52 protein-coding genes (2 of these 52 cut by a window edge) are annotated in these 56,915 nt (G+C 64.7%); 24 read left to right on the forward strand and 28 right to left on the reverse strand.

Annotated elements, in window-relative coordinates:
* On the forward strand, positions 1–405 hold the 3' portion of the coding sequence (locus tag Verru16B_RS05495; protein WP_237023474.1) for an ACT domain-containing protein. It extends 84 nt beyond the left edge of the window; 405 of the gene's 489 nt are visible here — the last part of the coding sequence; the start codon falls outside the window, past its left edge; it ends in the stop codon at positions 403–405.
* 329 nt (positions 406–734) lie between these two features.
* Here Verru16B_RS05495 and Verru16B_RS05500 read toward each other — a convergent pair whose 3' ends face one another.
* The 8 genes from Verru16B_RS05500 to Verru16B_RS05540 form a co-directional block, all read right to left on the reverse strand.
* On the reverse strand, positions 735–1,328 hold the full coding sequence (locus tag Verru16B_RS05500) for an SLATT domain-containing protein (RefSeq protein ID WP_069961345.1): 594 nt from the start codon (positions 1,326–1,328) through the stop codon (positions 735–737).
* Complete coding sequence (locus Verru16B_RS05505; protein ID WP_069961346.1) at positions 1,306–2,181, reverse strand: SMODS domain-containing nucleotidyltransferase; 876 nt, start codon at positions 2,179–2,181, stop codon at positions 1,306–1,308. The genes Verru16B_RS05500 and Verru16B_RS05505 overlap by 23 nt, the downstream gene beginning before the upstream one ends.
* Positions 2,182–2,308: 127 nt before the next feature.
* Positions 2,309–4,036 carry a TniQ family protein gene (locus Verru16B_RS05510; protein ID WP_069961347.1) on the reverse strand — a complete coding sequence of 576 codons (1,728 nt, stop codon included), beginning with the start codon at positions 4,034–4,036 and terminating at the stop codon, positions 2,309–2,311.
* Positions 4,033–5,442 (reverse strand): ATP-binding protein, encoded by a 1,410-nt coding sequence (locus Verru16B_RS05515; RefSeq protein ID WP_157772245.1) that lies wholly within the window; start codon positions 5,440–5,442, stop codon positions 4,033–4,035. The genes Verru16B_RS05510 and Verru16B_RS05515 overlap by 4 nt, the downstream gene beginning before the upstream one ends.
* 17 nt (positions 5,443–5,459) lie before the next feature.
* Entirely contained in the window at positions 5,460–7,715 is a 2,256-nt protein-coding gene (locus Verru16B_RS05520; protein WP_069961349.1) for a hypothetical protein, read from the reverse strand.
* A 2-nt stretch (positions 7,716–7,717) separates the two neighbouring features.
* Complete coding sequence (locus Verru16B_RS05525) at positions 7,718–8,542, reverse strand: TnsA endonuclease N-terminal domain-containing protein (protein WP_069961350.1); 825 nt, start codon at positions 8,540–8,542, stop codon at positions 7,718–7,720.
* Positions 8,543–8,875: 333 nt separating this feature from the next.
* Positions 8,876–9,373, reverse strand: a complete 498-nt coding sequence (locus tag Verru16B_RS18275) for a hypothetical protein (RefSeq protein ID WP_157772247.1) — start codon at positions 9,371–9,373, stop codon at positions 8,876–8,878.
* 173 nt (positions 9,374–9,546) lie between these two features.
* Entirely contained in the window at positions 9,547–9,783 is a 237-nt protein-coding gene (locus tag Verru16B_RS05540) for a helix-turn-helix transcriptional regulator (RefSeq protein ID WP_069961353.1), read from the reverse strand.
* A gap of 73 nt (positions 9,784–9,856) precedes the next feature.
* On the opposite strand from Verru16B_RS05540, the gene Verru16B_RS05545 reads away from it, so the two are divergent.
* The 3 genes from Verru16B_RS05545 (at position 9,857) to Verru16B_RS17760 (ending at position 12,199) form a co-directional block, all read left to right on the forward strand.
* Positions 9,857–10,222, forward strand: a complete 366-nt coding sequence (locus Verru16B_RS05545) for a hypothetical protein (protein ID WP_157772249.1) — start codon at positions 9,857–9,859, stop codon at positions 10,220–10,222.
* 469 nt (positions 10,223–10,691) lie between these two features.
* On the forward strand, positions 10,692–11,117 hold the full coding sequence (locus tag Verru16B_RS05550; RefSeq protein WP_069961355.1) for a hypothetical protein: 426 nt from the start codon (positions 10,692–10,694) through the stop codon (positions 11,115–11,117).
* A 434-nt stretch (positions 11,118–11,551) separates the two neighbouring features.
* Positions 11,552–12,199, forward strand: a complete 648-nt coding sequence (locus Verru16B_RS17760) for a metallophosphatase domain-containing protein (protein WP_083270126.1) — start codon at positions 11,552–11,554, stop codon at positions 12,197–12,199.
* A gap of 383 nt (positions 12,200–12,582) precedes the next feature.
* On the opposite strand, the gene Verru16B_RS05565 is transcribed toward Verru16B_RS17760, so the two are convergent.
* The 3 genes from Verru16B_RS05565 to Verru16B_RS05575 are packed head-to-tail and all read right to left on the reverse strand — an operon-like array spanning position 12,583 to position 13,952.
* Entirely contained in the window at positions 12,583–13,164 is a 582-nt protein-coding gene (locus Verru16B_RS05565) for an RNA polymerase sigma factor (protein ID WP_069961358.1), read from the reverse strand.
* Between the two features lie 3 nt (positions 13,165–13,167).
* Positions 13,168–13,653 (reverse strand): hypothetical protein, encoded by a 486-nt coding sequence (locus Verru16B_RS05570; RefSeq protein WP_069961359.1) that lies wholly within the window; start codon positions 13,651–13,653, stop codon positions 13,168–13,170.
* Positions 13,650–13,952, reverse strand: coding sequence for a hypothetical protein (locus tag Verru16B_RS05575; RefSeq protein ID WP_069961360.1), 303 nt, complete (start codon positions 13,950–13,952; stop codon positions 13,650–13,652). Before Verru16B_RS05575 ends, Verru16B_RS05570 begins: the two co-directional genes overlap by 4 nt.
* Positions 13,953–14,103: 151 nt before the next feature.
* Between Verru16B_RS05575 and Verru16B_RS05580 the strand changes: the two genes are divergently transcribed.
* The 17 genes from Verru16B_RS05580 (at position 14,104) to Verru16B_RS05655 (ending at position 32,851) form a co-directional block, all read left to right on the forward strand.
* On the forward strand, positions 14,104–14,349 hold the full coding sequence (locus Verru16B_RS05580; RefSeq protein WP_069961361.1) for a hypothetical protein: 246 nt from the start codon (positions 14,104–14,106) through the stop codon (positions 14,347–14,349).
* Positions 14,350–14,452: 103 nt separating this feature from the next.
* Entirely contained in the window at positions 14,453–14,878 is a 426-nt protein-coding gene (locus Verru16B_RS05585; protein ID WP_069961362.1) for a hypothetical protein, read from the forward strand.
* Between the two features lie 43 nt (positions 14,879–14,921).
* Positions 14,922–16,181 (forward strand): TolC family protein, encoded by a 1,260-nt coding sequence (locus Verru16B_RS05590; RefSeq protein ID WP_157772251.1) that lies wholly within the window; start codon positions 14,922–14,924, stop codon positions 16,179–16,181.
* The gene (locus Verru16B_RS05595) at positions 16,178–16,591 is read left to right on the forward strand and encodes a YHS domain-containing protein (RefSeq protein ID WP_069961364.1); all 414 of its coding nucleotides are present in this window, start codon (positions 16,178–16,180) and stop codon (positions 16,589–16,591) included. Before Verru16B_RS05590 ends, Verru16B_RS05595 begins: the two co-directional genes overlap by 4 nt.
* Before the next feature lie 5 nt (positions 16,592–16,596).
* Positions 16,597–17,910, forward strand: coding sequence for a heavy metal-binding domain-containing protein (locus Verru16B_RS05600; protein ID WP_083270128.1), 1,314 nt, complete (start codon positions 16,597–16,599; stop codon positions 17,908–17,910).
* A 44-nt stretch (positions 17,911–17,954) separates the two neighbouring features.
* Entirely contained in the window at positions 17,955–21,689 is a 3,735-nt protein-coding gene (locus Verru16B_RS05605; protein ID WP_069961366.1) for an efflux RND transporter permease subunit, read from the forward strand.
* Positions 21,686–21,913 (forward strand): hypothetical protein, encoded by a 228-nt coding sequence (locus Verru16B_RS05610; protein ID WP_069961367.1) that lies wholly within the window; start codon positions 21,686–21,688, stop codon positions 21,911–21,913. Before Verru16B_RS05605 ends, Verru16B_RS05610 begins: the two co-directional genes overlap by 4 nt.
* Before the next feature lie 328 nt (positions 21,914–22,241).
* A complete protein-coding gene (locus Verru16B_RS05615; RefSeq protein ID WP_069961368.1) occupies positions 22,242–22,481 on the forward strand; it encodes a hypothetical protein in 240 nt (79 codons plus the stop codon).
* A 168-nt stretch (positions 22,482–22,649) separates the two neighbouring features.
* Positions 22,650–23,024, forward strand: a complete 375-nt coding sequence (locus Verru16B_RS05620; RefSeq protein ID WP_157772253.1) for a hypothetical protein — start codon at positions 22,650–22,652, stop codon at positions 23,022–23,024.
* A 129-nt stretch (positions 23,025–23,153) separates the two neighbouring features.
* Complete coding sequence (locus Verru16B_RS05625) at positions 23,154–23,951, forward strand: hypothetical protein (RefSeq protein WP_069961370.1); 798 nt, start codon at positions 23,154–23,156, stop codon at positions 23,949–23,951.
* Positions 23,952–24,199: 248 nt separating this feature from the next.
* Complete coding sequence (locus Verru16B_RS18280; RefSeq protein WP_157772255.1) at positions 24,200–24,598, forward strand: hypothetical protein; 399 nt, start codon at positions 24,200–24,202, stop codon at positions 24,596–24,598.
* Between the two features lie 117 nt (positions 24,599–24,715).
* On the forward strand, positions 24,716–26,026 hold the full coding sequence (locus Verru16B_RS05630; protein ID WP_069961371.1) for a TolC family protein: 1,311 nt from the start codon (positions 24,716–24,718) through the stop codon (positions 26,024–26,026).
* On the forward strand, positions 26,023–26,730 hold the full coding sequence (locus Verru16B_RS05635; protein WP_157772257.1) for a permuted SH3 domain-containing protein: 708 nt from the start codon (positions 26,023–26,025) through the stop codon (positions 26,728–26,730). Before Verru16B_RS05630 ends, Verru16B_RS05635 begins: the two co-directional genes overlap by 4 nt.
* Before the next feature lie 18 nt (positions 26,731–26,748).
* Positions 26,749–29,913: an efflux RND transporter permease subunit gene (locus tag Verru16B_RS05640; RefSeq protein ID WP_069961373.1), complete on the forward strand. Its 3,165-nt coding sequence runs from the start codon at positions 26,749–26,751 to the stop codon at positions 29,911–29,913.
* A 14-nt stretch (positions 29,914–29,927) separates the two neighbouring features.
* Positions 29,928–30,335 carry a hypothetical protein gene (locus Verru16B_RS18285; protein ID WP_157772259.1) on the forward strand — a complete coding sequence of 136 codons (408 nt, stop codon included), beginning with the start codon at positions 29,928–29,930 and terminating at the stop codon, positions 30,333–30,335.
* A gap of 21 nt (positions 30,336–30,356) precedes the next feature.
* Positions 30,357–30,848 carry a hypothetical protein gene (locus Verru16B_RS05650; RefSeq protein WP_069961375.1) on the forward strand — a complete coding sequence of 164 codons (492 nt, stop codon included), beginning with the start codon at positions 30,357–30,359 and terminating at the stop codon, positions 30,846–30,848.
* A 56-nt stretch (positions 30,849–30,904) separates the two neighbouring features.
* Complete coding sequence (locus Verru16B_RS05655; RefSeq protein WP_237023475.1) at positions 30,905–32,851, forward strand: heavy metal translocating P-type ATPase; 1,947 nt, start codon at positions 30,905–30,907, stop codon at positions 32,849–32,851.
* Positions 32,852–33,351: 500 nt separating this feature from the next.
* Here Verru16B_RS05655 and gndA read toward each other — a convergent pair whose 3' ends face one another.
* The 6 genes from gndA to Verru16B_RS05690 all read right to left on the reverse strand — a co-directional run bounded on the left by gndA (position 33,352) and on the right by Verru16B_RS05690 (position 38,801).
* The gene (gndA, locus tag Verru16B_RS05665) at positions 33,352–34,854 is read right to left on the reverse strand and encodes an NADP-dependent phosphogluconate dehydrogenase (RefSeq protein WP_069961377.1); all 1,503 of its coding nucleotides are present in this window, start codon (positions 34,852–34,854) and stop codon (positions 33,352–33,354) included.
* 85 nt (positions 34,855–34,939) lie between these two features.
* A complete protein-coding gene (locus tag Verru16B_RS05670) occupies positions 34,940–35,230 on the reverse strand; it encodes a hypothetical protein (RefSeq protein ID WP_069961378.1) in 291 nt (96 codons plus the stop codon).
* Between the two features lie 79 nt (positions 35,231–35,309).
* Positions 35,310–36,194, reverse strand: coding sequence for a hypothetical protein (locus Verru16B_RS05675; protein ID WP_069961379.1), 885 nt, complete (start codon positions 36,192–36,194; stop codon positions 35,310–35,312).
* Positions 36,195–36,245: 51 nt separating this feature from the next.
* Positions 36,246–37,370 carry a DNA polymerase III subunit beta gene (gene dnaN, locus Verru16B_RS05680; protein WP_069961380.1) on the reverse strand — a complete coding sequence of 375 codons (1,125 nt, stop codon included), beginning with the start codon at positions 37,368–37,370 and terminating at the stop codon, positions 36,246–36,248.
* Between the two features lie 196 nt (positions 37,371–37,566).
* Positions 37,567–38,472, reverse strand: coding sequence for a CDP-diacylglycerol--serine O-phosphatidyltransferase (pssA, locus tag Verru16B_RS05685; protein ID WP_069961381.1), 906 nt, complete (start codon positions 38,470–38,472; stop codon positions 37,567–37,569).
* Positions 38,473–38,480: 8 nt separating this feature from the next.
* Positions 38,481–38,801 carry a type II toxin-antitoxin system RelE family toxin gene (locus Verru16B_RS05690; RefSeq protein WP_237023476.1) on the reverse strand — a complete coding sequence of 107 codons (321 nt, stop codon included), beginning with the start codon at positions 38,799–38,801 and terminating at the stop codon, positions 38,481–38,483.
* A gap of 315 nt (positions 38,802–39,116) precedes the next feature.
* On the opposite strand from Verru16B_RS05690, the gene ilvA reads away from it, so the two are divergent.
* Positions 39,117–40,271 (forward strand): threonine ammonia-lyase, encoded by a 1,155-nt coding sequence (ilvA, locus tag Verru16B_RS05695; protein WP_237023477.1) that lies wholly within the window; start codon positions 39,117–39,119, stop codon positions 40,269–40,271.
* Between the two features lie 20 nt (positions 40,272–40,291).
* On the opposite strand, the gene Verru16B_RS05700 is transcribed toward ilvA, so the two are convergent.
* Entirely contained in the window at positions 40,292–41,560 is a 1,269-nt protein-coding gene (locus Verru16B_RS05700; RefSeq protein WP_069961384.1) for an AmpG family muropeptide MFS transporter, read from the reverse strand.
* A gap of 141 nt (positions 41,561–41,701) precedes the next feature.
* On the opposite strand from Verru16B_RS05700, the gene Verru16B_RS05705 reads away from it, so the two are divergent.
* The gene (locus Verru16B_RS05705; RefSeq protein WP_069961385.1) at positions 41,702–45,196 is read left to right on the forward strand and encodes an ATP-binding response regulator; all 3,495 of its coding nucleotides are present in this window, start codon (positions 41,702–41,704) and stop codon (positions 45,194–45,196) included.
* A gap of 27 nt (positions 45,197–45,223) precedes the next feature.
* Here Verru16B_RS05705 and Verru16B_RS05710 read toward each other — a convergent pair whose 3' ends face one another.
* The 7 genes from Verru16B_RS05710 to Verru16B_RS05740 all read right to left on the reverse strand — a co-directional run bounded on the left by Verru16B_RS05710 (position 45,224) and on the right by Verru16B_RS05740 (position 51,447).
* A complete protein-coding gene (locus Verru16B_RS05710) occupies positions 45,224–45,901 on the reverse strand; it encodes a hypothetical protein (RefSeq protein ID WP_069961386.1) in 678 nt (225 codons plus the stop codon).
* Between the two features lie 324 nt (positions 45,902–46,225).
* Entirely contained in the window at positions 46,226–47,134 is a 909-nt protein-coding gene (locus Verru16B_RS05715) for a M48 family metalloprotease (RefSeq protein WP_069961387.1), read from the reverse strand.
* The gene (locus Verru16B_RS05720) at positions 47,131–47,625 is read right to left on the reverse strand and encodes an SH3 domain-containing protein (protein ID WP_069961388.1); all 495 of its coding nucleotides are present in this window, start codon (positions 47,623–47,625) and stop codon (positions 47,131–47,133) included. Before Verru16B_RS05720 ends, Verru16B_RS05715 begins: the two co-directional genes overlap by 4 nt.
* Positions 47,622–49,664, reverse strand: a complete 2,043-nt coding sequence (locus Verru16B_RS05725; RefSeq protein WP_069961389.1) for an adenylate/guanylate cyclase domain-containing protein — start codon at positions 49,662–49,664, stop codon at positions 47,622–47,624. Before Verru16B_RS05725 ends, Verru16B_RS05720 begins: the two co-directional genes overlap by 4 nt.
* Before the next feature lie 52 nt (positions 49,665–49,716).
* Positions 49,717–50,076, reverse strand: a complete 360-nt coding sequence (locus Verru16B_RS05730) for a cupin domain-containing protein (protein WP_069961390.1) — start codon at positions 50,074–50,076, stop codon at positions 49,717–49,719.
* A gap of 104 nt (positions 50,077–50,180) precedes the next feature.
* Entirely contained in the window at positions 50,181–50,777 is a 597-nt protein-coding gene (locus Verru16B_RS05735) for a DUF4202 domain-containing protein (protein WP_179947404.1), read from the reverse strand.
* Between the two features lie 130 nt (positions 50,778–50,907).
* A complete protein-coding gene (locus tag Verru16B_RS05740) occupies positions 50,908–51,447 on the reverse strand; it encodes a hypothetical protein (RefSeq protein ID WP_069961391.1) in 540 nt (179 codons plus the stop codon).
* 143 nt (positions 51,448–51,590) lie between these two features.
* On the opposite strand from Verru16B_RS05740, the gene Verru16B_RS05745 reads away from it, so the two are divergent.
* Complete coding sequence (locus Verru16B_RS05745; RefSeq protein ID WP_069961392.1) at positions 51,591–53,270, forward strand: putative transporter; 1,680 nt, start codon at positions 51,591–51,593, stop codon at positions 53,268–53,270.
* Positions 53,271–53,338: 68 nt separating this feature from the next.
* Here the strand turns inward: Verru16B_RS05745 and Verru16B_RS17765 are convergent, their stop codons facing one another.
* The 3 genes from Verru16B_RS17765 to Verru16B_RS05760 all read right to left on the reverse strand — a co-directional run.
* Positions 53,339–53,689, reverse strand: a complete 351-nt coding sequence (locus Verru16B_RS17765; RefSeq protein ID WP_083270130.1) for a BamA/TamA family outer membrane protein — start codon at positions 53,687–53,689, stop codon at positions 53,339–53,341.
* 72 nt (positions 53,690–53,761) lie between these two features.
* Positions 53,762–54,643: a hypothetical protein gene (locus Verru16B_RS05755; RefSeq protein WP_069961394.1), complete on the reverse strand. Its 882-nt coding sequence runs from the start codon at positions 54,641–54,643 to the stop codon at positions 53,762–53,764.
* A protein-coding gene (locus tag Verru16B_RS05760) for a glycoside hydrolase family 9 protein (protein ID WP_069961395.1) crosses the window boundary here: on the reverse strand, positions 54,640–56,915 show its 3' portion. The gene runs 304 nt beyond the window's last position; only the last 2,276 of its 2,580 coding nucleotides appear in the window; its start codon lies off the right edge, out of view; it ends in the stop codon at positions 54,640–54,642. The genes Verru16B_RS05755 and Verru16B_RS05760 overlap by 4 nt, the downstream gene beginning before the upstream one ends.

A 56,915-nucleotide genomic window follows, 5' to 3' on the forward strand; every position in this document is an offset into this window, starting at 1 on the left:
CAACTGAATTTATTCCTCAGTCAGGATAAGCTGGCCGTTGTCCAGCTCGATGCAAAAGCCGACATCCCTGCTTGGGCCCAAGGCAAGAATGGCTTCAGTTCAATTTCGCGCACCCCGCAGGAATTGTCCATCGTTTGTGCGGAGGACGTCGTTCCACAGGGGGTCAAAGTTGAAGCCGGCTGGCGGGTTTTTAAAGTGGAAGGGCCTCTCGATTTTTCCCTGACGGGCATCCTCGCATCGATTGCAACGCCGTTGGCGAAAGCCGGCGTCAGTATCTTTGCGATATCAACCTATGATACCGATTACGTGCTGGTCAAAAATGAAAAGGTCCAGGACGCGATGACCGCACTGCGGGCGGCAGGGCACACGGTTAAAGAAGAAATGAGATCAGGGTCAGAGGATTAATCGCCGTAGCTTGGAAATTTCATTTTTCCCGCGGAAGAAACGACGCATAGAGGCGGCTGCATTCCGAGCTGTTGTTTTCGGAATGCAGGCGACTTATCTGATCTCCAGGGGGGACCTAGCAAATCTGCAGGTCTAGTTCTCCGCTTCCCCGGCTATGTTTTCGGATAATTGAGAACGTCACCGCTTCCCCGGGGACGGGTTGTAACATAGAGAATTCAATAGGCCGGGAATCTGGATAATCAAACCGTCACCTATGGATAATTCAATGAGCGCCGTCAGCCCCTCCGTGGCAGCCTCTCAGGATTCAAGGCACATGCCCTGGAAGGCGCCTATCCCTTTACACTATCGCGCCTAAGCGGTTTAGGAAGAAACGCGTCAATCTCGCCGTCCGTGAACGTGAGGTCTTCCCGGTATTTCAGGGCCTTCTGCGCCTCGGCGTAGGCGTCAGAATTGGTCGGGGGCGATGAGGCATACGCGGTGTGTAAATCCTGGAGCAATTGATCCCGCTCGGTTTGGAGTGCTTCGATTGGTTTCTCGCCCATAGCCAGATCGGTCAGCAACGAGAAATACTTCTCCCGGATGAGCCAGAGCTCGCTCGCGGCCTGCTTGTGCTTCTGGGCCAGCTCACCGTGGTCGAAGTTTTTGGTGTAGGCGTTGAGGGCCAGGAGCGCCGTTGATAGGCACGCACCAATAACGGTGGGCGCCTTGCCGGCGCCGAAAACTGTGGCTAGGAACCCGCCGGTGGTGAGGGCGGCCAGGACGATCTGCGTGACCTTAATACGGTTCAGTCTGGCAAGGAGGATGTCCGCACATTTCTCGTGCGTTTTGTGGCTATAGACGACGCGTCCGAAACACTCCCGCAACTGCGCCTCCAACACCGCCCGCGAATGGGGGCTGTCTTCAGTCTGGGAATGAGGTTCCATAGATTTCGCGCCACTTCTGCTTGGCTGACCACTCTTGCTTGGCACTGTCGTAGGCTATGGCTTCCTTGGCAAGGTTGCAGGCACGGCGTGCCTTGTATTGGAACAGACCCTTCCCGTAAACGTAGGCCCCGCTGCCCGGGGCGCGCCACCACTCCTGCTCGCTGTCCTGATTGGCCATCCAGTCGAACACGTCCCGGCTGAAGAAGTCGTAGTAGAGGTAGGACTTGTCGCGATACTGGTAGTTCTCGATGAACTGATAGGCGAGGGTGTCGATCAACAGGCCGCCGATCGGGACATCCCACGTCTTCTTCCAGGCGCGCAACATTCGGGCGAGGCGGACGAGATTCCCGTTGGTCGCGTCATTGCGTTCCTTGATGGCCGCAATCTCCCTCCGTGGATCCGTTGTGCGCCAGCTTCCACCATTGTTCGAGTCGGGGAAGGTGTAAGTGTCGTTGTCGTTCACAAACACCGGCACCACCTCGAAGTTTACCCCGTCGTCAAAAGGGACAACGATTACCTGCCCGTCGGCGCGGATGGAGGTGACAGAATAGGTCTCCTTGATGGATGATCGAACGGCCTGCAACAGGGCGGCCTGCCCATTGCCCGTGTGTGCGTTGTATTGGTGATAGAGCGCGTTCGGCAGCTCGAAGACCATGTCCACATCGCTGAACCCGTCGATGGCCGTGTTACGCCCGTAGGAGCCAACGTAACGGCTGTGTGCCGCATCAGAATCTGTAGTCCAAAAGTCAGTGTTCAGCCGGCGCGTAATCCGGTGGTATCGGTATGAAATGTCATCTCCCTTGGTGACCGTCTGATTAGCGCAAAAAGAGGTGAACCATTCGGCGAGGGGCATGGTGGTAGAGCATGTGCGCTGCTGGAGCAGCTTGGGTTTGTGCTTTACCGCGTGGCCCCGCGGATGTCTCTCGTGTATCCTGCGGTCGCCAGAAAGTGTCAAAATGAAAGCTCTCGGTCCCGACCTCCTAACCCGCGGCCCGCCCCATCACCGCGGAATCGGTTTCTGGGCCGGTCGCCACAGCCAAACCATACAACGGGTGGTCCGTGCCACCCGGGCACTTCCAGCGGGCGCCTACCAGCACATAGCCCATGGCCCGCAGGAGCACTGGATCTCGGCAATTTCTGTCAACGGTTGCCCGGTCGCGCACCCGATAGGGCGGGAAGTCGGGGTGGAGTTGGCGGATCACCCTGATACGCCGGAGGGTGAACTCTTCCGTCGTTTCCGTCTGCCGCCGCATCTCCTGTGCAAGGCGGGGCATTTTCTTATACATGCTGACCCCCATCGACGCCCCGAAGGGCAGGAACGAGATGAACGACGCGGAGCAAACCCTCCTGAACGGGCGGGCCGCCCTGATGCGCGAGGCAAAGTGGGGCAGCTTGCCGATGTATTCCTCTTCGCGAGCCCGCCAGTCAACCACGTCGCCCCGGCGGCGTTTCTGGGAACTGAGCCGTTTGCGAACCCAGGTGCGATCGTTGCGACCAAGCCATCTGAGTGCGGTTCGCCATTGGGTCGGGGTCACCCTCGACCTGCCGCTGCACACCGTCTTGCGGTGGCGCGTTCGTTTCATGCGGTATGCTTTCGCCCGCTCCGCATTCGGAAGCCGAGGGATCGGCAAGCCCTCCATATTCGCTAGGCCGAGCAGTCGCACGATGCCAATTCCAAGATCGGCTTTCAGTGCGTTCATCGTCCAGGCCGGATCGAACCACCGCTTGCGCAACTGTTCGCGAAGCCTGTCTTCGCTTTGCTGTGCGTTGGCGGGGGCCCGAAGCCTGACGGTCTCGAGGCGGGCGTGGATACTCTCCATCGACAGGTCCAAGAATCGCATCACGAGCAGGTGCATGCGAAACGAACGATGATTGGCCTTGTTCTTCACCGTTTGGGCGGGCCAGGCCGAGGCGTCATTGGGGTCGAACAGCAGGTGCCGCTGGGCCCACTCGTGCTCGCTGCGCTGGGCAAAGAACTGGTGAAGGAATTCGGTCCGACGCAGCTGGCCGCCCTGTAGCAACCCTCGTCGGTCGAGTTGCTCGTGGTAGAGCAGCCGAAGTCGATCTGGGTCGATCGGTCGTGGATGATTGCGCAACATCCACTGCACGTCCCGCGCATAGATCACATCTATACCATCCGGAGTCCGCGGCCTGCGAACGCTGACCGCGTCATCGGCGACAGGGTAGTCAAACTTCCAGAACTGGCCGGGCACGAATTGCGATACCTCGAGCGGCTCCCCGTGATATGGGCAGCACACGACGCCAGGCACCTGATGGATACGTCGCCACCAAGTGTGCCCGACACGGCGCAGGTCCCCGGCGCGACACTTCGCGCAGAAGTTCAGATGCCGAAGTCCATCCTGCGCCGGATCGCGATGCCACTTGAGGAGGTTCATTGCCACCGCCCGATCGCCCCGCATAGCCACCTTGACCCGCTCCGCCAGCTCGGCGGGCATGAGAAAGGCCGCGATCGGAAACATGGTGTGGCGATGGATCAGGTCTTCGGCGGTCAACCCCACCCGTGAGCCGATGGTCCGCGTGAGGGCTTCGATGCCGCACGGGAACTCGAACGGGATGACCAGCCGAGGATTCCCAAATAGGTGCTGGGCGAATTGGGCTCGGCTGGGCCCAATTAGGCCCCCGTAAATACGCGCCAGGAGGCTGAACAGCGGCTCGTCCTCGTGGGGACCTTCAATATACGAGATCATGAGGGATGGGCGACTACTCCGAGGGCTTCAAGGACCGACAGTGGATCACTTGCTTTGGCGGCCTTCTTCATTTTTCCCGCCACTGTTTCTTCGCTCCCTGAGGTGATGGTGACCAGGGACGGGGCCGATGACTCCATGCCCGCCACCGGTTCGGCCCCGACTCGCTCGGTCTCAACACGCGCGATCTCGTTGAACGCTTCGTTCATCGTCTTCGCGACCTTCGCAATGTCCTTCGCCTCGGGGGTCTTGCCCTTCAATTCAACGAGGCGGTCCTGCACGGTGTAGAAAAGGAGCTTGGAAGTTTCCCTCAGAACGTCGGCGGTCAGGCGCTCCTTCTTGCGCCCGAAGAGCCGCATCTGGGACAGCAAGAACAGCTTCACGGCTAGGTCTGGAATGCCCCCGGAGAGTTCCAGCACCACTGCGGAGAGCCCCGCCAAGGGATCCATCTCCGAAACGTATAGGTAACGCGCCATCTGGCCGAAGAAGGCGTCCCACACCTTGCCGGCCACAAACGGCGTGTATGGAGGGATCTCACTCAGGAACCGACGCGACGCAGCCAGGTTCTCCTTCAGTAAACCCGCCGTGGCAGGGGTTCCTATCACCACCACGGCAACACCGATGCAGTTCATCATCCGGACGAAGTAGTTCAGCGCCCTGCGCGTGCCGTCGTGTGCAGCCTGAATCAACTGAAACTCATCCACCACGAACAGGCCCACGTTGTATTCCTGGCAGAGCTGGAAGTAGAGGCTTTGGATGCGGTTACCGGTGGCCCGGTCTACGCCCCAGTCGCGCGCCAAGGGAATGCTCAGCGTCTGTTCCGCCTGGTCGAATATCTCCAGTCCGAATGACTTCAGGGAACCGTCCTGGAAGAGGTTGAGCCAGAGGCAAGGCAACTGCGTGAACGCTACACGCTCTTCATTGACGATATAGGCCTGCTCGATCACCGGACTAAAGTCCCTGACCGCGAAACCCAACGAGAGCGTCTTCCCGGTGCCCGGGGGGCCAATGGCGGCCGCGCCCAGTGGTGGCATAAACGCATAACGTTGGGGAAGCTGCCGCCCCTCCTTGAGGTCCTTCCGATCGCGGGCCACTTGGCGGCGATACTTCGGGTCCAGCGGATTCCGATACTTGTAGCTCTGTCGGATGAGCAGATCGACCTCCTTGACCGCTGCCATGTGCGCAATCCCCGGCAGGAAGAACTCGCGGAGAACGAATGCGGCGTGCGGGCGGAGGTGGGCGGGAAGGCTGCGATCCGCCGGATCATAGGCGGGCTTCACCGTAAGCAGGTCTCGAATCTGCTCCTTGGAACGAACCGGTCCCAAGGCACCGATGAGCGGATTGCCGCGATAGGCGGCAACTGGATCGTCCAGATTCAGGTATTCGTCGGGCGTGTCGATGGGCCGCACTTTACCCCGGTTAGCGCTCAAGAGGCGTCCTCCATCATCTCGGCGATTTCGGACTCATCCTCGGCCTGAAGTTCGGCGAGGGAGGCCGGAGGCTGTCCGGCGCCCGACGGCGGCGGCGTCACACCCTGCGCTGCGATCTGGTGCTTCTGGTCGGCCAGGTTCTCCGCGCGATCAGATTTATCGCGGCGACGTTCTGCCACGGAGCCGCGCACAGCCTTGGTTTTCGCCATGGCGCCCTCGATGATTTGTTGCTGCTCGCACTCGTGGGCAATGTCGCGCACCTCGTTTTCGCCCTCATATAGTGCCTTTGCCACCGCGCTCGTCGCCTTCTCCCCTTCGTAGTCCGCAACACTCCACGAGGCAAATCGCTGGGAACGCGGCGCCAGTTGCATCTTCACCAAATCCTCCCCGTCGTGGAGGTAGAACCACGAGTAGCTCGCCGGGTGATAGGTCACATCGACACGCCAGCTGCCATTCTCTGCCGCATTCGCGCACCAGTCATTGAATTTCGGCAGCGTCCCGGGGACGGGCTCATAGAACATTTCCCCGTATTTCACTCCGTCGCGTGTTAGATCCGCCTTCGCGGTCGGCAGGCACCACCGCATGAGCGATTCCATGGGCCAGGTCTTGCGACGCCCGGCGCGGTCCGTGAGCCCAAAGTCCCACAAATTGCGGGCCGAGGGGACCAGACCCGCCGCGATCATCTCCGGGGTGCGCGGGTAGTCCTTAATGACGTGGTAGTGCGTCTGCAGAATCCACGAGATAATGAGCCGATTGCTCTCGAAGTAGTCCATACACGCGAGTGCCACCGGGCTCTCGTCGCCGCGTTCTTTGGGCCCGTTGGTGTGGCCGGGAACGCTCTCGGCCTTTTTGGCGAGCGCAGAGTTATAGGCCTCGACGAGGCCTTTCAGGTCGGGCCGGAAGGCTGGCACGATCGTGAGGCCGCGAATTACCCGCTTCTTAACCAGCATACCGTTCTTGTAGTTCGCGCCCGCACCGTCTTCGGCCAACCGGGTGGGCAAGCACGCCGATACCCACTCATTGGGGCCGATCTTCCGGCCGTAGCGGGCACACAACTGGACCTTGTCCTCAGCTGCGGATAGCAAGGCCAAGCTCACGGCATCATAGCTCTCGTTGCCGAGATGGAGGTAGAATCCTACTATCATGTGGCTGAACGCATCCGTCACCAGATAGAGGACCGCCTTCTTCTCCAAGGGTAGCCGTGTGTCCTGGTGGACCAGATGCCAGTCCAACGGGGTGGCATCGACGAAGAAGACCGCACCCGGTCCCCCTACCTTCGACGCGGTCTTTTGCCGCCGGCGGCGCAACCAAAGCTCGAACCTCCGTTCGCCATAGAGCTTCCGCAGGAGCATCTCAAAATCATCGTCGAGTTCCGACCAATAGCAGAATTGCTTGTAGGATGGGTAGCTGCCCGTAGGGAACCTGGCTAATTCCCCGTCTGAGGGCACACCATCACTGCAATCGAGGTCGAGGAACAGATTGCCCACAGTGAGCTTCCACGCCCGCCGCCGCTTCCCCGCCGTTGAACCTGCGAAGAAATACTTCCGAGACCCGGCGATGATCTTCTTCACGTCCATGTCCAGCACGACGTAGGCCTTCCTCCCGTCCAGCCTCGGCCGCCCCGCGGGGTTCCTCAGCACACCGGCTTCGGTCGCCATGTTCACCCGGGCCCCCAGGCCAATACCCTTGAGGCGACGAAACCACCGACCGGCCAGCGCCTGGGGCGACATACCGCCCTGCAGATACCGGATGAAAATCCGGAATAGGTGTGCAGGTTCCACATCCCGCTCTTGCGAGATACGGCGGATGACAGGCCAGCGCGTTTTGGCGAGCAGGGCCTCGGTGTCCATGTCGATCAACGGCTGGATTAGCTGCGTGTTCTTATCCATCCGGGCGAGCTGTGCCGGCGACAGCTTGCCGTCGGGGACGCGCATAACTGCGAGCGGCTCCACGTCAGTGGGCAACCACTCGCCCGTTTCCACGAAATGCGCTGCCTGCTCCACCGGATAGAAGCACTCGCGTGCGCGCGGGTCCTCGGTCGAAATCACGACCACATGTTCCTTCATCACAGCGAGGACGCGCATGTAGAATCGCTTGGGCATCCTGACTCGCTGCTTATTCGCCCCGCGATAGGCCTGCCGGATTCTGTTCTCGAGCATCAGGACGGTCTCAGTCCGTCTCTCTCGATAGACCTGTCCTTCAATAAAGGGGTGGGTGATACCGGCGGGGATGGCGGGAAGGGTGTCAGTCATGGTCAAGCGACCGCACGAAGCGGCTCTATGGTTGCATCGGGAAGGTAGGCCCCACGGAGATCCAGTGGGAGGGTTCCTTTGAGAGTCAGGTGGTAAGCGACAGAGAGGGCGGTGCCCCGGGGCAGGCCCAGGGCGGCATCACATCGCGAGCATACCGTGCGCAGGGGGGCGCCGGTGCGTAGGTGAGGGACGATCCAAGCCGTGGCGTCACGGACAACGATGGCATCGCAGGGCAGGCGACCCACCTCCGCGAATTCCATGACCAGCTCCATGTTCGCGATGAGCTGTCGTGGCAGGCGGGTATCGAGGATCAGCGACCATGGGATGCGTCGCTTCGTCCAATACGCCTGCTCGATGGCGAGTTTCTCGATCACCCGCTCCGTGAGGTCCTTGGCCTGTTTCACGGCATAAGCATGTCGCTGGAGCATGCCACCGGGTCGCTCGAAGGTGACGACCAAGTCGGTGGACATGATGATGTCCTGCTTCTTGCCGCCATGTGCGACGGCCGGGTGATCCACCTGCAGCTCGAACGCGATTTCGCGCGTCAAGGCCGGTTCCAGGGCAAACTGCTCCGCGAGGTTCACTACCCCCATTCCCGGGGCGTGAAACATCAGGTTCGTGTCGAATTCCGGGGTGGATACCGGGTGCATAACCCGGTTCACGATCCACGACCCAAACATCGTCCGGAAGCCGAACGACGGGAAGTCCACGACAGTAAACAGCGGCTTGTATTGCTCAGGCGGGGCCTCAAGGAGGCACTTGCCCCTGGCGATGACGCACTTCGTGTAGTCGCGCGCCAGAAAGTAGGGATGGAAACGCCCGCTCATGATGACGGGCGGAGCAAAACGGCAATGCCGTCGCACCGATATTGGTTTTTCATTGGCCTATAGCCACTTATCGTGGCTGGACAGGGTTCTGTTCAAGATGCGCGCTCACCCGGCACGACATCTCTGCCGGCCGTAAGCACGCCCGTCCGCGCAGTTTTCTTGACTGCGCAATAGTGCCGGGCCAACTTCCACCCGTCGAAGCTCGTAACTCCGACAGATAGGTTTCAGCCCGTCACGCCGCCACGTCGCAAGACGTGATGGTAATCAGGTTGAACAGGCCGACGGATCGCTCTTCTCGATTGAGCCGTCGGCCTGTTGCTTTTGTGAGGTCGGTTAGGCTGCCTTCAGCTTATAGACGTGGGCGCCTCCCTTCTCGCCCTTAGAGGAAATCTCGAACAGCCGTTCGGTTACTCTGAGATGGTAAAGCTCCTTGCTGTAGCGGCCACTGACAATCTTGCCTGCCGCCGCGGGATAACGTTCTTTGATGTAGTCCCTGACGTTCTGAAGCGTGAACGGCTGCGTCTGCGAGCGAACGGCCTCCCGGATGATGTCCTTTACCGACTTCGCGGCTCCAAGCCCCACGGATCCGTTTGCCACCTTTGGTTTCCCCCGACTCACACCTTTTGTAGAACGTGAGCGAGCGCCCCCGCCAACTTGAGCCGCTCTGCGCGCCGGCCGGGGAGTCACCGTCGCCTCGAACCGATGCTTCCCGGGGCCTGCCGTGGCCTCCCCGCCACCTCGGAGCACCTCGATCGCGGCATTGCAGCGACGGACAAAGCTGTCTCGTTTCGCTTCAATATCCCGGATGATAGCCTCCATTTGATCGGACATGGACGCAAGCCTATGCCCCTCCCAAGGAGGGCTGACAAGCACGAAACGGATACCCCTCCCAAGGAGACCCATCAGCAGCTGAATGGGTCTCACGACCAGACCACTCCCAACGAGGTTTCCCCTAGAGGGGAAACCGAGGCCATTGAATTCTCCAAAACCCAGACTGGCGGGGCCTAGCGCCGGAAGAGTCGCTCGATCGGCACGCGGAGGGCCGCCGCCAAGGCAATGATCTCCACGTCCCGCACCAGCCGCTCCCGGTTCTCGATCCTCGCCAGGGCCGAGCGGTCCAGCGAAACGCCGCGAATCTGTAGCTTCGCCGCCAAGGCCTCCTGACTTAGCGGCACACGCGCCGCGGCACGGAGCTTCCGGATCGTCGGACCGATGACGTTCTTGGCGGTGCGCTTAGGCACGGGGGGTGTTTGTGAATTTCACACATTGACATTAGCAGACCTCGCGGTAACAAGTGTGTGAGATTCACACGAAATGAATCCCGATAACAGTGCTCGCCCGGGGCAAAAGTTGCCCGGCGCCCTCCCGCCGGCGGCGGAACGGCTCGAGGCCTACATCGCCGCAGGGCAGGTAATTGAGTTCGAGCGGGGTTTCCCGGACAAGGAGTTCCCTTACGTCATTTGCTCCATGTGGGGCGCGGTTCCCACGAACGAGCTCTTCGTTCGCCTCACCAATGGCGACGTGTCGTTCATCGACTGTGTTCGCTCACCGCTTGAGGTGCCCGCGATGGGCGATCGCGTGTTCGGTATGGATGTGGAAGACGCAAACGCGGCCGGCGCTCTCGCTGATCGGATTTGGGAACGCCACAAGCATCAACTCATCCGCAAAGAGGGGCCATGAGCACAATGCTCCAGCGCCGCTCCACACCAAGCGGAAATCAAACCCCATTCTCGTGATGTGCGCGAAAGGCTTGAAGCGGGTGAGAAACAAGAGGCGTGCAGCCAGGCCGAGGAACGGCACCTCGCAAGTGTTCTTCCGCGACTTTGCCCCCCTGGAGGCATCGCTGGGCCGTGGCGCCAAGGCCGGGAGCACGGTGATGACACCGGAACAGATGATCGTGGAGTTACACCTGACTCCACGTCTGGTGCGCCGGCTCGAACGACGGTATCGGATATTGTTTCCCTGGTTCGCACCCACATACACCATCCTGGTGCGGCACGGTCTGTTGCCATCAGCAAGAACCGACTGGGAAGGGTGGCTGAAGAGCTATCGCAAGCGACGGACCGAGGCCAGCCAAAGCCAACAGCGTTCTGCTAAGAGACACTCTCCTAGAGTATAGCCGAGCACGGACACCTTTCCTCAATCGTGCATGAACGCACCCCCGTCGCCCAACACCCTTCCCGGTTACCACCGCACCGTCTTTCTGGAGTGCGGTTTGCCCTACGGACGCTGCTTTGGGAGCAAGAGCGAGTATGCGCGCAATCACCCGGTTCGGTTTTTCGTGGCCAATGCGTGCGTGTTCACCCGCACCAGAGAGTGCGTGTGGCGGGGGGACCTCGACCTCGCGATGAGGGCTGATCGTCGCGACCTTGTCGTCGCCTCCCGTCGGCTGAATCGGCAACTATTCGTCCTGCGAGAACAGGTCCGGGACGACCTCGGGGCGCTACCGCGCGGCTGGCTGAAAGAAAACGCCTTGGTCGTCGTGTGGCGAGGGCAGGTCACCACGGTCGGCCACACCCGCCGCCTCCATGGCACCCTCAGACAGATCATTGCGCGATCAACCGGGTTACGTTGACGCACACACCGACTCCATGGCCTCTCGTGTTCTCTTGCGGGATTTTTACGGCGCACTGGACCATGCTTCCAGAAACAGGGTCGCGCCGCTGAGGGAATACCTCCAGCGCCTTGGGTCCAGCCTCCGCGTTGCGGCCCAGCGCGGCGAATGCGCGAGATACAGTCGGCACGTCGAGCTTCTGCTGATCGCGGCAACCCTTGTCTCAATCTGTGGCTGGATGCCCAGATACCGGAAGTGGAGCCGGCGTATCGAACAAATACTGGCGGGCCAAATGCCGTCCGACCTCCGGCGGGCGCTGCGCCGGATTGATCTCAAATGCCGCGACTGTCCACCAAAGCTGCCCATCCTCATCCGCGCACCCGCCCGCTGGCGGGCAGGATCGTGGATGCTGGAGCCGGTCTTGGAGGATCGGAAGAAGCGACGAGTCTGACCCGATGCGTATTGTCTGTCTCTCCGACACCCATAATCGGCACAGAGCTATCTCTGTGCCGGACGGCGACGTGCTCATTCACGCGGGTGATTTTACGAATACCGGCAGCGTCGAAGAAATCAGTGCAGCGATGAGCTGGATGGCTGAACTCCCTCATCGCCATCGAATCGTTATTGGGGGCAACCATGACTGGATTTTCGAGCGCGAGCCCGAGGTAGCGGCCAAGCTGATCCCACCGCATGTGCATTATCTCTGCGACAGCGGTTGCGTGGTTGAGGGGCTCAGAATCTGGGGCTCCCCGGTCCAACCGCGATTTCTCGACTGGGCCTTCAACAGGGATCGCGGAGCAGCGATCGAGCGACACTGGGCAATAATTCCTGAAAATACAGATGTGCTGATCACGCACGGCCCCCCGTATGGGCGTTTGGACCTCACTTGGTCTGGGCATTGCGGGTGTGAATCACTCTTGCGGCGGTTAACGGAAGTGCGTCCCAAACTGCACGTGTTTGGACACATTCACGGTGCTTACGGCGTCGATGTGCTCGGACCGACACTGCTGGTGAACGCAGCGACCTGCAATGAGGCTTATCGGCCAGTGCATCCTCCGATCGTGATAAACATGGAGGGAGGGTCATGCTCACAAGTGCGGTGACTATGTCGCCTGAGCTTGCATTCATCCGACTTACGAAGCTCCGCGATTTGCGCGAATCTTCAGGGGACGATCAAGGAGAAGCCTTCATCGGCCCTACGACTGAAGGCTCACCATATCATCTACTCAACGTGGGCTACGTCATCGACGGGTGGTTCCTAGAGGGGCCCCGTGTTGGCAGGCGCATGGTCGTGTTGAGATTCCGGCGAAACGAGGTCCATCGACTCGGCGTGTTTACCTCGTCAGCAGTGACCCGGATCAGGGAAGGCGAGATACAGACCGCGAACTCGATCTATCGGGTTGAGCAACGCTTTTTCGACCAGAGTCATCCACCCACAGATTGAGGCTATAGGGGATGCCCAGACGACCGTGTGGCCTGGCGGAGCTCAGGTCTGGACCGAGGAAAGCTGTTGCTGTAGCTTCTGCCTAGCCCGATACAGTCGATTCTCGACCGCCTTGGCCGTGCAGCCGAGGGCGGCGGCTATCTCACCCATTGACTGCTGCTCATACTCGAAGAGCACCAGCGCGGTGCGCAGATCGAGGGGGAGGGCGGCAACGGCGGCCTGCACCGTCGCGATTCGTTCGCGTTTCATGACCTTGTCCGATGCTTGTGCTCCCGTCGCCGATTGATCAGCGGCGTCGCCACCTGAGTCCATCCAGGCGTCGAGTGACAGCACCGGCCGTCGTTTCCACCAGCGCAGCCGGTTCTTCGCCAAATTGGCGGCGATGGAAAAGCACCAGGTCGAAAACTTCGCCCCCAAGCGGTAGCTGCTGCGCTTGGTGTAGATCCGGACAAAAACCTCCTGCGCCAGATCCTCCGCCTCCGCCGTGTTGCCGACCAGACGGAAGATGAAGCGCTTGAGTGGCACTTCCCAGCGCTGCATCAGTGGAGCGAGCGCGGCTTCGTTCCCCGCCTGCAGCTGGGCCATCAGTTCCTCGTCGCTGGGGACACCCGCTTCGGTTTCCATGTCCTAGTGTTGGTGCTGGTTCTCCAGCTTCAGATCCGGGGCCACCCGGTGATCGAAATCTGCTATTTTGGGCAGCACGAGCGCCAGGTAGCGCTTGCCGTCCGCAGGCGACATCACGGCTGCGACCTGCTGCACATGGACGGTGATCGCCGACTCGCAGGTGGCGCGTAGTTGCTGCACCGTGCGTTCCGCTTCCGCTGCGGCAGCAGGATCGACTTCCTGGGCCTTACGCACAACGTCGCGCGCCTTCACCGCTTCCTGAATCATCCGGCAATGCTCCTCACAGGACGGGGCATACGCTGCGTGCAACCGCTTGATCTCGGCAAATTGGCGCTCGTCGAGGTTGAAGTCCGTCCGGAGCCACGCCATGGCATCGCCCTTGCGGACGGCCGCGTGCAGCTCCGGAGCGCTGTTCAGGTGATAGCACATGAAGCCGATGGCCGCGGCGGCGGCTCCTAGTCCCAACAGGGTGCGCAGCAGGTGTTTCATTGCTTGAGGATGGCCTGCGCGCGCGGATCCAATTCCACCAGGTAGGAGACCACCATGGTTTCACGGTCGGCCTCTACGCGAGCCTGGGCAAGGGCGCGACCGGCCACACCGGCCACACTGAAGGTTAGGACCGCAGCCACCGCCCAAGCGGCGGTATGAGCACGCAGATAGGCGGGCCATGTGGCTTCGCCTTGCTGCCCGATGCGCCGCCAGACGGCAGCGCGGAACCCCGGGTCGGACGGCGGCTTAACCCGCCAGTCTTGCAGGGTCTCAGATAGCTTATCACGGGAAGTATTCATAGGGATTGCTAGGGGTAATACACCGCACCCTACCGAATCCCTCACGCTAATTTTTCTCGAATACCCTGAGTGATTCCTGGCCCGCCGGTGTATGACTGGAAGACAACCGGGCAACCCGCACGGTTTAGCGAAACCAAAACCCATCATCGCCATGAAAGCCACCAAACTTCTCGTCGCCGCCGCCGCCTTCGCCGGACTTGCCTCGCTCAGCTTTGCTGGGCCAGGACCCGAATACTGGGCCCGGATGAATGCCGCCAACAAGAACGCCTCCTATCCGAGCATTTGGCGGAATAAGACCCCGTCTGAAGCCACCGTTAAGGCCTCACCGACCCCCAAACCCGCCACCGAGGTCACCGCCACCTGCGCTTCTTGCGGCTGCTCCGCCAAGAAAGTCTGAACCACCACGCCCCGGATCATCCAATCCAGCCGCCGCCAGCACTGACGGGACTGGATTGTTCTGTTGGCCCCGCTCGACCCTCTGAATACCTTAATCCACCACCATGAAAAATCGCTCCCTCCTCTGCTCCCTCCTGTTTGTCGCCGGCACTTTGCTGGTAGTCCCCATGGGCCTCGCCGCCGATGGCCATAAGCCGGCCGATACGGCCAAAGTCACCCCCGCCGATAAACCCGGCAAATTGATACCCTTGTCCGAGAAGGACGCCGAGTGGGCCACCGCCGCCCGCAAGGCTTATCCGCTCAAGACCTGCCTCACCTCCGACGAGGCGCTCGGCAGCATGGGGGATTCCCCGGAATACATCTACCGCGTCGAAGGCAAACCTGACCAACTCGTCGTGTTCTGCTGCGACGGCTGCAACGAGGACTTTTTGAAGGACCCGGCCCCCTACCTGGCCAAGCTCGATGCCGCCAAAGATGCGAAAGCCAAGGCGGGCGCCAAGAAAGAGGACGCCCACAAGGGCCATCACTGAGGGCCGGCTGTCAGATCCTGCTCCCACCTCCGTCTTCCCCTCCATGCAACCCACTCGATCCATTATCTGTCTGGCCCTCCTCGCGGCCCTGCCCGCGGTGGGCTTGGCGCAGGTGGACATTCCGACCGGCAGCCAGGCCGACCTGCTGCGGGCTGTGACCGAAGCGCCAGCGCTCAATGCGGCCGCCCGACGGACGGCGGCGGCCCGTGAGCGCATCGACTCTTCCGGTCGACTGGCCGACCCCGAACTCGAAGGCATGGGGTCGCGCATGGTCGGCCCCATGAATGAGCGCGCGACGATGTGGGAAGTGAACGTCCGCCAACCGTTGCCCAAGCGGGGTGAGCGCGCGGCGGACCGCGACCGGGCACGTGCTGCCGTGTTGATGTCCGAAGCGGACTACGCGCTGATGGCCGGGGAGATGGCCGCAGATACCGCCATGGCCCTCGCCGAGGCCCAAGGCGCAGAGGCCCGGATACTTTTGCTCGAGGCCCAAATCGCCCGGCTCGACCCCGTCTTGCGCAGTATCGAGTCCCGGCTGGCAACCACCGGCGGCCGGATTGCAGATCGCCTCACCGTGCAATCACGCATCGCCGCCATGCAGCTGATGATCGAGGAAGAGCGGCGCATGGCCGCCGACGCCCTTGCGGAGGCGCGCGGCCGGCTTGGTCTGCGTCCCGACGCCCCGTTGCCGGCCTTTGCCGCACCCGATGTTTCTGAGATCAACCCGGACAATGCCGCGATCGTGCTGCTCGCCGCGGCCCGAACCACCGAAGCGAACGCCATGATCAAGATGGCGCATGCCTCGGCCAACCCGATGACCTCCGTGGGGGTCCGCTTCGAGCAGGAGCGCCGTGCCATGGGAAATGACAATACCGTCGGCATCGCCCTCATGACCGATCTCCCGTTTCGCAGTCGGCGCTATGCCCGGGCGGATGTCCGCGCCGCCGAGGCCGAAAGGTCTGCGGCTGAAACCGACGCCACCGCCGCGCGCTACCGTATTACTGCCGCCCTCACCCGCGTGGACCGAGCCGAACGCCTGGCCGCCACGGCCCGCCGATTGAGCAGTGAAACGCTCGCCCGCCTGAACGCCGAATTAGACACCATGTTGAGCTCCGCCAGTGTGGGCACCGCCGTCATGGGTGAATCGACCGTGCTGCAAACTGTCGAGCTCCTGGAGATGGCCACCGACACGGATTTGCAGGTCATCCGGTCCGATACCGCCGTGCGCACCGCCCGCGCCGAACTGTGGCGTTACCTGCCCACCAACCGTTTTCCCAATCCCAACCGCACCGAACTCCCATGATCCGCAACACCTTTGTTTTCCTGGCCGCCTTCGTGGCCAGCGCCCTGATCGCCCTCGTCGTCCGGGCTACCATGTTCCAACCGCACGCCGGCCACGAAGGTCATCCTGCTGCCGGCGGTGAATATACCCCGATGGTTTCAAATCCGCTTACACCCGCCTCGCCGCCTGCGGCGGCGGCGGCCGACCCACACGCCGGCCATGGCGCCGCGGCGGCCCCGACCGCTGAATCCGTCAAACCCGTGAACACGGTCTGCGCCATCTGCGGCATGGAAGTGGATCCCAAACTTCCAACCCTGCAGTATCAAGGGAAGACCATCGGTTTTGGCTGCAAGATGTGCCCCCCAAAGTTCAAGGCTGACCCGGACCGCTACGGACCGGCCTACCTGCGCAACGAAGTCATCAAGAAGTAACCCCCATGCGCTCTCACACACTGATCTTTGCGGCAGCCGGTTTGGTGCTCGGCGCGGGCCTCATCGCTCTGCTGCCCCAGGATACGCTCTTTACGGTTTCCACGGTGCATGACCACGCCGAGCCTGTGACCGGCGAACGCTGGGCCTGTCCGATGATGGACTTCATCGGCAACAAGCCGGGTGATTGTCCGGTTTGCGGCATGAAGATGACGAAGGTCACCGCCGGGGAATTGACCCGAGAGCAGCAGCGCCGGATGGGGGTGGAACTCACGACCGTTACCGAAGGTCCCGCGGAAATCGTCGTGCGCGGCTACGGCACGGCGGACTATGACAACCGATTCACCTCGGTTGTGATCGCGCGGGTCGCCGGGCGCATTGTGAAACGCTACATGGCCACCTGGGGTTGTTGCGAAACGGTCGGAAAGGGTGCGCCCATTATTGACCTCTACAGCCCCGAGGCTTTTGCCGCGCAGGGAGAATTGGCGGCCGCAATCAGGCTGGGCAACCAGGCGACCGTTCAGGCCATCAAGGACCGGTTCCAACGCTGGAACCTCGCCGAGGTTGCCGAGGCGGTGATCGCCGGCGAAGCGCCTCAAGACATCGTGACGATCCGCTCTCCCGTGGCCGGTCAGGTCGTGATGCGCGAATTCGAGAAGGTAAACGAGATGTTTGAACTCGGCAAAGAGATCATGGCCGACACCCCGCTGCTCAAGCTGGTCGATCCGGACAAGCTCACCGTGGTGATTCATGTGCCGGAACTCCGGGCGAACTTCCTCCGCGAAGGCCAGAAGGTGGAACTTGCGAGCGACGACCGTGGGCCACTGCCCCAAATCGAGGCGAAGATCGACCGGCTCGGACGCGAAATCGACCCCGAGATCCGTTCACGCGAGGTGCGTCTATACCTCACGGGCGCCAGCAAAGTGCTGCAACCAGGTTCGCTTGTCTCCGCCCGCATGAAGGGCGTGCTCGGGGCTGATCTGCATCCGGCCAATCCCGCAGCGCCTGATACATGGGGCCAGTTTCCTTTGATTCCAAAAACCGCCGTCATCTCGACCGGCGTGCGGCACGTCGCCTGGCGCGTCGCGGGGCGCACCCCGGACGGACGCATTCGTTTCGAGCTCGCGCCTCTCGCCCTGGGGCCGCGAATCGAGGATGAAGCCGGAAACGATGTGTATGTCATCCGGGCCGGCCTGAAGCCCGGCGACGAGGTGGCCACCCAAGGCGCCTTCCTCATCGACAGCCAGGCGCAGCTCGCGGGGACGCCTAGCTTGCTCTTTCCCCAAGGGGCCCTGGCCCCCGCGGCCGCCCATCAGCATTGATCTACCCCCATTTTTCCGCGCCGGCGCAACCCACACCCTGAGCAATGCTCTCCTTCGTCATCCGCAACACCTTCCTCACGCTTGCCGCCGCCGTCGCGCTGTCCGTCGCCGGTTTCTGGGCCTGGCGCCATGTGCCCGTCGATGCGATTCCCGACCTGAGCGACAACCAGGTTATCGTCTGGGCGGAATGGCCCGGGAAAAGCCCGCAAGACATGGACCAGCAGGTAACCTCGCGGCTCGCACGGGAACTGCAAGGACTGCCAGGCGTGCAGACGGTGCGGGGTATGTCGCTCTATGGCGCCAGCTACATCTACGTCATTTTCGAGGAACGCCGCGACCTCTACGAATGCCGCACGCGGGTGCTGGAGCGGCTCTCCCAGCTTCAGGGCATTCTTCCCACCGGCGTAACGCCCCGTCTCGGCCCCGACGCCACGGCGATGGGCCAGGTCTTTGCGTTCACCCTGCAGGGTCCCCGTGACATAGAGACGAAACGCTACATCCTCGATCAGATTGTTGTGCCCGCGTTGCGGGCCGTGCCCGGAGTCTCGGAGGTGGCCCCCGCCGGCGGAGTGGTGCGGGAATACCAGATCGACGTGGATCCCACGCGCATCGAGGAGCAGGGTGTGACCCTTGAAATGCTCATGATGGCCGTGCAACAGGCCGGCCGTGACGTGGGCGCGATGAGCGTCGAGCAGTCCGGCGTCGAGACGATGATTCGCGGCATCGGCTTCATCCGCTCGACCGAGGACGTGGAGAACATCATCATCCGCGGAGACCGCATGAGGGGCGCAGGGCTGCGCCTGGGCGACATCGCCGATGTGCGGCTCGGCGGCCAGTTTCGTCAGGGTTTGCTGGCCGACGGCTATCAGGAGCATGTCGGCGCCATCATCGGAATGCGCGTGCAGGAAGACCCGAAGACGGTGATCACCGCCGTCAAACAGCGGATTCTGGACCTCAAGCCCACGCTGGAGCGCGAGCAGCTCGATGTGGTGTCCTTTTATGACCGCTCGCAGCTCATCCGGGAAACCACGGCGACGGTGACCGCGACGCTGCAAGAGGCGGTCATCACCACGATCATCGTGGTCGTGGCTTTTCTCCTCCATGTGCGGGCGAGCCTGGCGGTGGCCGTGAGCCTGCCCCTGGGCATGCTCTTCACCTTTCTGGTCATGCACCTGTTCGGCGTCGGGGCCAACATCATGAGCCTCGCCGGCATCGCGATCGCGATCGGGGTGATGGTCGATTTCGGGATCATCATGACCGAAAACATCACCCAGCACCTGGTGGACCTTCAGGAGAAGTGCAAAAAGGAGGGACGACCCATGCCCACCTCGCCCTTCAATGAGGAGATCACGGACACCGTCGTGCGCGCCGCCCAGGAGGTGGCGCGGCCATTGCTCACATCGGCCGCGACTACCGTCATCGGATTCCTGCCCATCTTCGCCCTGACCGATCAGGCCGGGCGCCTGTTTGAGCCGCTCGCCTTGACCAAATCGCTGGCGATCAGCGGGGCCGTGCTGTTCGGCACTCTGCTTGTTCCGGTGCTGTGCCGGCTGCTGCTCCCGCCCTGGCACGTGCGCAAGCCCGTGCTCCTCGCCCTGGCCGGCGTGGGCGCAGGATTGGCTTTCGGCTGGTTCATTCGCGAGGGCTGGTCGATGCCGATGGAACACGGTCGCTGGACGCTATCGGTCCCCGGCTGGCTATTCGCCCCGCTCTTCGCCATCCTGGTCGCCTCCGCGATCTGGCGCATCGGACGTGAGAGCCTCGTAAACTACGAGGAGAACCCGATGAGCCGCGCGATCCACGTCGCCTACGAGTGGGCTTATGCCCGCATCCAGCGGCACAAGGTCGTTTTCACCGTCACCATCGCCTCGATGGCTTTCGGCGGCTACCTGCTCGGGGCCGGCTGGCAGACGTTGAGCTGGCCCTTGCGGAAGGTGTTCTCCGTCGCCGGCGCCGACCTCGCCCACACCAATCTGGATCACACGATGACCCGGCTCTTCCCGGGCGTGGGCTCGAGTTTTTTGCCCCCTCTCGACGAAGGCAGCCTGCTATTCATGCCGTCAATTCCCGCCACCGGCGGCCTTGGCGAGACGCAGCGCATCATGCTCGCGCAAAACCGCCTGATTGAATCCGTCCCCGAGGTCGCGAGCGTTATGGGCAAGATGGGACGCGCCGAGACCGCGCTGGACCCCGCACCCCTCGGCATGATCGAGACCGTCGTGCTGCTCAAACCTTACGCGGAATGGCCGACGCACGAGATCACTGCGCCCGACGGCACGGTGGAACACAGGCCGCGCACGCTGGCGGAAGTGCGGGCCACCCTCGCGGCCAGCACAGATATTCCGGGGGTCGCCCCCAGCTGGTTGCAGCCGATTGAAACGCGTGTCGTCATGCTCTCGACCGGCATCCGCAGCCTGATCGCGCTCCAGCTCCTGGGCGACGACACTGACGCCCTCGAACGCTTCGCCGAGGCCGCCGAGAAGGTGATTCAGCCCACGCCGGGTGCTATCGACGTGCAGATGCAACGCGAAGGCGGCAAACCCTACGCCGAGATCCGGCTCGATCCGGAGAAGCTCGCCCGCTTCGGCCTCAGCAACGAGCAGGTGATGCGCTCGGTGGAATCCGCGCTTGGCGGCATGGCGTTGACCTATTCGGTCGAGGGCGCCCTCCGCTACCCGGTTCGTATCCGCTACCTGCGGGAGCGCCGCGACGACCAGGACGAACTTGTCCAACTCCAGATCCCCGCCGCCGCAGATCACGGCGCGATTCCGCTCACCAACCTGCTCGCCATCCCGACCGTGTATGTCCTCGAACTGGCGGAGGACGGCCCCGATGCGCCCGCGCTCAGCGCGCAATTGCCGCTCTCCCATCAGCGCAATTTCACGATCCTCTCTCCCCGTCGCGCCGAGCTGACCATTCCAGCCGGTGACACGCTGCCCTCGCATATCGCCGGTGCCGTCACCGCGGAACAGCTGCGTATCGTCTCGACGCGCCCCAGCGAAGCCGGCCTCACCTACACGATCGGGCCGATGGCCATCCGCTCGGAAGGAGGCAAGCGCACACAATACGTGCTGCTGAATGCGCGCGGACGCGGCGAGGTGGAGGTCGTGAATGATGCTGACACCCGCCTCCGGGCCGCGCTGGCCGACGGACGGTTGCAGCTGCCCGCGGGCGCGACCTACCGCTGGGTTGGTCGCTATGAGCAGAAGATCAAGGCCGACCGCACCCTACGCGTGATCATCAGTGTCTCCATGGCCGTCATGGTGATGCTGATCTACCTCGGCACCCGCTCCTGGCTCATCACCAGCATCATCATCCTCGCCAACGCCTCCGTAACGACGGCGGGCGGATTCTTTTTCGTGTGGCTTTGGGGGGCGGAGATGACGACCGCCGTGGTCGTCGGCTTCCTCGTGCTCCTCGGCGTGATGTTCAACGACGGCATCCTGCTCGGCACCTACATCCAAGAGCAGTTCAAAACGCATCCGGGCACCGTGGCCGAGGTGCATCGTCGCGTCTTTATTGCCGGTCTGCGTCGCCGTCGCCCGGCCATCATGACCAACATGACAGCGCTGCTTTCGCTCATTCCAGTCCTGTGGTCAACCGGCCGCGGTTCCGAACTGATGGTGCCGATGGTGCTACCCGTGATCGGTGGCATGATCTTCGACATCGTGTCGCTGTTCTCCGTGCCGGTCTTCTTCACCTGGTATTGGGAAGGCAGACTCGCCCGCGAAGCCAAGTCCCCCGCGACCCTTCCGGCCGAATCCCTCTCCACGTTATGAACGCATCCGCTCCCTCCGAAGACACCTGCGCAATCTGCGGCAAGGACACCTCGGGGGGACGCGGCTTCATGACCCTCCACGTCGCAGGTCAGCCTGTCGTTCTTTGCTGCCCGATGTGCAAGAAGGTCTACGAGGAGAACCCGGAAAAGGTTCTCCGCCGATTGAAGACCGGCGAAGCTATTCGCGAGATCGAGCGCGGACTGAGCCTGCGCCCTCCGAAATAGCACGGAGCAAGGCACGGACTCTCGGGGTCTGTCCAAGTTGAGGGTGCAACACCCCATAGCCATCCTTCAGGCTGACATCTATAATCGCCTATCAGGCCCTAGCTACCTGCCACGCCCGCGCCAAATCCACCCGCCAATGAAGTCTATTACCCTCAGCCTTTTGCCTTTAGAAGACAGGATTGCGGGTCAGTAATTCCGTCAAATCACCCCCTGCTCCCTCACGCCCGATTTCGCCGGATAACCTGAGTGGTTCGCGGTTCCCCGGTGTATGATAGATAGACAACCGAGCAACCCGCACGGTTCAAAGAAACCCAAAATCACTCACTCCATGAAAGCTACCAAACTTCTCTTCGCCGCCGCTGCCTTTGCCAGCCTCGCCTCGCTCAGCTTCGCCGGCCCTGGTCCTGAATACTGGGCGCGTATGAACAAGAATCAGAAGCCGGCCTCGTATCCGTCCATCTGGCAGACCAAATCATCGACCGAGACCAAGGTCCAGGCCACCGCCAAACCCGCGGGCGAGAAGGGCATGGCCTGCGCCGATTGCCAGGGCTGCGCCAAGAAGTCCTGACCGCCACGCCACCGGTCATCGTCGATCCAGCCGCCGCCACCGCCGCGCGGCTGGATTTTAGCCCGGCTGTCGGCGCGACCGTCGCGGCGCCCCTGTTATCTCTTTCCCGCTGCCGTCCCATTTCCCGCACCCACGAGCGAACAACCCAAACCCCAAATAGGATAAAACATGAAAACAAAACTGACAGTGCTCCTCCTCGCTGGCCTCCTTGTCGGCGCGTCCACAGTCCTCGCGGGTCCCCCCTCGGGAACCTGGCAAACGCTCAACAAGCCGGCCCAGTTCGAGAAGCTCAAGGCGGGCGACAAAGTCCTCTACGTGTGCAGCACGTGCCAGACCGTGACCGAAGTGACCATCAAGAGCCCCGACGAGGCCATGGAGCACTGCAAGGAAGGCGCCACCGTGACGTGCCCGTCCTGCAAGGTGAAGGTCAAGGTCGTCAACAAGGGCACGCCCAAAAATCCGTCGCTCGCACGGGAGGTGACCTACGTCAACGAGAAGGGCGAACCCTGCTTCTTCATCGCGAAGGCCGGCGAGAAGTCCTGACCGACCGGCTGCAACAATTCGCTCGTCGCCCGAATGTCTGAGCGGGCGACGAGTTCTCCTCAAGCGGCTTGAAAAGGACCCTGCGTTCCGCTCAGCAACGCCTTCTCCGTGTCCCACCACCCACCCCTGATGGTTGCCTCCTCTTTCCAGATCGCGCAAGCGCTGCACTACTTGCGCTCTGCCATCACAGCAAGACTGACCCTTGTTGTTTCGGTGCTGGCCTGGCTCCCATCGGGGCCTCTCTTGCGAGCATCAGACGATGCCCTGTCGCTCACGCTCTCTTCCGGTTTAGCTTCAGACCATGTTGATCGCGGGATCGAACGGGCCGGCGCCAGTTGGCAATCTTCTTTTTACGGCTCGGTGTCCGACTGGAAGGGGCGCGTGTGGTATGGCAGGCCACTTGACGCAGGCGGCGTAGAGGAGGTGCGCTCGTCCCTCGCCCACGGCTGGCAAGTGGGCAAGGTGACCGCGATTGAGGTCACGGGCACCCATTTCTGGTATGTGAATCAGCCGGTTTCTGGTGCGCCGGCTCACTCTTTCGAGGGTGTTGTGCGCCTGTCCTCGATAGCGCCCGAGCGATGGAACCCCGCCATCGAGATTGCTTACGACATCCGCTACCACGCTACCGCTGTCGAGCTGTCGGTTGAGCGCGAACGGCTGACCAGAGTGGGAGCCTGGTCGCTTCGGGCCTACGGAGGGCAGGTGTCCGCGCGGGACGTTTTGCCCGACGCCATTGGCGCTCCTCTTCGCGATAGCTACACCTATTGCGGGGCATCCATTGGACTTCGTCGGAGAGTCAGTCCGCACTGGAGCGTGCAGGGAGTGGCGGGCCTGGCCGGTTCCTCCAATCAGAATTCGGCTTGGTCAGACCTGCCGCCCCGAACCGCGCGCGGAAGATTCGCGCTGAACGCGCTCTACGATTTTTAGCTCGGCGGACTGTTCGGACAATGGATCACCCGGCCATGTCTGAATAGTGCCTAGTGTTCCGCCCGCAGTCCTCGCATTTGAAGCGTGGACTCCAAGGATTGCTCGAATTTAGTTGTTTCTCTCGGTCGCGACAAGTTACACAGCGACAATCAGAAGGCACGCCTTGTCGGTCGAAGGGAAGATCGCGATGAGTCAGCGTGGCCAAGCCGCGATTGACAAAAAATGCGCAGTGCCGATTACTGGTGATAGTGTCCCCGCTCCGCCACATCATCGCGATTGTCTTGTTGGCCCTCTGGTTGCCAACGACCCAGCATTGCGGATTGGAAGCGGCGGGGTTGATCGGAGCGGAAGTTCCCCATGGATCTGACTCGGGGTGTTGTCAGGTGGGCAGCGGCCCCTGCACCCATGATGGATGCAATGTGGTCGAGAGCGCCCTCATCAAGTCCACCAACGAAGTGATAAAGGTGCCGACTCCCTCGTTGGCCACCTGCACATGCTTCCTTTGTTTGCAGCTTTTGATGCCGGTCTTGGCCGTTGAGCCGAACCTCGCAGTTTCTGATTCCGAGAAGCCCGAGCATTGGGTTCCGGTCTGGCAGTTTGTCCGCCGCGCCGCGCCGCTGTCGCGTGCGCCTGCGCTTGTTGGTTGATTAGTCCCTGCGCGGACTGATCGACCCTGCTCCATCCCATCCCGCTGCGGGACGCCTGCGCGCCTGCATTTCCGGGGATGTTTTCGTTCACCGCCTTATTCCATCCTATCAATTTTCATGAAGCCCACTGTTTCCACGCCCTCCTCAATCATCCGCCCGGCTCTCGGGTTGGTGCTCCTCGCCCTCGCAGGCGTCGTGCGCGCCCAGAGCACGTCCGCCGAAGCCGCTCCCGCCGTTTCCCTGTCCACGCTCGTCAGCGAAATCACGGCCAAGAATCCCGAACTCGCCTTCTATGAGGCGGAGCTCGATGCCACCAAGGCCGGCCGCAAGGTCGCAGGCACCCGAGAAAACCCCGAACTCTCCGTGAGCGTGGGCCGCAAGCGCGTCACCGACCCGTTAGGTGCCCTTGCGGGTGAAGGCACCGCTTGGTCCGTGTCGGTATCCCAGACCTTCGATTGGCCGGGTCGTCTCGCTCTCCGCAAGGCCATCGCCAACCAGGACATCGTCCTCGCGGAACTCGGTCTGGCGCGCTTCAAGGCCGCACTTGCCAGTCGCGCACGCACGCTCACCTACGGGCTTTATGCCGCCCATGAACGCGCCGCCGCTGCCGCTGAAGTGGCCTCACGCTATCAGGCGCTGCGCGAACTCTTCCTCGCCCGAGAGCCCGGCGGCATCACTCCGCTGCTGGAGACGCGGGTCATCGAGGCGCAGGAGCTGACGCTTCAAAAGCGCGCCACCGAGGCCCAACTCGCCGTCCATGCAGCCCTCGTCGAATTGAATCAGCTTCGCGGCCTCCCGGTAGATACCCCAGTCACGGTCGCGCCGGTCAAACTCGCCCTGGGCTCCGCGCCCGATCTCGACCGCATTCTGTCCGCTGCTCGCGAGAACAGTTTTGAATTCAGGGCGGCAAAGCTCGAATTGGAGCAACAGGGGCTCGTCGTGTCACTGGCCCGCAATGAAGGCCGCCCAAGTTTCACTGTCAGCCCCTACCTGTCCCAGGAAAAGGCCGGCGACAAGGAGCGCACCTTCGGCATCGGCCTGTCCGTGCCATTGCCAGTGACCGGTCGCGCCGGCGCAAACATCGCGGCTGCCGAGGCCCGCCGCCGTCAGGCTGAAACCTCGGTCTTGGTCGCCCAGCGCAACATGGAGCGCGAGGTCATCACCGTTACCCACCGCCTCGCCGCCAAGCTGGCGGAATCCGCCAAGTGGACGCCCGACGCAGCCCGAAGGTTCCGCGAAGCGGCCGAACTGGCAGACCGCCATTACCGACTCGGTGCGGTGCCTATCTCCACCTACGTGGAGCTGCAAAATTCCTACCTCGAAGCGATTGAAGCTCTTTACGAGACCCAGTTGGAAGCCCTTGAAGCCGCCGGCACACTCCAACTCCTGACCGGTCTCGAACTCAACGCCGTGGAGACCCAGCCATGAACCGACCGCATTTCCTCTGGCTGACGATCCCCCTCCTGGGCGGATTGGCCCTCGCTGGTTGCGGAAAGTCCGCTCCAGCCGGCGGCCATGAAGGCCACGATCACAGTGCCCACAGTCACCCCGAAGGTGAAAGCCCGGTGCAGTTCAAGGAGGGTGCCGGATTGTTGCTCTCTGTCGAAACATCCGCCGCCCTCGGCCTGAAGACCGGGGAGGTGGAAGAGCGGACCGTTCGCCATACCTATGAGGTAACCGCCTCGGTCTTCGACGCCGGTCCCCCGGCCCGCGCCAGCTCGCTCGTTCCAGTCGAAATCGCTGACGATCTGGAAAAGCATCCGCCCACCGAAGCCAGGATTCTTGCGATCCTACGCGAGCTTTCCTCGGCAGTGACGCAGGTCGAGATCGTCTTTGCCGTCGCGGGCAACCCGCCCGTCGGTTCGACGATCAGCCTGACCCTCCGTGGCCCCGCCACCACGGGCACCGCCGTGCCCCGATCTGCGCTGCTGCGCACAGCCACCGGCACCTTCGTTTACGTTGTCAACGGAGCCAATCTGCTTCGCACGCCTGTCAAACCGGGCGCCAGCGACGGCGAATACATCGAAATTCTCGACGGACTCTATGCGGGCGACGTGGTCGCGACCGCCGGCGTCGAACAACTCTGGCTTACCGAACTCCGCCTCACCAAGGGCGGCGGCCACAGCCACTAATCCTCTTCCGATCCACTCATGATCGATAAAATTCTGGAATTCTCCCTCCGCCAGCGCGCCTTCGTCGTGCTCGGCGCCCTCGCGCTGCTCGGCGCGGGCATCTGGGCCGCCCTGCGGCTGCCCATCGACGCCACCCCCGACATCACCAACGTGCAGGTGCAGGTCAACACTGAGGTCAACGGTCTGGCCCCCGAAGAGATCGAAAAGCTCGTCACGTTCCCAATCGAAATGGAAATGAGCGGCGTGCCCGGCATGACCGAGCTGCGTTCGCTCTCCAAGACGGGCCTTTCACAGATCACCCTCGTCTTCGGCGAAGACACCGACATCTACCGCGCCCGGCAACTTGTCAGCGAGCGCATGCAAAATGTTGCCGAGGAGCTGCCGCCCGGCATCACCCCGAAGCTCGCGCCCATCTCCACCGGCCTGGGTGAAATCTTCTACTACGTCGTCGATTACAAGGACGACGCTCCGAACAAGCCCGAAACCAGGACCGCACAGCTCATGGAGCTGAAACTCATCCACGACTTTGTCGTGAAGCCGGGCCTGCGCACCGTTCCGGGCATCGCCGAGGTCAATGCCTCGGGTGGCTACGAAAAGCAGATTGTCGTCCAGCCCCGTCCGGACGCATTGCTCGCCACCGGCATCACGTTCAGCGACCTCGCCAGCGTCATCGGCGAAAACGTCGAGAACGCGGGCGGCGGGGCCGTTCAAATCGGCGGTGAACAGATCACCATCCGTGCTGACAGCCGCGTCCAGTCCGCGGCGGAAATCTCCCAACTCCCGATCAAATTCCGGGGTGCCGCCGCGAAACCGCTTCTCGTCCGTGATGTTGCCGACGTGGGCATCGGGAGCAGCCTTCGCACCGGCTCAGCAACCTACAACGGCAAGGAGGCCGTGCTCGGGGCCGCGCTCATGCTGGCGGGCGAGAATTCCCGCATCATTGCCAAGCGCGTCGCGGAAAAACTCGTGGAAATCACCCCCAAGCTGCCGCCCGGGGTGACCATCACCACCGTTTATGACCGCACTGACTTGGTGGACCGGACCATCGCCACCGTCGAAAAGAACCTCTTCGAGGGCGCTGTCCTTGTGGTCGTCGTCCTGCTCGGTCTTCTGGGCAACTGGCGGGCCGCGCTGATCGTCGCCCTGGCCATCCCGCTGTCGTTTCTCTTCGCCATCACGGGCATGGTGCGTTTCGGCGTCTCCGGCAACCTGATGAGCCTCGGCGCGGTGGACTTCGGTCTCATCATCGACGGTGCTGTGGTGATGGTGGAAAACATCGTCCGCCGGCTCGGCGTGCGCCAACACGAGTTGCACCGCACGCTAACGCTGGAGGAGCGGATGCATACCGTGCTCGCCGCTGCCAAGGAAGTCGGCCGCCCGACCTTCTTCGGCGTCTTCATCATCACCATCGTCTACGTGCCCATCCTCTCGCTGACCGGCATCGAGGGGAAGATGTTCAAGCCGATGGCCCTCACGGTCATCTTTGCCTTGATCGGCGCGCTGATCCTCTCTCTGACCCTCATGCCCGTGCTCTGCTCGTATTTCCTGCGCGGTAAGATCACAGAGGAGGACAACTTCCTCGTCCGTGCCGCGAAGGCGGTCTATCGCCCGACGCTCGAAGTGGCGCTTCGCCTTCGCTGGCTCTTTGTCGGCGTAGCCGTCGCACTCTTCGTCGGCGCCGTCGTCCTCTTCACCCGGCTCGGAGCGGAGTTCGTGCCGCAGCTCGACGAAGGCTCCTACGCGGCTCACATGATCCGCACAACCAGCATCGGGCTCGACGCCGCCATCGCCATGCAGGAGCGGTCGGAAAAAATCCTGAAGGAGCGATTCCCCGAGGTGACCTACACGTTTTCCCGCATCGGCACCTCGGAGGTCGCGACGGACCCGATGGGCGTCAACGTCGCTGACACCTACATCTTCTACAAGCCCTTCGACCAGTGGCCGAAGGACGAACACGGCCACACGCCGACCAAGGACGAGGTCGCCACACGCATGGCGGCGGAACTCGCCGCCCAACTACCGGCCGAGTCCCACCTCTTCTCCCAGCCCATCGAGATGCGGTTTAACGAAATTCTGGAAGGCACCCGGGCTGACATTGCCGTGAAGGTGTTTGGCGACGACTACGCGGAAATCGAGCGCATCGCCTCCGAGGCCCGCGAGATTCTCGAACGGGTTCCCGGTGCGGCCGACGTGGAGTTCGACGCCCTGGGCAAGGCCCCGATGCTGGAGATCAAGCTCAAGCGCGACGCCATGACCCGTTACAACGTCCATGCAAGCGAGGTGAATGCCACCGTGGCAACCGCGCTCGCTGGCACGGAGACCGGTGTGATTGTGGACGGCAATCGCCGGTATCCGATCGTCGTCCGGCTTCCGGAAAACCTCCGCGCCGCCTTCGACGAACTCAAGCACCTGCCGCTGCGCTCCTCCCACGAGGAAGGAGTCATCACCCTTGGGCAGGTCGCCGATTTCGTCATTACCGAGAAGGTCAACACCATCGCCCGCGAATTCGGCCAACGCCGCGCCGCCATCATGGTGAACCTTCGCGGTCGCGATGTGGAGAGCTTCGTCCTCGAAGCCCGCGCGAAGGTCAATGAGTCGATCAAGCTGCCCCCAGGCTACTCCATCGAGTTCGGTGGGCAGTTCAAAAACCTCCAAGAAGCCCGCGCCCGCCTTGCGGTCATCGTTCCGGTGGCGCTCGCCGTCATCTTCCTCCTAATCTTCTTCGCCTTCGGCAGCCTGCGCCAGGCGTCACTCGTCTTCTCGGGCATCCCTCTTGCTGTCACCGGCGGCGTCTTTGCCCTCTGGCTGCGCGACCTGCCGTTCTCGATTTCCGCGGGCATCGGCTTCATCGCCCTTTCCGGCGTGGCTGTGCTCAACGGCGTCATGCTCGTGAGCTACTTCAACCAACTCCGCGAACTTGGCCGAACAGTCCGCGAGGCTACCATCGAAGGTTCTCTCACCCGCCTGCGGCCAGTGCTAATGACAGCCCTTGTGGCCTCACTCGGCTTCCTGCCCATGGCGCTCGCCCACGGCGCGGGTGCCGAGGTCCAGCGTCCGCTCGCGACCGTTGTCATAGGCGGCATCGTCAGCGCGACCTTCCTCACGCTCGTGCTGCTGCCCGCACTATATGACTGGTTCGAGCGGGACACGAATTCTGGCTCATCGGAACAAGCCTCAACCTGAACCGAAGGAAACGCATGAAACCCAACCTGTGGCTAATACTCCTCGCGTCAGCCGCTCTGGCCGGCTGCGCCACGCCCTTTCGGGCGCCCGAAGACGTGTCTCACATCAAACTTGATACGGCAGATTCGCGACTAGTTCGGGTCGAGAAAGTCTGGCTGGAGGGCAAACAGGGACACTTAGCGGTGCGCGGCTATGTGCTCAAACGCCTCAATAACGACGATACAAGCGGGACGCATCTCGACGTGACGTTGTTTGACGCCGACGGTCGGGTGCTCCGCAGCACCGTGGAGCATTTTGAGCCCCGACGAATACCCCCGCGCTTTCGCCGCCCCCACAGTGCCTCCTACCGGGTGATGCTTGACCCCTTGCCGGTCGGCACAGTCCGTATCGAAGTCCGCGCTCATGAAGGTCACCACTTCTGATTCTCAACCTCCGTTATTCCTATGAAAACCATCCGCAACCTCATCCTCACCTCATTCGCGCTGATGGCCACGGCCGTGGCGTTCGCAGCCAAGCCGATTCCCGGCCCAAAGGGCGGCAAGGTCGTCACTACGGAGGCTCCCCATGTGGAGTTCTTCGTCGAGAAAGACCGCACAATCACCGTGTCCTTCTACGACAAGGATCTCAAGCTGGTGACCCCATCCGGCCAGGTGGTTTCGGTGGTGGCCGAAGCCAAGACCGGCAAAGTGAACCTCGCGTTCGCGACCAAGGACGGCGCGCTCGTCTCGTCCGCTCCGTTGCCTGAGGGCGATGGGTATCGCATCGTCGTGCAAGTCCGCGACTCGGCCCAAGCCAAACCCAAGAACTATCGCCTGGATTTTCACGACGAAGCCTGCGGTGAGTGCAAACGTGCTGAATACGCCTGCATCTGCGAGGAGCACGGCGAAGAGGGCGGCGAAGAGGGCGGCGAAGAGGGCGGCGAACACAAGCATTGATGTCGGTCAGGCGTGCCCAGTCCCACACCCATCAGCTACAGGATAAATCGAGCACCATGAGCGAAGACGACCACAGCCATGAACCCGGTTGCGAGCACCCGCACGACAACCGGCGCGAGACCGTGAGTTTGCTTGTATCAGGTGTGCTGGTGGGGGCCGCTCTCCTTGCCGGCCAGTCGGGGGCCGGCGGACAATTGCTCACCGCCCTCTTTGCCGGCACAGGCATGCTGGCCGGAGGTTGGTTCCTCCTGCCGAAGGCTTGGCGGTCGGTCCGACGGCTGCAGCCGGACATCAACCTGTTGGTTGTCTTCGCGGCCATCGGGGCCTCGGTGATTGGCGAGTGGGTAGAGGCCTCGGCTGTGGTGTTTCTCTTTGGTGTCGCTGAATGGCTGGAAGGCTGGGCTGATCGGCGGGCGCGGCGGGCGACGGAGGCGTTGCTGGAACTGGCACCGAAGATCGCCGTCGTGAAACGCGATGGACGGTTTGTCGAAGTGTCGGTGGATCAAGTCGCGCTCGGCGAGACCGTCGCGACCAAATCTGGCATGGGCATCCCCCTCGATGGGGTCGTGTTATCCGGGGAGTCCGCAGTCAACCAAGCTCCGATCACCGGAGAGTCGGTGCCGGTGGACAAAAAGCCGGGCGACACCGTGTTTGCCGGCACGATCAACGGAGAAGGGTCGCTGGAAATCAAAGTAACCAAGACGACCGGCGACACGACCTTGGCTCGAATCATTCGGCTGGTTGCTGAGGCGCAGGAGCAGAAGGCACCCACGCAGCGCTTCGTGGATGTGTTCGCCCGTTACTACACCCCCGCCGTCACCGCGGTGGCCTTGTTGGTTTTTCTCGTGCCGCCGCTGCTGATGGAGGGCGACTGGAACACCTGGCTCTATCGGGCTTGTGTGTTGCTCATCATCGCCTGCCCATGCGCCTTGGTGATTTCCACTCCGGTCAGTATCGTCGCCGGCCTGACTGCGCTTGCTCGGCGAGGCGTGCTGGTCAAGGGCGGTGCCCACCTTGAAACCATCGGCCGCCTCAAGGGGCTGGCCGTGGACAAGACCGGAACCATCACGGAAGGAAAACCCCAGGTGCTTGGCGTCGAGCTGTTGGGCTCGGCGACCATGTCCCAAGTCCTGGCTGTTGCCGCTTCCATTGACGACCATTCGGCGCATCCATTGGCTAAGGCCGTGGTCGCGCACGCAAAGTTTCAGAAGACCCCCTATGGCCGCGCGACCAAATACCAGGCCCGCAGTGGCCGGGGAGCCGAGGGCTTGATCGACGGCCACGCCTACTTTGTCGGCAACCACCGTTTCGCCCACGAACTAGGGGTGTGCTCGGAAAGTGTCGAAACCCGGTTGGCGGCGATCGAAGCCCGGGGGCAGTCCGTGGTGGTAGTCGGCCATCGCCCGCATGATGGGTGCAAAGGCGAAGTCTTGGGAATCATCGCCATCGGCGATACGCTGCGACCCAACGCCAAGGCCGCGATTGCTGCGTTGCATGAAGCTGGGGTCGAACAAGTCGTGATGCTGAGCGGCGACAACCAACGCACCGCCGAATTCATTGCCCGTCAGGTCGGAATCGACGAGGCTAGGGGTGATTTGCTGCCCAACGACAAGGTCGAGGCCGTGAAGGCCCTGCGAGCGAAACATGGTGTGGTTGGTATGGTCGGCGATGGCGTGAATGACGCCCCCGCGATGGCCACGGCGAACATCGGAATCGCGATGGGCGCGGCGGGCACGGATGCCGCCATCGAGACGGCCGACATTGCCCTGATGCAGGACGAACTCGGAAAGATCGCCGAAACGATCCGATTGGGACGACGGACCCTAGGCATCATCCACTTCAACATCGCTTTCGCGCTCAGTCTTAAAGCCGTCTTCCTCGTGCTCACCTTGATCGGCTACGCGAGCCTATGGCTGGCGATCATGGCGGACACCGGGGCCACCCTGCTCGTCATCGCTAACGCCCTGCGCCTGCTTGCTGCGCCTAAACCTTCCACCCAATGACGAGTCATGCGAGCGAAACGACTTCTGCGGAAAGCGTCCAAGCCCTCGCGCAAGGTTCAATGGGAGCCCGATTTCATCCCATGGGGCGTCGGGATCGGCCTGTTGCTCGGATTAGCCGCTGAGGTTTACTCGCACGGGAATATATTGTGGTTGAGCGGGGGCGGACTCGCCGGCGGCGTAGCTGGCGCGATCTGCGACACTGCCCTGTTCGTCTATCGCCTCATTCGCCGGAAGCGCTCAATGAAGAGGTCACTGCACCCGTGACATCCCTTGGGATGACCACGCCAGAGGGCGATCGGCTCAGGCCTGAGCAGTGACGGTCTTTATCGTTTCTTAAATGGGCAAACCATTTAAGCCGTGCCTATTATGGGCCGTGGTGGTTGCAAAACAAGGCCCTAGCTTACTAAATTCTCCGTGGTGACGATTCAATAGTCACTGGTGACGTTTTGATTATCACCAGTGACGTTTTGAATTATCCGGAAACATTGGCCGGAAAAACCTCAGGCCTCCAATTGAGGCCGCGTGGGTTCCGGCCAATCAATGTGGAAGAACTTGCCGCGGGGCTTGTCCGTGCGCTCGTAGGTGTGGGCGCCGAAGTAGTCGCGCTGGCCCTGGAGGAGGTTGGCCGGCAGGCGGGCCGAGCGGTAGCTGTCGTAGTAGGCGAGCGCCGAGCTGAAGGTCGGGGCCGGCACGCCGCACTCGGCGGCGAGGGCGACGACCTTGCGCCAGTTCTCCTGCGCCTTCTTCACCGTCTTGTTGAAGTAGGCGTCGAGGAGCAGGTTCGCGAGCTTCGGGTTGCGGGCGTAGGCCTCGGTGATCTTCTGGAGGAAGGTCGCGCGGATGATGCAACCGCCGCGCCATATCTGGGCGATCTCGCCGAAGTTGAGCTTCCAATTGTATTCCTGCTGGGCGGTGCGCATGAGCTGGAAGCCCTGGGCGTACGAGCAGATCTTGGAGCAGTAGAGGGCGTCGTGGATGGCCTGGACGAGCGCCTTTTTGGAGCCGCGGTATTTCTTCTTCGGGCCCTTGAGGATCTTCGAGGCGGCGACACGCTCCTCCTTCACGGCGGAGATGCAGCGGGCGAACACGGACTCGGCGATCGTCGGGGCGGGCACGCCCATGTCGAGCGCGTTGACCGAGGTCCACTTGCCCGTGCCCTTCTGGCCGGCGGTGTCGAGGACGATGTCGACGAAGGGTTTCTTCGTGACCGGGTCCTTCTGCTTGAGGATGTCGGCGGTGATCTCGATGAGGAAGGAGCCGAGCATGCCCTGGTTCCACTCGGAGAAGATCGCGCCCATCTCGGCGGGCTTGAGGCCGAGGAGGCCCTGCATCAGCGCGTAGGCTTCGCAGATCATCTGCATGTCGCCGTACTCGATGCCGTTGTGGACCATCTTGACGTAGTGGCCCGCGCCGTTCTCGCCGATGTAGGTGGCGCAGGGGACGCCGCCCTTGATGGGCTTGCCGGGCGCGGCGCCGGTGAGGGGCTTGCCGGTCTTGGCGTCGACCTTCGCGGCGATCGCGTTCCACACGGGGGCGAGTTCCTTGTAGGCCTCGCGGTCGCCGCCGGGCATGAGGGCCGGGCCGAAGCGCGCGCCTTCCTCGCCGCCGGACACGCCGGAGCCGATGAAGCGGAGACCCTTTTCCTTCAGCGCCTTCTCGCGGCGGATCGTGTCGGTCCAGAGCGCGTTGCCGCCGTCGATGATGATGTCACCCGGCTCGAAGAGCGCGGCGAGGCCGTCGATGACGGCGTCGGTGGCCTTGCCGGCCTGGACGAGGATGACGGCCTTGCGGGGCTTAGCCAACGACTGGACGAACTCCTCGAGGGTCTTGGTGCCGACCACGCCGCCGGGGGTGGAGGGGTTTTCCGCGACAAATTTCTCGGTCTTCTCGACGGTGCGGTTGTAGACCGAAATCTGGAAGCCGTGGTCGGCGATGTTGAGGGCGAGATTCTGACCCATCACGGCGAGGCCGATGAGTCCGATGTCGGAGTGGGTTTTGGCCATAGGGAATGTCTGGTGTAGCGCCACCCCCAGCAAAGACCAACCTGTTTTTGGGCGGCCGCGTGTAATATCGCGGCCGCGATCTGGTTCAGTTCTTCTGCTTCGAGCTATAAGAGCCCGCGCTGGGGAAAAACGGGGCAATCCGCTCGACCACCGGGGTCAGGAATTTCGGCTCGTTCCGGTTATAGACCCAGGAAAAGAAAACCACCGTGAAGACCACGAAGATGACCACGCCGGCGATGACCTTGTTCATCTTCATCACGCGCCGGTATAGCAGGATGGCGAGGATGAACGCCCCGATGCCAGCGCCGATCTTCAGCCAGACGTCGGGCTTGAGGGTTTGGAGTTTTTCCAGGGCGGTGACGGCAAACAGGAGCATGGGACAGGAGTTATCCCGATTGGCGGGGCAGACGAGTCATTTTTGCGGGGGGTCGGGGATTCACCCGGCTTTGACCGCCTCAGGAATAGCGACTGGCCAAACCCAGATAATCCAGCAGCCAGGCTTCCCGCCAGACCCGGAAACGGCCCTCCGGGGTGATCTTGCCGTATTCCTCACGCTCGGCGTGGGGCAGGAGGTAGCCCAGCTCCGTGTTGATCATCTCCATCTGCTGTTGCTGCTGGTTGATGTCATCGATCGGGCTGGTGTCCCAGGCCACCGGCGTCTCCCCGGCCGCGGCCACGCGGTGGCTGTGCCGGGCGACGAGGGCGGCCAGATCGCGGCGCCACGGGGTGCGCTCGACGTGCCAGTGTTCCGGATAGAAACCGCCGAAGGGGATGTAGAGGTTGTCGGTGACGTAGCGGCGGCCCGCGGCCGTGCGGGTGACCAGGCTGTAGCAGACGGTGATCGCCCCGCTTTCCTGCGGCACGAAGAGCGTGTGCAGGCGCACCGTGTTGTCGTGGTTCTGGTGGACCGAGGTCCGCAACCAGATCCCGCCGCCGAGCTCGGCCTTCAGCGCCTGCACGGAGGTGTAGCGTTGGTCCCGGAGCCAGTCGCGCACCTTGAGCAGGCGCTTCTGCGTGGGCCACTCGTCGCCGGTGGTGTTCACCACATACCGGGGAAAGAGCGGCAGCGGGCTGAGGCTGATGGCGCTCACCTTGAGCCAGTTGAAGGCGGACTCGATGAGGAACCAGAGCAGGAACGCCGCAAGCGCCACGGTCCAGGCGGGGCGGTCGATCCACGCGAGCTGGGTGTTGGCCTGGGCGGCGAAGAGGGCGAAGAGGATCCAGCGGAGCCACCGGATCGGGATGGCGAGCAAGGGCGAGGCCAGCCGCAGGTTGATGTAGAACAACAGCAGCAGGAGCGCGACCGCCGGGGCGAGAACCAGGGACAGCGTCTCGGACATGGTGGCGGAGGTGGAACGCGGCGGGGTGGGTCACCCCGCCCCCAAGGGCACTCAGCTCAGTCGGACCGGCATGATGACGCAGACGAAGCTCTCCAGGGTCTTGAAGACGCCGGGGCTGACCTCGTCCTTCAGCTCGAAGAAGACTTCGTCCTTGGTCAGGGCGCGGAGCGGATCCATCACAAACTGGGGATTGAAGGCGACCTGAAGATCGGGGCCGCTGTAGGAGATCGCCATCGACTCGTGGGCCTCACCGAAATCGGGCGAGGAGGCCGTGATCTCGAGGAGGTTGGAAGTGACCTTGATCTTGACCGAGTTGGACTTCTCAGAGGTGACCAGCGCGGCGCGGTGGACACACTGGAGGAAGAGTTCGCGCTCGAGCTTGATGCGCTGGTGGGTCTCCTTCGGGATGACCTGCTGGTAGTTCGGGTAGTTGCCCTCGACCACTTTGGAGAAGAGGAAGATGCTGTCGGTCAGGCCGCCAGCTTCCTTCCCGGTCTCGATCTGGAAGGCCGCGCGGCGTTCGTTGAAGGCGATGGTGAGCTTTTCGCCCTTGCCGAGGAGGCGCAGCAGCTCGGCCACGGTCTTAGCGGGGAGGATGATGGCGCCGCTGGCGGCGGCCGGCACGGCGAGGTCCTTGCTCACGAGGGCGAGGCGGCGGCCGTCGGTCGCGACGAGGGCGAGCTTGCCGTCCTTGAAGCTGAAGTAGACCCCGTTGAGGATGTAGCGGGTTTCGTCGGTCGACTGGGCGTAGGCGACGTTGCCGAGCATCGTGGCGAGTTCGCCCTGGTCGAGGGTGTGGCTCTTGTCGTCGTTGGAGTCGGGGAGCTTCGGGAACTCCTCGGCGCCGATGCCCATGATGCGGAAGTTGGAACCGCCGGAGGCGATCTTGGCCTGGTGGTTGGGGGTGGAGTCAAACGAGACATCCACGTTGGGCAGCTCGCGGACGATGGTGGCGAGGCGCTTGACCGGCAGGGTGATGGAGCCGCCTTCCTTGACCTCGGCCTTGATGCGGCAGCGGATGCCGAGGTCGAGGTTGGTGGTCGTCAGGGAAATGTGGTCCTTCTCCGCCTCGATGAGCACGTTGCTCAGGATGGGCATGGCCGCCTTGGATCCCACGACATTGAGGACCTGGGCCAGGCCGTTGCTGAAATGGTCGCGGTTGATCTTGAATTTCATCGGGCGAATCTTGGTTGGGGGGCGTTGATTAACAAAGGAATGATTGAATAGTTATTCAACAAGGAAGTATCCGTATTATTATGGTCCGCGATTATGAGAGCAACCCGGCGTTTTCAGAGGAGGAAACGGGGCCGGGCGGGCGGTGAGGCGTTTCCCGGTAACCGCGAATAACCCCGGGTTTGTTCACAGGAAAAAGTTATTCAGAATCGCCCTGCTTCATTTTCACAACCTTCCGGCGCAGGACCCGCATCTGGGCTTGCCGGGCAACGCGCCGGTAATGGGCGAAGAGGCCGTACGCGATATAACCGAGGAAAATGAAGAAGATCGCGACCTCCCGCAGGCGCCACAGCAGGGCCACGCCGATGAAGACGAGGACGAAGGTGCGGAAGCGGGTCTTGGTCTCCCAGTTCACCTGTTTGAAGCTGGGGTAGCGGATGGAGCTGACCATCAGGAACGAGACCAGGATCAGGATGAACGGCAGGGCGAGAGCCCATTGGCGCAGCTCGCGGGCGTTCAGCTCCAGGTTCAGCAGCAGGAGGACGAGCGAGGCCAGCGTGCCGGCGGCGGCCGGGATGGGCAGGCCAATGAAATCCTTGTGGGATTCAGCCTCGGCGCGGTGCAGGAGCGGGTTGGTGATGACGTTGAAGCGGGCGAGGCGCACCGCCCCGCACAGCAGGTAGACAAAGGCGATCAGCCAGCCGAGCTCGCGGAACCACTGGTAGTCCTCCCGCGGCGCCAGGATCAGGAAAAACGCCATCAAGGCCGGGGCCATGCCGAAGGAGACGACATCGGCCAGCGAGTCGAACTCCGCGCCAAAGAGGGAGGTGCGCCCGCCCATGCGGGCCAGGCGGCCGTCGAGCGAGTCGAAGACCACCGCCGCGAGGATGAACCAGACCGCCTGGGTGTAGAGCTCGATCGAGGTCAGGGCCGGGTGGGAAACGGCGTATTCGCCGCCGTCCGTGATCAGGCGCGCCTGGATGCACTTGATGACCGCGATGAACCCGCAGAAGAGGTTCCCGGCCGTCATGAGGTTCGGCAGGAAATAAATCCGGCTGGCCTGGGTGACGTTGTAGGGGTTTTCCCGTTGTTCCAGATCAGACATGGGCGGCGTTACTTGGTCAGGCTGTCGAGGTACTTCCAGAATTTGGAGTGTTGCTCGAAGAGCTGCTGCTCGGACACCGGCAGCTTCATGCGGAAAAGCACGTCCTCCAGGGAGTCCTTGTGCAGGATGTACTGGGTGTGGAGGGTCTCGCCCTCGACGGTGAAGTAGAAGCGGAAGTCGCCCGCGCGCAGCCGGTAGTAGGCGAGTTCCCCGCGCGTGAACTTGCCCAGCGGTTCCCGCGGGTTGGCCAGGTCGGAGGGGCGGATGCGGCTGATCGGCTCGATGGCTTCGAGCTGCGCCAGCTTGTCGAGCCGGTTTAGCTCGCGCATGCTTTGCTCGGAAAAAGTGACCTGATACATGATGGGTGGGCGTGGACGGTGGGACGGGCGGAACCGGAGGCCGTTGACCCGCAGTCATCAGGCCGGAACCGGACGTTGTGAATGGCTGGTCTGTAACCCACCGGATACCGACAGCAACGCAATTAATCCGGCCCCCGGGCAGGGGACGGGGTGCCGGACGTCGCGCGGACGTAACAGGATTGCCCCGCACGGTCCGCCTGACAGGCTCGGGGTGTCATCCACCCCGAGCCCGTCACCCTTGCCTCCATCCGCGCCGCCCGCCGCCGCCTCGCCGGCGGGGTGGTCGTGACGCCCTGTCCGGAATCCATCCCGTTGTCGGACATCACCGGGGCGCGGATCTTCTGCAAACTCGACAACCTCCAGCGCACCGGCTCGTTCAAGGAACGCGGGGCGCGCAACGCGCTCCTGCAGCTGGAACCCCGGCAGAAAAAGCGCGGCGTGATCGCGGCCTCGGCCGGGAACCACGCGCTGGGCCTGGCGTATCACGGCCAGCTGCTCGGCATCCCGGTCACGGTGGTGATGCCGGACTACGCGCCGCTCATCAAGGTGAGCACCTGCCGGAAACTGGGCGCGGTCGTGGTCATGGCGGGCCGCGATTTCGCGGAGGCGCGCGCCCGGGCCGACGAGCTGGCGGCGGCGGAAGGCCTCGCCTACATCCACGGTTTTGACGACCCCGCGATCATCGCCGGCCAGGGCACGATGGCGCTGGAGATGCTCGAGCAGGTGCGCGACGCCGACGCCATCGTCTGCCCGATCGGCGGCGCCGGCCTCCTCGCCGGTCTCGCGGTCGCGGCCAAGGCGCTGCGGCCCGGGATCAAAATCATTGGCGTCGAATCCGGGGCGACGGCCAGCTTCACCGCCGCGCTCCGCGCCCGGCGGCCGGTCACCATCCCGCGCCGGGCCACGCTGGCGGACGGCCTGGCCGTGCTGCGCGTAGGCGACAACGCCTTCCGGCTGGCCCGCCCCCGGGTGGACCGCGTGGTCCGCGTGACCGAGGACTGGATCGCGCTCGCGATCCTTCGCATGATCGAGCTCGAGAAGATTGTGGTCGAGGGCGCGGCGGCCGCCCCGCTGGCCGCCTTGATGGCCGGCCTGCTGCCCGAGTTGCGCGGTAAAAAAACCATTCTCACCGTCTGCGGCGGCAACATCGACCCCGCGATGCTCAGCCGCGTCATCGAGAAGGGTCTCGTGCACGACGGCCGGCTGGCGCGTTTCACGGTGATCATCAGTGACCGCCCCGGCGGCTTGGCCGAACTGACGCGCGTCATCGCCGCGAGCGGCGCCAGCATCAAGGACATCGCCCACGACCGCGCCTTCAGCGGTCCCGATGTGTCGGCGGTCAACGCCGTGTGCACGGTCGAGACGCGCGACCATGCCCACGTCCGCGAGCTCCACCGCGCCCTGCGCCGACAGGGCTTTCCCGTCTCGGTGGCGAAATAAACCGGCGCCAGCCCGAGGCCTTACGCCGCTTTTTTTCCGTAGGCCGGGTCGATCTTGACCAGCGCGGTGGCGAGGAGCGAGGGCAGGGTGGCGAGGCAGACCCAGACGAAGAACCAGCGGTAGCCGAGCTGTTCCTGAATCCAGCCGGCGGCCATGCCGGGAAGCATCATGCCGAGCGCCATGAAGCCGGTGCACAGCGCGTAGTGCGCCGTCTTGTGCTCCCCGTCGGCCACCATCATCATGTACACCATGTAGGCGGTGAAGCCGAAGCCGTAGCCGAATTGCTCCACCGCCAGCGCCGTGCCGATCAGGGCCAGGGACTCCGGCCGGGCCACCGCCAGGAGGATGAACACGGCGTTCGGCGCGTGCATCGTGAGGATCATCGGCCACAGCATGCGCCGGAGGCCGAAGCGCGAGATCAGGTAGCCGCCCACAAGGCCGCCCAAGGTCAGCGCGATGATGCCGATCGTGCCGTAGACGATGCCCACTTGCTGCGTCGTCAGCCCCAGCCCGCCGGCCTCGCGGCCATCGAGCAGGAAGGGCGTCACGAGCTTCAGCAGCTGGGCCTCGGCAAGCCGGTACACCAGCAGGTAGGTCAGGATGATACCGATGCCCGGCTTGCGGAAGAACGACGCGAAGACCGCGAGGTAGTCGGCCCCCGCCGTCGGCGAGCGCCGCGCCGGGGTGTCGCCAGTCGGCCGGGGCAACGCGGCCAGATGCCACAGCCCGGCCAGCACGAAGAACACCGCCAGCACGACAAACACCCAGGCCCAGGCGCGGGCGAAGTCGCCCGTCCGCGCCTGCAGCGCGCCGGCGAGGTAGACCAGACCGCCTTGACCCGCGATCATCGCCAGCCGGTAGAAGGTGCTGCGGACACCCACAAATGCTGCCTGCTGGTGGGGCGGCAGCGCGAGCAGGTAGAAGCCGTCGGCCGCGATGTCATGGGTCGCGGAGCTGAACGCCATCAGCCAGAAGACCGCCAGCGTGTAGCGGAAGAAATCCGGCCCCGGCACGGTCAGGGCCACCAGCGCCAGGGCGGCGCCGACGAGGAACTGCAGGGTGACGATCCACCACCGTTTCGTGCGAAAGAGATCCACGAACGGCGACCAGAGCGGCTTGATGACCCAGGGGAGGTAAAGCCAGCTGGTGTAGAGGGCGATGGCCGTGTTGGAGACCCCGAGATTTTTGTACATGACAACCGACAGGGTCATCACGACGACGTAGGGAATGCCTTGGGCGAAGTAGAGCGACGGGATCCAGCGCCAGGGCTGCGGGGAGGAGGACTCCATGGTTGGCAACACGGTGGTGGCCGCGCCGCCCCGGCGCAACGGCAGACCGCGCCACTTTAGGACAAGGTACGCGGAGCTAACACCCTTGCCGTGAATCCGGATTTTCCGTCATACTGGCGGTCGCTTTCCCACCCCATCCCTGTGCGCCTGATCCTGCCTGCGCCCTGTCTCCGCTTACTCCCCCTGCTCCTGTTGGCCGGCGGGTTGGGGCTGACGGTGCCGCTCCGGGCGGAGGAGCTGCCGCGCATCACCGATCCGGCCTGGATCTGGGCGATGCCGACCGAGCAAAAAGCCCGGCCGCATCCGCTCCGCCTCGAGGGTCGGGTCCAATACTTCGATCCGAGTTTCAAGATGATGTGGCTCGAGAGCAACGGGGTGAGCACCTATGTCCAGCTCTCCGCGCGGACCCCGCCCCTGCGCACCGGCCAGCAGGTCGTGATCGAGGGCACGATCGTGCCGCACGACGGACTGGACCGCGACCGCATCCAGGTCACCGTGCGGGAGGAGCACCGTCCGGTGACCCCGCTCGACCTGAGCGGTCCCATCAACGACATCGTGAACCTCGGCGGGCGCATCGTGCGGCTGCAGGGCTACGTCAACAGCCAGCAACTCATCGACGACCAGCATGTCCTGCTGAACCTGCTGTACGAAAACCGCCTCGTCACCTGCTGGTTCCCGCCCGACAACCCCCAGCGCCTGCCGGACCTGCAGGGAAAAATGGTCCGCGTGACGGGGCTGTACTCCGGCCGCTTCGACCCGACGAACACGCGCATGACGATCGAGATCTGGGCGGCGGCGGAAGCGGGGATCGAGGTGCTGGGCGCGTTGCCGGACGATCCGCGGTTCAACCAGACGCTCACGCCGATCGGGGAGATCAACCGCCACGCCAGCGGGACCGAACTGCGGGTGCGGGGCCGGCTCGAGGCCCAGCGCCAGGGGGAGAGGCTCGTGCTGCGGGATTCCACCGGGCAGGTGGAAATCCTTTCGCAGCAGTTTGACCGCCTGGAACCGGGCGATCTGGTCGACGCGGTGGGCCGGGTGGCGCAGACCGAGGGCTGGATCCTCACCGGCGCGCTTTACCGGCGCGTGGTGGAGCCAGCCGTGGCCGGCCCGAGCCTGGCCGACCGGTCGGCCCTCACCCGCATCGCCGAGATCCTGGCCCACGGCCGGGCCGAGCTGGCCGCCGGCCTCGCGGTCGACCTGACGGGCATGGTCACCTGGTCGCTGCCCGACCCGAATTTCGACATCCTGTTCCTGCAGGACACCACCGGCGGCATCCGGGTGCGTTACGACAAGGCGAAGACCGGGGTCATCCACTACGGGAAATATTTCAACATCAAGGGTGTCACCCGCGCCGGCCCGACCGCCCCGGAGGTGGAGCTGCAGACCTACGTGGATCTCGGTTCCATGAGCCACCCGCGGCCGCGGATCATCACGCTGGAAACGGCGCAGACCGGCGCGGCCGACGGCGAGTGGGTGGAGCTCCGCGGCTTCCTGCGCCGCACGGACTCCGAGGGCGACTGGCGCTGGATCCGCGTCACCACGCCGACCGGGGAATTCACCGGCCACCTGCAGTCCCCGGTCAACTTCGTGGCCAACCCCGGCTCCCTCATCCGCGTGCGCGGGGTCTGCGACGTGATCCCGGGCGCCCCCGGCCAGCCGAGCAGCGTCACCCTGCGCGTCCCGTTCCTGCATGACATCACCATCGAGCGGGACGCGCCGGCGAATTATTATGACCTGCCGCGCCGCGCGCTGGAGGATCTGGAAAAGATCGGGACCGCGGGCGATATGCAGCGGGTGCGGGTCACCGGCACGGTGGTGCATGCGGTGCCGGGCCGGCAGCTTTACCTCCAGGAAGGATCCACCGGCTTGCTGGTGCTCAGCGCGGACAACCAGGAGGTGCAGCCGGGGGACCGGATCGAGGCCGTGGGCATCCTCGGGCGCGAGGGCGGGCACACCGTCCTGCGTGAAGCCGTGTTTCGCCGGACGGCCTCGGGGGCGGCGCCGGTGCCGGAGGATCTGGCCGATGTTGGCATCCTTGATCCGAACAAGGATTTCCGGCTCGGCCGCGTGCGGGGCACGCTGCTGGCGGTGTTCCATGAGCCGACCCGCAGCCGGCTGACGCTGCAGCAGGGCCCGATGATCTTTGATGTGCGGCTGGAACGGCCGGAAGGCACGCCGCCGCCGCCGCTGGAACTCACCGCCGAGCTGGCGGTCACCGGCATCTACAAGGTGACCTTTGATGATGCGCGGATGGCCCGGGGTTTTGAGCTGCTGGCGCGTTCGCCAGCCGACATCGTCGTCACGCGGCCGGCCCGGCTTTGGACGGTGCGCCGGGCGTTGGCCGTGGCGGGCCTCCTCGGCGGCTGCGTGCTGCTCGGGACCGCCTGGATTACGATGCTGCGCCGCCGGGTCCGGGCGCAGACGGAGGTCATCCGGCAGCATCTGGAGCAGCGGGCCCGGCATGAGGCCGGGGTGCAGAATGCCGCCCGGCTCGAATCACTCGGGGTGCTGGCGGGCGGCATCGCCCATGATTTCAACAACCTGCTCACGGTTTTCATGGGCAACGTGTCCCTGATGAAGTTGTCCCCGTCGGTCATGGCGACCGAGGCCCCGCGCGTGGCGGAGATCGAGCGCGGCCTCCTGCGGGCGCGGGATCTGGCGCGGCAGCTTCTCACGTTTGCCAGCGGCGGCGAGCCGTTGTGTGTGCCGGTGGACATGGCGGCCCTTGTGCGCACCGCTGCGGCCAGTGCGTTGCGCGGTTCCCTTGTCGGCGCCGAGCAGGCGGGGGCGGTGGACCTGTGGCCCGGCCACGGGGACCACGACCAGCTGATGCAGGTCGTGCAGAATCTCGTGCAGAATGCGCGGGAGGCGATGCCGGGGGGTGGCACCGTGCGCCTGGCGCTGGCTAATGAAACCATCCCGTCGGGTGCGTCCGGCGGCCTGGCCCCCGGCCGTTACGTGCGGCTGACCGTGAGTGATCAGGGCCCCGGGATTCCGGCGGCGGTGCTCCCGAAGATTTTCGATCCCTATTTCACCACCCGCCCCGGCGCGCGCGGCCTCGGTCTGGCCACGGTTTATTCGGTCATCACCCGCCATGGCGGCCGGGTGGAGGCGGCCTCACCCCCGGGGAGCGGCGCCGTGCTGACGTTGTGGTTGCCGGCGGTGCCCGCCCGGTCGGACCCGTCGGTTGAGGCGGCCCCGGCGCCGGGCCCCGGCGCCCCGGCCGCGGCGACCGAGACGACCAAACCGCGGGTCCTCTTCATGGACGACGAGGAGAGCCTGCGCGTGCTGGCCAGCGCGGTGTTGCGGCGCATGGGTCTCGATCCGGTCGCGGTGCCGGATGGGCAAAGCGCCCTGCGCGAGTTCAAGGAGGCCAGGAATGCCGGGCGGCCCTTTGCGCTTTTGATCATGGACCTCACGATTCCGGGCGGGATGGGCGGCAAGGAAACCATCGCCGCCGTGCGGCAGCTGGATCCAGCGGTGCCGGCGATCGTGTCGAGCGGTTACTCCAGTGATCCCGTGATGGCGAACTACCAGGGCCACGGCTTCCAAGCCGTGGTGCCCAAGCCGTTCGACGTGGCCGCGCTGTCGGCGGCGGTCTGCCGGTTCATCCCCCAGGCGAAGCCGATGTGAGCGGAGCCGGCCGCGGGCCGGCGTATGTTACGGGGTCGGAGTTACGGCGATCGTCTCGGTGCGGGTCGTGGTCTTGCCGTCCGGGCCGGTGACTTCGATGAGGCGAGTGACCGATCCGTCCGCATTTTTCTTCGTCAGCACGACGCGCTCGGCGCTCTTGCCGTCCGGGCCGGTGGCGGTCTGCGTCTTGGTCTGCTGGCCGTTTTCGCGCGCCACCGTGCCGGTCGTCGTCACCGTCTGGCCGGCGGCGTTGGTGACACTCCCCGTGGTTGTCCGGCCGTTCTCGGTCTTGGTGGCGGTGTTCTCGAAGGTTTGGGTCCGGTCGTTGAAACCGGTGCGGCTGCCCGTGGTGGTGAGGGTACCGTCCTCGTTCTTGACCGAGGTGCTGTTCACCGTGGCCGTTTTGCCCTCGGGCCCCGTGGTGGTGCGCGCCGTGGATCCGGTGCCCGTCGCCTTGTCCCACTTGCGTTCCGACTGGTGGGTGGCGGTTTTGCCGTCCTGGTTGGTGACGGAGCCCTCCCGCGTTTGCCGTCCCTTTTCGCGCGTGGTCGTGCCCTCAAAGGTGCCCGACTTGCCGCTCCCGGTGGAGTAGATGCCGTTTTGCTGCTTGGTGCGGGCTTTCTTATCGGCGGCAAAGGCGGGTTGGGAGAGGAGGCTGGCGGCCAGGCCGGCCGCGAAGAGAACAACGAGGGAGGACTTCTTCATGGTGGATAGTGTGCGGGAGAGACGCCGCCACCGGGAGCCAAAGTTTCCTCGCGCCTGTTAAAAACCTACAAAACGAGGCCGGGTTTCATTCAAAAGTAACAGCGGCCGGGGCCAGGACGAGCACGCGGGATGTTTCAGGCGCCACCAAGCGGTAAGCGCGGCGCCGTGGCACCACCAGCATTTCGCCGGGGGCGAGCGAGACCGGTCCCTCGCGGAATTCCACCTGTACGCCCTCGGTCTGCGCCTGGATGAGCACGTCGCCCTCCTCGTGTTGCCACCAGGGCGTTTCGCCGGCCGGGGTCAGCAGGTGGAGGGATTGGCCGTTCAGCTTGGCCAGCTGCGCCGGTTCCCCGTCGGCGGTGAAGGTGGCCGGCAGGGCGCGCGGCGGCGGCGGCGTGGCCGGGGGGCGGGCTCGTCGGGCAGGCGCTGGAGGCGCTCGCCCAGCGGGGGGTGCGTGGCGAACATCGTCCGCCGATCCTCGCCGGTCTGGCGGAGCCCGGCCAGCACGGCGCGCAGGCCGCCGGGAGCGAAGCCGTTGCTGACGGCCAGGAGTCGGCCCTCGCGGTCGGCCTCGTATTCCGTCGGGGCGTCGAAGCCGGTCTCGATGATCGCCTTGGCCAGGGCGCCCAGGTCCACGCCGAGCTCGCGGTTGGCTTCCTCGACCTGACTGTTCAGTTCGCGGGCGTCGCTGCTGCGCTTGAGCAGGAGGCTCTTGCCGCCGGCGGCGGCCTCGTTGCGCTCGACGATCTTCAGTGCGTGCCGCTGGGTGATGTGGGCGATCTCATGGCCGAGGATGCCGGCGAGCACATCGTCGCTGTCCGCGCGCTCATAGAGCCCGCGGGTGATGAAGACGTAGCCGCCGGGGGCGGAGAAGGCGTTGACGGAGTCGGAGGCGAGCACGGCGAAGCGCCACTCGAGGTCGGGCCGGTCGGAGAACTGCGCGAGGGCGCGGCCCACAAGGTTGACGTGGCGCAGGACGTCGGGATCGCGGTCGAGGCCGCCGTACTTCGCGATGATCTCGAGCGCCACGGCGTCGCCAATGTTGCGCTCCTCCACGGGGCCGATGCCGGTGACGCCCTTTGCCACCTTCGCGGCGTCCTTGCCGGTGTCGAGGCCCTGCTTGAGTTTGTCGAGTCCCTTGGAAAGTTTGCCGAAATCGAGCTGCGCGGAGGCGGGGACGCCGGCCAGCAGCAGGGTGGCGGCGAGGCCGAGGAGAGATAGGCGGGCGTTCATTGGTAGGCCCCCTTGCGGTTCGCCTGCAGGTAGGTCTCGACCTCGTCCAGCGTCAGTTCGGCGCAGGCGGCGAGGAGCCACTCCAGATCCGCCTGGGCGGACTCCAGGTTGTTGCCGGTGGCATAGGTGGCGGCGGCGGGCGCCAGCGGGCGGGCGGCGGCGGTGGCCGTCGTCTGGCTGGCGAGCTGCGGCACGCCGTCGAGCAGGCCCTTGACCTCGGCGGGCTTGGTGGCCGTGACGTTGCCCCGGAACACCCAGCCGGCGGCGGCGCCCTCACTGACGCGGAGCCACGCGCCGGAGACCTCCGCGATGGTGAGCTTGCGGCCGTAGGGCAGGGTGGCGGCGGCCTCGGCCAGCGGCTGCGGTGCGGCGAGCAGCACGGTCTCCTGGCGTTTGGTGTAGACGAAGCCGCCAGCCTCGAAGGCGGCCACGGCGGAGGTGGTGAGCAGGCCGGCCAGCATCAGGCCGGACCAAGGGGTGGGCGTTTTCATTTTGAATCCAGGGAAATGACGGGTTCCCAATCGGGTGGGGGCGGGGAAGTGAGGAAGGTCGTCGCGGTGTCGTGCCAGCGGGCGGTGCTCAGGTCGTCCGGCCGCAACGCGAGCGCACGAGCGAGCGCGGCGACGGCGGCGGCGAAGTTCCGGTCGACCAAGGCGGCATAACCCGTGCGGTAGGCAACGACAAATTCCTGTTCGTCGGGCGGGAGCGTTCCGCGGGCCCCGTGCAGGGTGTGCACCTCGACGGCCTGAAGCTTGCCCTTCACGCGCAGGCGCGCCAGCGGCCGGGTTTCCATGGTCGCCTGGACGCGCCGGGCGGTTTCCTCGCCGAGGAGGATGCCGGTGCCGAAGGCCTTGTTGGCGCCCTCGAGGCGGGAGGCGAGGTTCACGGTGTCACCCATCACGGTGTATTGCTTTTTGCGGGAGGAGCCGAGGTTGCCGACGATCATCTCGCCGGTGTTGAGGCCGATGCGGACCTCGAGGTGGACGCCCACCTTGGCCGCGTAGCGGGCGTTGATGCCGACGAGGGCCTGCCGGGCCTCGAGCGCCGCGCGACAAGCCGCGAGCGGGTGGTCGGGCAGGGTCTGCGGGGCGCCGAGCACGGCCATCACGGCGTCGCCGATGTATTTGTCCACGTAGGCGCCGTGCCGGTGCAGGCATTCGCTCGTTTCGTCGAGGTAGGCGTTGACCACCGTGACCATCTGCTCGGGCGGCAGTTTCTCGGAGAGATCGGTGAAGCCGGCGAGGTCGGAGAAGAACACCGTAGCCTCGCGCCGCTCCCCGGCGAGCTGCAGCGACGCGGGGTTGCGCACGAGTTCGGCCACGACGCCGGGGTCCACGTAGGCGCCGAACATGGCCTGGATGGCGCGCTTGCGGCGCTGCTCGCGCCAGAAATTCTCCGCCACGACACCGAGGAGCACCAGCCCGATGGCGGCCAGCGGCGTCGCGGGGGGCAGGAACCAGCCCGCGGCCAACGCCGCGTAGGAGCCGCCGAGCAGCGTGGCGGCGACCAGGGCGGCTGCGGAGGCCGGGGCCACGAGCGAGTGGAGCTTGCGACCCGCGACCAGCACCACACTGCCGGCCAGCAGTGCGGCGCCCAGGATCGCCGGCCAGCCCAGGGCGGTGATGAAGCCGCCGGTGGCCAGGTTGGTCCAAGCCGTCCAATGCAGGAGGACGCCCGGCTCCACGCGGCCGATCGGCAGCGGTTTCACGTCGAAAGTGCCGCTCGCGTTGGCGCCGACAAACACCACCTTGCCCCGCACGGACGCGGCGAGGGCGCCAGTCATGTGCGGCTCCGCGCGCAGGGCCGCGGCGAGGCCGGTCGCATCCAAATCGGGCGCGGCGGCGAGCAGACGCTCAAGGAGGGGCCGGCCCGCGGCGATGAACGGGGCGGCGGACAACACCCGCACGCCCCGGGCCGAGATTTCCGCCAGACCCCCGTGCCAGCGCACCAGGCCGCCGGGCGGCAGCGCGGGCCGGTCGAGCGCAGCGGCGGCCAGCGATCCGGGCGGCAGATAACGCCGGGCCACCCCGTCGGGGTCGGCGGGAAACTCGACCAAGCCCGTGCGCGGGATGCGGAACAGATCCGGTTGGGCGGCCACAAATTCCTCCGGCCAGAAGATGGGTGGTCGGTCGGCGGTGCGCGCCAGCACGACCGAGGGGGCGGCGGCGGCCACGCCGGCCAGCACCTGGTCCTGCATGGCGTCGGACTCCTCAAAGAAGGTGAAGTCGACGACGACCTTCTCCGCGCCGGCGAGTTGCAGGGTTGCGATCAGCTGCGCGAAGATCAGGCGTGGGAACGGCCAGCGCACGCCGAGGTCGCTCATGGCCGCCATCGTGGCCTCGTCCACCAGCACGAGCGCGGAGTTGTCCGGCAGCGGTGGCGGGCGCAGCGGATGCCGGGCGGCGCCGTCGAAAAAGGCCCGGTCCAGCGCGGGCCCGAACGGCGAGAGATGAAACGCCGCGACCAGCACGGCGACCGGCAGCAGCCAGCGCCAGCGGAGGGAAGCGTCAGTGTGTGCGGGGTCGCTCAACCGCCCGCATACGACCCGGTCGGCGCGGGCGAGGCAAGCCTCGGGCCTGAAATCAGATCCAGTCCGGGCGGGCGATGGTCTTGTCGCCCCCGGCGCTGCCGGTGTTCAGGGTCGCGGCTGGCTCGAACAGCAGCACGCTTACCTCCGCGTCGGCCACGGGCCGGTGCTCGACCCCGCGCGGCACCACGAGCATCTCTCCCTCGCGCAACGGCACGACCCGGTCGCGAAAATGCATGTCGAAGCTCCCGTGCACGACGAGGAACAGCTCGTCCTCGTGCTCATGGTGGTGCCAGACGAACTCGCCGCGGAACTTCACCAGCTTGACGTGCTGGCCGTTCAGTTCCGCGACGATCTTGGGGTCCCAGTGGGTCGAGAACAGGGCGAGTTTTTCGGCGAGGTTGATCTTGTGCATGGGGATTCGGTTGTAGGGCGGGGTCTCCGAACCCCGCCGCGAACGTGATGGTGCGATCGAACGAAGGAGGGGTTCGGAGACCCCGCCCTACATCCAGTCAAGCGTCAGCCGGCCGTCACCGCCTCGGTGACCAGGGCGCCGATCTCCGGGGACAGCGTGATCGTGCCGGCGAGCGCCTGGGCGCGCGGGCTCATTTTTTTCCAAGTCTTGCGGATGATCTCCACGAATTTCTCGCGCGGGTAGTCGCCGTGCTGCGCGGCGAAGGCCTCGATCTCGTTTTCCAGGAACACGAGACAGGCGGCGTCCTCGAGGGCCTGGGTGCCGGGATTGGTTTTCAGGCCGGTTTTGGAAACCCAGGTGGCCACCTCATCGGCCTCGGGTGCGGGCACGCCCGCCTGCAGGAGGAGGGTGCGGGCCCGGTCGGCCTGTTTGGTGTAGAGGGATCTCCGCCAGGTCAGGTAGCCGGCCTTGCCCTCGGGAAACGTGGTGCGCGGCACGGTCCAGCGCTCGAGGTGCTGGCAGCGCGCGGCGAGCAACAGCAGCGGTGTGGGCTCCGCGGCGGCGCGCGCGGCCCAGGCTTCCACCCGGTCGGCGTAGACGAGTTCGGCGGGACGGCCGTCGGCGGTGCGTTTCGGATCACCGGCGTGGGCGGTGTCGATCAGCTCACGGGCGCGGGCCAGGCTCTGGGAAGGAGAGGTCACGGGCCCAGAGTCTCAGAAGGATGGGCCACAAAAAGCACAAAACACACAAAAAGGCGGGGAGAAGGGAGCGCGGTCAGCGACCGCGCCCGAGCCTGGCGCGACCAAGGTCGCTCCCACTAGGGAGCCGGGCTTACTTGACGCCGTCGCCGTGGGTTACGCGGCCGTTGCGGAAGATGATCTGGTCCTCGAGGACGGGTTCTTCGTAGCCGCCGCTGCTGCCGCCGCCGAGGACGATGGGCGGAATATAAACCCCGCTGCCGCCCGTGGGGTAGGTGCCCGGGTAGCCGCTCCCGGGATAACCCCCGCCGGGATAAATACCGCCGGGGTAACCCGAGCCGCCGGTGCCGACGCTCACGGTGCTGCCGCGCGGCAGGATGCTGCCGCCCGAACTGCCGCCGCTGATGCGGTAAACCCAGACCTCGTCGCCGTTGCCGCGGTCCACCTTCTCGGTGGGTTTGCCCCGGGCCACGTAGACCATGTCGGGGGTCATGCCCTTTTGCACGATACCCGAGAGGACGGCGTCCTTGGTCTCGATTGACCAGGATTCATATACGTCACGGTTGGCGTCCACGCGATCCATGATGGCGTTGGGCGAGGTGGGCGAGGAGCAGGCGGCCAGCAGAAATAGCCACCCGGCGAGCAGCACGATGGGGGAGCGTGGGGGGTGCATGGGGGAAAAGATGACACAAAATCGGCCGGATGCCAGCCGAGGATGAACCCGTGACATAAGATCGGTCGATGGATTGCGCAGGAATGCACAAAAATTGAGCTGCCCAACCTGGGGGCGGCTGGTAGGCTCGGCCCCTGTTGACCATGAACTGGCTGTCCCATCTCCTCACTGAAGAATCCGTGGCGCGCACCGTCATCCTGCTGGGCGTGGCCGGGGCCGCCGGGTCGGCCCTGGGTAAAATCCGCGTGGGCGGCGTGGGCCTTGGGGTGGCCGGGGTGCTCTTTGCCGGCCTCTTCCTCGGTTACCTGAAGCTGTCAGTGGACGCCCATGTGCTGGAATTCGTGCGCGAATTCGGCCTCATCATCTTTGTGTACACGCTCGGTCTGCAGATCGGGCCCGGGTTCTTCGGCTCGTTGCGCTCCCGCGGCCTGATGCTCAACGGTTTTGCCACCGCCATCGTGCTGCTGGGAGCCGCGATCGCGACCGCGATCATCCTCGGGGGCTGGGTCGGGTTGCCGGCCGGCGTCGGCCTGCTCTCCGGCGCGACCACCAACACCCCGAGCCTGGCGGCCGCGCAGCAGGCGCTCAAGCAGATCGGCACGGCCGACAATGTCGCCGTGGTACAGGGGCTGGCCTACGCCGTGGCCTATCCCTTCGGCATCATCGGCATCATCCTGACCATGGTGATCGTGCGCCGGGTCTTCCGGGTGGACGTGAAGGCTGAGGTCGCCGCCGCCGAGGCGGCGCACGCGCCGAGCCGGCCGAAGCCGGCCACGCGCAATTTCGAGGTGCGCAACCCCAACCTGGTTGGCCGCGCGCTCGGCAAGGTGCCGGGCCTCGCCGGCTCGGGGGTGATCGTCTCGCGCTTTTCCCGCGGCGGCCTCGTCGAGGTGGCGCGGCCCGACACCCTGCTGCGGCTGGGTGACATCCTGCATGCGGTCGGCCCCGAGGAAGGGCTCGATGAATTGCGCGTGGTCGTTGGTGCGGACGCCGGGGTGGACCTGAAGGCGGTGCCCGGCTCAATCACCAACCGCCGGCTGATCGTGACGCGCAGCGATGTGTTCGGTCGCGAATTGGGCGAGGTCGAGGCCTTCACCGAGCACGGGGTCGTCGTCACGCGGGTGACGCGCGGCGGCATCGAGTTCACCGCCACGCCGGGTTTCCGGCTGCAGTTCGGCGACGTGCTGATGGCCGTCGGCGAGGAGCCGCACATCGACGCGGTGGCCGCGGTGGTGGGCAACTCCAACCACGCACTCAATTCGCCGCAGCCGATTCCCTTTTTCCTCGGCATCGCGCTGGGCGTCATCGTGGGCTCGATCCCCTTCGCCGTGCCCGGCCTGCCGGCGGCGGTGAAGCTCGGGCTCGCGGGCGGCCCGCTGGTCGTGGCGATTCTGCTGTCGCGCGTGGCGAACACCGGACCGCTCGTCTGGTACCTGCCGACGAACGCCAACCACATGCTGCGCGAGGTCGGCATCACGTTGTTTCTGGCGGCGGTCGGGTTGAAGTCCGGCGAGAAATTCATGGAGGTGCTCATGGGCGGCGACGGCGTGCGCTGGCTGCTCTTTGGCGCGCTCATCACGGCGGCGCCGCTGCTCCTCGTGGGCCTGGTGGCGCGCGCCTGGAAGAAACTCAACTACGCCGAACTCTGCGGCCTGCTGGCCGGCAGCATGACCGACCCGCCGGCGCTGGCCTTCGCGCAACAGACCACGGCGAGCGACGCCCCGGCGGTCGCCTACGCCACGGTCTACCCGCTCGTCATGCTGCTCCGCGTCTTCACCGCGCAGCTGATCGTGTTTCTGCTCTATCAGGTGGCGGGCGGGTGAGGCGGCGGTTGGCTTAAGCCGCAGCGCGCGGTCTCCTGAACCCCGCCCCACAATACCCTCGTCGCAACTCAGAACGGATAGCCGATGGAGAACAGCAGCGTGCCGGAGGGATCGAGCGGGCGCGGGTTGAGGTTGCGGCCATATTCGAGGCGCACGGGGCCGATGATGGTCTGGTAACGCAGGCCCAGGCCCGCGGCGTAGAGCGTGTCCGTCGACGGATAGTCGCGCAGACTGGCCGCGGTGCCCAGGGCGTCACCGAACAACACGACCGACCATTTTCCACTCAGGGCCTGCTCGAGCTCGAGGTTGAACTGCAGGTAGGATTTGGCCCCGACGAACAGGCCGGCGGCGTCGCGCGGTGCCGCCTCGCCCTTGCGGTAGCCACGGATCGAGCCGTCGCCGCCCGGGTAAACCCAGATTTGGGGTGCAGGTTACAGTCAAATCGGCGGGCCCGGGCCAAGGGCGTGGGCCGGGGCAGGCTGGTAGCGGCGTCAGAGCCGTGCGCCCGACAGCACCAGCTCGAAGCGAGCGGGACTCCCCGGGGCGAACAGGGGCGACAGCTCCTCGAGCTCCACGAAGGCTTCATGTTCCTCGCTGAGGTAAACCTGGGTGTGAAAACCTTCGTCGGGCTCGCCGACCACGGCACCCGTCTGGGTGCCGCGGGCCACGCGCAGACTGAAGCCACCGAGGGTACCGATCAGGGGCTGCGGACGAAAACCGAATTTTCCGACCGCGCCCGTGTGGCGCAGGGTCAGCGTGGAGCCGGCCAGCGTGGCGTGGGGCGGGGGAGCAAAGCGGGTGGCAAAGGGTCCCGCGGTGGAGGTCAGGCGCACATAACCGGCGGGAAAATCGGATTCCGGGTGCACCTCAGTCTTCACCTCCATGGATGCGGGCACCTGCAGGATGTGGATGAACTGAGCCGGCCGCGTGCCGCCGGAGGCTTCCGCGCCGCAGATGAGTTCGGCGCCCGCCCAATGGTAGGTCCGGGTCAGACGCGGCCAGCCGTCGGGGCTCTCCGGCATCACGAAGCGGAGCAGGCCGCCCTCGCTCGTGACCTTGGCGGGCTCCTCGTATTCCCAGGCCGAGGCCGGCGGCCAGAAGCCTTTCCAGGAAGTCTGCGGTCCGAGCCAGAGGCGGTGGCCGCCGAGGCGGTTGCGGTTCGCGCGTGTGGCCGGGGCAAGCAACAGGTTGGTGTCCTGGCCGTCGGGTCCGAAGTGCATGAGCCGGCCGCGGGTGACCGAGACGACGGCGCGCCAACCCGCCGAGGCCGACGCAAACGCCGGTTCACCGTGCCAGGTGACCGGCTGCCACTCCGTCGCGCCGGCGGAGACCCAGCCGGCGCACATCACGGCAAGCGGGGCCAGGAATTTCATGGCTTGAGCAGATGATCGGCGGCGAGCACGAGGAAGACGTAATCGCTGGTCGGGCGGCCAAGGCAATATTCGGTTTGCTGCCAGAGGAAGGGCCAGGTGAGCAGCTCGGGAAAGTCGGGCCGGATCAGGGCGGTGCCGGAAGCCACGCCGCCGGGAATGTGGGACCAGTCACCGCGGTTGACGCCATAGGCCGTGGTCAGCGAGCGGGCGCCCACGCCCGAAACATAGGAGGCGGTGTTGGATCCCGGGTGGCAGCCCAGGATGAAGGCGAGGGCCTGGTGCATGGCGGTGGCGGGGAAGATGTCGGGCGCGCCAGTGTGCAGGAAATACTGCTCCACGCCAAAGCGCTGGATCGCCCAGCCCGCGCCCCAGATGTCGGGCTGGTAGGTCACGCCGTAGGGTGTGGCCTGCTCGAGCGCGGCGAGCCGGGTGCGGTAGCTCCGCAGGGCGCCGCGGATTTTTTCCTGATAGGCGGGATCCGGCACGAGGGCCAGCGAGCGGGCGACGAGCCAGCCGGCGTGGACGCGACGCTCGTCCGTGCCGGCATCGGGCACGAGGTTCCGGGTCGCGAGGTCAGCGAGTCCGACGATGGCGTCGGCGTATTTCTGGTCACCCGTCGTCTGCAGCAGGTCGATGGCGGGCGCGAGCCGGGCGAGCGGCGAACGCGGGGTGCCGGCCTGGGTCCACAGTTCCTCCGCGATGCGCCGGCAGTCGGCGGCCAGCGGATCGTTGTAACCCCGGAGCGCGCGGGACGCAGCGGCGAGACCGGCGGCGACGATGAGCTCGCGATCGGGATTGTCCTCCGTGAACACCCAGCGGTCATCCGGAGAACCGGCGGTGCCGAGCGGCGGCAGGCCAGGGACGGGCTCGGCCTGAGAACCGTGCACGGCGGCGGCGGCCAGCGCCTGCTGGGCGGTGCGCGCGGCGTCATCCACGAAGACCTGCTGGTCGTTCATCGTGGCGGCGTCGCCGAGATGGGCATACGGCCGGAGCGAAGGTTCGATGATGCCGCGGTAAAGCCGGCCGAGCGCCTGGTAACCGCCGACGATGCTGAGCGCACCATGTTCGATCTGCTGGAGCAGGTCGGGCTTGCCGTCGGGGCGGTGGATGTCGACGAGGCGGCGAGCCTGGTCGATCGTGGTGTTGTCGTGCTCGGGGCGGAAGAGTTCCCAGGCGAGCGCGAGGCCGTGGATGGTGTCGGCCTGCGACTCAACGCGCAGGTCGTAGTCCCCGGCGTCGTGCCAGCCGCCGTGGTTGAGGCCCGGGACGTGGTCGCCCGGTTGGAAACGGGTGAGGGTCGAGGGACCCTGCGCGTAGCCGTCGAAGTGGTTGTGCGGCGCCGGGGCCATGAGGGCGTCGTCATCGTGACAGAGCCCGTGCCAGACGCGGTAGTTGTCGTTCACGCGCATGTGGCACATCTGCACGGGCAGGAAGTAGTCGACGGTGGGCTGCCAGACGTGCCGGGCAAAGATCTGCGGGTCGATGGGGAAGGCGGCGGAGCGGCGCTCGCCATACCGGACCTCGTAGAGACCGGGTTGCTCGATGGCGGTGAAATCAAACTGCACGTACCGGGAGCGGAGGAAATTGCCCCAGTCCTGGGCGGGTTGTTCCCGGACGAGTTCCGCGCCAGTCGCGCCGATCCGGTAGAGGGCGACGGAGGGACGGGCCGCGTCGTTCGGGTCAAGTTCGATGACGGCGACCTTGGGTTGGCGCGGGTGGTAACCGACCTGCGAGACCTGGATGACGGGCTCGGCGGTCCAGCCGGGAATGGCGTGCGGGGTGACGAGCCACTCGATGGCTCCGGTGGTGGCGCCCGCCGCGACGAGGGAGCGGACCACAAACCAGCCGTTGTTATGACGCGCGCGTCCGTCCAGCAGCAGGAGCTCGCCGCCGCGCACGGCCTCGATGCTCAGGCGCTGGGCCTCGGATTCCGGCGCGATGGTCAGCACCGGACCGCGACCGAGCGGCACGACCTGGTGGTCGTCACCCAAGGCGGGGGCGGCCGGGCTGTTGGCCTGGAGGGGAAACAGTCCGGCTTGTCCGCCAAGGAGGAAGGATTTGCCGAAGAGGTAGCCGGGGAAAAGCTCGAGGTTGAAACCGACCTGGCCGACCCAGTCGGCGGGCAACGGCGCGGCCAGATCCACGATGATGCGGAAGGCATCACCACCCGCCGGCGTGACCCGAACGGTGTAGTCGAGCTTGAGATCGGGGTAGTCGATCGGATTGAAACCGGTGCGGTTCTTTTTCTCGTCGGGGAAATGCATGCGCACGC

Origin of the sequence: Lacunisphaera limnophila (genome assembly GCF_001746835.1) — a bacterium.
Taxonomy (GTDB): Bacteria; Verrucomicrobiota; Verrucomicrobiia; order Opitutales; family Opitutaceae; genus Lacunisphaera; species Lacunisphaera limnophila.

Excerpts from the sequence above, each read along its gene's own strand:
- Verru16B_RS05500 (WP_069961345.1), bottom strand. The coding sequence starts at position 1,328 with ATGGAACCTCATTCCCAGACTGAAGACAGCCCCCATTCGCGGGCGGTG.
- Verru16B_RS05505 (WP_069961346.1), bottom strand. The coding sequence starts at position 2,181 with ATGCCCCTCGCCGAATGGTTCACCTCTTTTTGCGCTAATCAGACGGTC.
- Verru16B_RS05510 (WP_069961347.1), bottom strand. The coding sequence starts at position 4,036 with ATGATCTCGTATATTGAAGGTCCCCACGAGGACGAGCCGCTGTTCAGC.
- Verru16B_RS05520 (WP_069961349.1), bottom strand. The coding sequence starts at position 7,715 with ATGACTGACACCCTTCCCGCCATCCCCGCCGGTATCACCCACCCCTTT.
- Verru16B_RS05525 (WP_069961350.1), bottom strand. The coding sequence starts at position 8,542 with ATGAGCGGGCGTTTCCATCCCTACTTTCTGGCGCGCGACTACACGAAG.
- Verru16B_RS18275 (WP_157772247.1), bottom strand. The coding sequence starts at position 9,373 with ATGTCCGATCAAATGGAGGCTATCATCCGGGATATTGAAGCGAAACGA.
- Verru16B_RS05545 (WP_157772249.1), top strand. The coding sequence starts at position 9,857 with ATGAATCCCGATAACAGTGCTCGCCCGGGGCAAAAGTTGCCCGGCGCC.
- Verru16B_RS05550 (WP_069961355.1), top strand. The coding sequence starts at position 10,692 with ATGAACGCACCCCCGTCGCCCAACACCCTTCCCGGTTACCACCGCACC.
- Verru16B_RS17760 (WP_083270126.1), top strand. The coding sequence starts at position 11,552 with ATGCGTATTGTCTGTCTCTCCGACACCCATAATCGGCACAGAGCTATC.
- Verru16B_RS05565 (WP_069961358.1), bottom strand. The coding sequence starts at position 13,164 with ATGGAAACCGAAGCGGGTGTCCCCAGCGACGAGGAACTGATGGCCCAG.
- Verru16B_RS05570 (WP_069961359.1), bottom strand. The coding sequence starts at position 13,653 with ATGAAACACCTGCTGCGCACCCTGTTGGGACTAGGAGCCGCCGCCGCG.
- Verru16B_RS05575 (WP_069961360.1), bottom strand. The coding sequence starts at position 13,952 with ATGAATACTTCCCGTGATAAGCTATCTGAGACCCTGCAAGACTGGCGG.
- Verru16B_RS05580 (WP_069961361.1), top strand. The coding sequence starts at position 14,104 with ATGAAAGCCACCAAACTTCTCGTCGCCGCCGCCGCCTTCGCCGGACTT.
- Verru16B_RS05585 (WP_069961362.1), top strand. The coding sequence starts at position 14,453 with ATGAAAAATCGCTCCCTCCTCTGCTCCCTCCTGTTTGTCGCCGGCACT.
- Verru16B_RS05590 (WP_157772251.1), top strand. The coding sequence starts at position 14,922 with ATGCAACCCACTCGATCCATTATCTGTCTGGCCCTCCTCGCGGCCCTG.
- Verru16B_RS05595 (WP_069961364.1), top strand. The coding sequence starts at position 16,178 with ATGATCCGCAACACCTTTGTTTTCCTGGCCGCCTTCGTGGCCAGCGCC.
- Verru16B_RS05600 (WP_083270128.1), top strand. The coding sequence starts at position 16,597 with ATGCGCTCTCACACACTGATCTTTGCGGCAGCCGGTTTGGTGCTCGGC.
- Verru16B_RS05605 (WP_069961366.1), top strand. The coding sequence starts at position 17,955 with ATGCTCTCCTTCGTCATCCGCAACACCTTCCTCACGCTTGCCGCCGCC.
- Verru16B_RS05610 (WP_069961367.1), top strand. The coding sequence starts at position 21,686 with ATGAACGCATCCGCTCCCTCCGAAGACACCTGCGCAATCTGCGGCAAG.
- Verru16B_RS05615 (WP_069961368.1), top strand. The coding sequence starts at position 22,242 with ATGAAAGCTACCAAACTTCTCTTCGCCGCCGCTGCCTTTGCCAGCCTC.
- Verru16B_RS05620 (WP_157772253.1), top strand. The coding sequence starts at position 22,650 with ATGAAAACAAAACTGACAGTGCTCCTCCTCGCTGGCCTCCTTGTCGGC.
- Verru16B_RS05625 (WP_069961370.1), top strand. The coding sequence starts at position 23,154 with ATGGTTGCCTCCTCTTTCCAGATCGCGCAAGCGCTGCACTACTTGCGC.
- Verru16B_RS05630 (WP_069961371.1), top strand. The coding sequence starts at position 24,716 with ATGAAGCCCACTGTTTCCACGCCCTCCTCAATCATCCGCCCGGCTCTC.
- Verru16B_RS05635 (WP_157772257.1), top strand. The coding sequence starts at position 26,023 with ATGAACCGACCGCATTTCCTCTGGCTGACGATCCCCCTCCTGGGCGGA.
- Verru16B_RS05640 (WP_069961373.1), top strand. The coding sequence starts at position 26,749 with ATGATCGATAAAATTCTGGAATTCTCCCTCCGCCAGCGCGCCTTCGTC.
- Verru16B_RS18285 (WP_157772259.1), top strand. The coding sequence starts at position 29,928 with ATGAAACCCAACCTGTGGCTAATACTCCTCGCGTCAGCCGCTCTGGCC.
- Verru16B_RS05650 (WP_069961375.1), top strand. The coding sequence starts at position 30,357 with ATGAAAACCATCCGCAACCTCATCCTCACCTCATTCGCGCTGATGGCC.
- Verru16B_RS05655 (WP_237023475.1), top strand. The coding sequence starts at position 30,905 with ATGAGCGAAGACGACCACAGCCATGAACCCGGTTGCGAGCACCCGCAC.
- gndA (WP_069961377.1), bottom strand. The coding sequence starts at position 34,854 with ATGGCCAAAACCCACTCCGACATCGGACTCATCGGCCTCGCCGTGATG.
- Verru16B_RS05670 (WP_069961378.1), bottom strand. The coding sequence starts at position 35,230 with ATGCTCCTGTTTGCCGTCACCGCCCTGGAAAAACTCCAAACCCTCAAG.
- Verru16B_RS05675 (WP_069961379.1), bottom strand. The coding sequence starts at position 36,194 with ATGTCCGAGACGCTGTCCCTGGTTCTCGCCCCGGCGGTCGCGCTCCTG.
- dnaN (WP_069961380.1), bottom strand. The coding sequence starts at position 37,370 with ATGAAATTCAAGATCAACCGCGACCATTTCAGCAACGGCCTGGCCCAG.
- pssA (WP_069961381.1), bottom strand. The coding sequence starts at position 38,472 with ATGTCTGATCTGGAACAACGGGAAAACCCCTACAACGTCACCCAGGCC.
- Verru16B_RS05690 (WP_237023476.1), bottom strand. The coding sequence starts at position 38,801 with ATGCGCGAGCTAAACCGGCTCGACAAGCTGGCGCAGCTCGAAGCCATC.
- Verru16B_RS05700 (WP_069961384.1), bottom strand. The coding sequence starts at position 41,560 with ATGGAGTCCTCCTCCCCGCAGCCCTGGCGCTGGATCCCGTCGCTCTAC.
- Verru16B_RS05710 (WP_069961386.1), bottom strand. The coding sequence starts at position 45,901 with ATGAAGAAGTCCTCCCTCGTTGTTCTCTTCGCGGCCGGCCTGGCCGCC.
- Verru16B_RS05715 (WP_069961387.1), bottom strand. The coding sequence starts at position 47,134 with ATGAACGCCCGCCTATCTCTCCTCGGCCTCGCCGCCACCCTGCTGCTG.
- Verru16B_RS05720 (WP_069961388.1), bottom strand. The coding sequence starts at position 47,625 with ATGAAAACGCCCACCCCTTGGTCCGGCCTGATGCTGGCCGGCCTGCTC.
- Verru16B_RS05730 (WP_069961390.1), bottom strand. The coding sequence starts at position 50,076 with ATGCACAAGATCAACCTCGCCGAAAAACTCGCCCTGTTCTCGACCCAC.
- Verru16B_RS05740 (WP_069961391.1), bottom strand. The coding sequence starts at position 51,447 with ATGCACCCCCCACGCTCCCCCATCGTGCTGCTCGCCGGGTGGCTATTT.
- Verru16B_RS05745 (WP_069961392.1), top strand. The coding sequence starts at position 51,591 with ATGAACTGGCTGTCCCATCTCCTCACTGAAGAATCCGTGGCGCGCACC.
- Verru16B_RS05755 (WP_069961394.1), bottom strand. The coding sequence starts at position 54,643 with ATGAAATTCCTGGCCCCGCTTGCCGTGATGTGCGCCGGCTGGGTCTCC.